Annotated in this window: 55 protein-coding genes (2 of these 55 only partly in view); 28 read left to right on the top strand and 27 right to left on the bottom strand. The window is 56.1% G+C overall.

Annotation, left to right across the window (positions count from 1 at the left end; genetic code table 11):
* The 3 genes from flhA to ACMYSP_RS17685 all read left to right on the top strand — a co-directional run.
* Nucleotides 1-1,883 carry the 3' portion of a formate hydrogenlyase transcriptional activator FlhA gene (gene flhA, locus ACMYSP_RS17695; protein WP_434583337.1) on the top strand. 190 nt of this gene lie to the left of the window's left edge, so 1,883 of the gene's 2,073 nt are visible here — the last part of the coding sequence; the start codon falls outside the window, past its left edge; its stop codon occupies nucleotides 1,881-1,883.
* 39 nt (nucleotides 1,884-1,922) lie between these two features.
* Nucleotides 1,923-2,351: a TOBE domain-containing protein gene (locus ACMYSP_RS17690; protein WP_434583336.1), complete on the top strand. Its 429-nt coding sequence runs from the start codon at nucleotides 1,923-1,925 to the stop codon at nucleotides 2,349-2,351.
* A 115-nt stretch (nucleotides 2,352-2,466) separates the two neighbouring features.
* A complete protein-coding gene (locus ACMYSP_RS17685; RefSeq protein WP_434583335.1) occupies nucleotides 2,467-3,414 on the top strand; it encodes an alpha/beta hydrolase in 948 nt (315 codons plus the stop codon).
* Between the two features lie 277 nt (nucleotides 3,415-3,691).
* On the opposite strand, the gene ACMYSP_RS17680 is transcribed toward ACMYSP_RS17685, so the two are convergent.
* Nucleotides 3,692-5,092, bottom strand: coding sequence for a glycoside hydrolase family 1 protein (locus tag ACMYSP_RS17680; RefSeq protein ID WP_434583334.1), 1,401 nt, complete (start codon nucleotides 5,090-5,092; stop codon nucleotides 3,692-3,694).
* Between the two features lie 288 nt (nucleotides 5,093-5,380).
* Nucleotides 5,381-6,652: a PTS sugar transporter subunit IIC gene (locus ACMYSP_RS17675; protein ID WP_123756762.1), complete on the bottom strand. Its 1,272-nt coding sequence runs from the start codon at nucleotides 6,650-6,652 to the stop codon at nucleotides 5,381-5,383.
* Between the two features lie 174 nt (nucleotides 6,653-6,826).
* Between ACMYSP_RS17675 and ACMYSP_RS17670 the strand changes: the two genes are divergently transcribed.
* The 9 genes from ACMYSP_RS17670 (at nucleotide 6,827) to ACMYSP_RS17630 (ending at nucleotide 14,451) form a co-directional block, all read left to right on the top strand.
* Entirely contained in the window at nucleotides 6,827-7,141 is a 315-nt protein-coding gene (locus ACMYSP_RS17670; RefSeq protein WP_434583333.1) for a PTS sugar transporter subunit IIB, read from the top strand.
* A 9-nt stretch (nucleotides 7,142-7,150) separates the two neighbouring features.
* Nucleotides 7,151-8,473 carry a PTS sugar transporter subunit IIC gene (locus ACMYSP_RS17665; RefSeq protein WP_434583332.1) on the top strand — a complete coding sequence of 441 codons (1,323 nt, stop codon included), beginning with the start codon at nucleotides 7,151-7,153 and terminating at the stop codon, nucleotides 8,471-8,473.
* 23 nt (nucleotides 8,474-8,496) lie between these two features.
* Nucleotides 8,497-8,811 carry a PTS lactose/cellobiose transporter subunit IIA gene (locus ACMYSP_RS17660; RefSeq protein WP_434587155.1) on the top strand — a complete coding sequence of 105 codons (315 nt, stop codon included), beginning with the start codon at nucleotides 8,497-8,499 and terminating at the stop codon, nucleotides 8,809-8,811.
* A gap of 71 nt (nucleotides 8,812-8,882) precedes the next feature.
* Complete coding sequence (locus ACMYSP_RS17655) at nucleotides 8,883-9,797, top strand: ROK family protein (protein WP_434583331.1); 915 nt, start codon at nucleotides 8,883-8,885, stop codon at nucleotides 9,795-9,797.
* A gap of 54 nt (nucleotides 9,798-9,851) precedes the next feature.
* Nucleotides 9,852-10,814, top strand: a complete 963-nt coding sequence (locus tag ACMYSP_RS17650; RefSeq protein ID WP_123756757.1) for a LacI family DNA-binding transcriptional regulator — start codon at nucleotides 9,852-9,854, stop codon at nucleotides 10,812-10,814.
* Nucleotides 10,815-11,031: 217 nt separating this feature from the next.
* On the top strand, nucleotides 11,032-11,949 hold the full coding sequence (locus ACMYSP_RS17645; protein ID WP_434583329.1) for a metal ABC transporter substrate-binding protein: 918 nt from the start codon (nucleotides 11,032-11,034) through the stop codon (nucleotides 11,947-11,949).
* Nucleotides 11,946-12,767 (top strand): manganese/iron ABC transporter ATP-binding protein, encoded by an 822-nt coding sequence (locus ACMYSP_RS17640; protein WP_434583328.1) that lies wholly within the window; start codon nucleotides 11,946-11,948, stop codon nucleotides 12,765-12,767. Before ACMYSP_RS17645 ends, ACMYSP_RS17640 begins: the two co-directional genes overlap by 4 nt.
* Nucleotides 12,764-13,612 carry an iron/manganese ABC transporter permease subunit SitC gene (sitC, locus tag ACMYSP_RS17635; RefSeq protein WP_434583327.1) on the top strand — a complete coding sequence of 283 codons (849 nt, stop codon included), beginning with the start codon at nucleotides 12,764-12,766 and terminating at the stop codon, nucleotides 13,610-13,612. The genes ACMYSP_RS17640 and sitC overlap by 4 nt, the downstream gene beginning before the upstream one ends.
* Complete coding sequence (locus ACMYSP_RS17630; protein ID WP_434583326.1) at nucleotides 13,606-14,451, top strand: metal ABC transporter permease; 846 nt, start codon at nucleotides 13,606-13,608, stop codon at nucleotides 14,449-14,451. Before sitC ends, ACMYSP_RS17630 begins: the two co-directional genes overlap by 7 nt.
* Before the next feature lie 104 nt (nucleotides 14,452-14,555).
* Here ACMYSP_RS17630 and ACMYSP_RS17625 read toward each other — a convergent pair whose 3' ends face one another.
* Entirely contained in the window at nucleotides 14,556-14,906 is a 351-nt protein-coding gene (locus tag ACMYSP_RS17625; RefSeq protein ID WP_434583325.1) for a nitrous oxide-stimulated promoter family protein, read from the bottom strand.
* A gap of 75 nt (nucleotides 14,907-14,981) precedes the next feature.
* Nucleotides 14,982-15,275, bottom strand: coding sequence for a SelT/SelW/SelH family protein (locus ACMYSP_RS17620; protein ID WP_434583324.1), 294 nt, complete (start codon nucleotides 15,273-15,275; stop codon nucleotides 14,982-14,984).
* A gap of 215 nt (nucleotides 15,276-15,490) precedes the next feature.
* Between ACMYSP_RS17620 and ACMYSP_RS17615 the strand changes: the two genes are divergently transcribed.
* The 5 genes from ACMYSP_RS17615 (at nucleotide 15,491) to ACMYSP_RS17595 (ending at nucleotide 21,558) form a co-directional block, all read left to right on the top strand.
* Entirely contained in the window at nucleotides 15,491-17,860 is a 2,370-nt protein-coding gene (locus ACMYSP_RS17615) for a TonB-dependent receptor domain-containing protein (protein WP_434583323.1), read from the top strand.
* 75 nt (nucleotides 17,861-17,935) lie between these two features.
* A complete protein-coding gene (locus ACMYSP_RS17610) occupies nucleotides 17,936-18,967 on the top strand; it encodes a hemin-degrading factor (RefSeq protein ID WP_434583321.1) in 1,032 nt (343 codons plus the stop codon).
* Complete coding sequence (locus tag ACMYSP_RS17605; RefSeq protein WP_434583320.1) at nucleotides 18,964-19,782, top strand: heme/hemin ABC transporter substrate-binding protein; 819 nt, start codon at nucleotides 18,964-18,966, stop codon at nucleotides 19,780-19,782. Before ACMYSP_RS17610 ends, ACMYSP_RS17605 begins: the two co-directional genes overlap by 4 nt.
* Nucleotides 19,782-20,777, top strand: coding sequence for a FecCD family ABC transporter permease (locus tag ACMYSP_RS17600; protein ID WP_434583319.1), 996 nt, complete (start codon nucleotides 19,782-19,784; stop codon nucleotides 20,775-20,777). The genes ACMYSP_RS17605 and ACMYSP_RS17600 overlap by 1 nt, the downstream gene beginning before the upstream one ends.
* A gap of 1 nt (nucleotide 20,778) precedes the next feature.
* Entirely contained in the window at nucleotides 20,779-21,558 is a 780-nt protein-coding gene (locus tag ACMYSP_RS17595; RefSeq protein WP_434587153.1) for a heme ABC transporter ATP-binding protein, read from the top strand.
* A 90-nt stretch (nucleotides 21,559-21,648) separates the two neighbouring features.
* Here ACMYSP_RS17595 and ACMYSP_RS17590 read toward each other — a convergent pair whose 3' ends face one another.
* A complete protein-coding gene (locus tag ACMYSP_RS17590) occupies nucleotides 21,649-22,125 on the bottom strand; it encodes a GNAT family N-acetyltransferase (protein WP_123756746.1) in 477 nt (158 codons plus the stop codon).
* Between the two features lie 92 nt (nucleotides 22,126-22,217).
* On the opposite strand from ACMYSP_RS17590, the gene ACMYSP_RS17585 reads away from it, so the two are divergent.
* The 6 genes from ACMYSP_RS17585 (at nucleotide 22,218) to mutS (ending at nucleotide 28,360) form a co-directional block, all read left to right on the top strand.
* Nucleotides 22,218-23,150, top strand: coding sequence for a LysR family transcriptional regulator (locus ACMYSP_RS17585; protein WP_434583318.1), 933 nt, complete (start codon nucleotides 22,218-22,220; stop codon nucleotides 23,148-23,150).
* A 560-nt stretch (nucleotides 23,151-23,710) separates the two neighbouring features.
* Nucleotides 23,711-24,193, top strand: coding sequence for an Hcp family type VI secretion system effector (locus ACMYSP_RS17580; protein ID WP_000997079.1), 483 nt, complete (start codon nucleotides 23,711-23,713; stop codon nucleotides 24,191-24,193).
* A 9-nt stretch (nucleotides 24,194-24,202) separates the two neighbouring features.
* A complete protein-coding gene (locus ACMYSP_RS17575; RefSeq protein WP_434583317.1) occupies nucleotides 24,203-24,652 on the top strand; it encodes an STM2901 family protein in 450 nt (149 codons plus the stop codon).
* Nucleotides 24,652-24,984, top strand: coding sequence for a DUF1493 family protein (locus ACMYSP_RS17570; protein WP_434583316.1), 333 nt, complete (start codon nucleotides 24,652-24,654; stop codon nucleotides 24,982-24,984). Before ACMYSP_RS17575 ends, ACMYSP_RS17570 begins: the two co-directional genes overlap by 1 nt.
* Before the next feature lie 20 nt (nucleotides 24,985-25,004).
* A complete protein-coding gene (locus tag ACMYSP_RS17565) occupies nucleotides 25,005-25,352 on the top strand; it encodes a DUF1493 family protein (protein WP_434587151.1) in 348 nt (115 codons plus the stop codon).
* 440 nt (nucleotides 25,353-25,792) lie between these two features.
* A complete protein-coding gene (gene mutS, locus ACMYSP_RS17560) occupies nucleotides 25,793-28,360 on the top strand; it encodes a DNA mismatch repair protein MutS (protein ID WP_434583315.1) in 2,568 nt (855 codons plus the stop codon).
* Nucleotides 28,361-28,448: 88 nt separating this feature from the next.
* On the opposite strand, the gene ACMYSP_RS17555 is transcribed toward mutS, so the two are convergent.
* Nucleotides 28,449-29,336 (bottom strand): LysR family transcriptional regulator, encoded by an 888-nt coding sequence (locus tag ACMYSP_RS17555; RefSeq protein ID WP_434583314.1) that lies wholly within the window; start codon nucleotides 29,334-29,336, stop codon nucleotides 28,449-28,451.
* Nucleotides 29,337-29,445: 109 nt separating this feature from the next.
* On the opposite strand from ACMYSP_RS17555, the gene ACMYSP_RS17550 reads away from it, so the two are divergent.
* Together ACMYSP_RS17550 and ACMYSP_RS17545 are read left to right on the top strand one after the other, a co-directional pair.
* Nucleotides 29,446-30,660 (top strand): MFS transporter, encoded by a 1,215-nt coding sequence (locus ACMYSP_RS17550; RefSeq protein ID WP_434583312.1) that lies wholly within the window; start codon nucleotides 29,446-29,448, stop codon nucleotides 30,658-30,660.
* Complete coding sequence (locus ACMYSP_RS17545) at nucleotides 30,657-31,034, top strand: DUF4440 domain-containing protein (RefSeq protein ID WP_434583311.1); 378 nt, start codon at nucleotides 30,657-30,659, stop codon at nucleotides 31,032-31,034. Before ACMYSP_RS17550 ends, ACMYSP_RS17545 begins: the two co-directional genes overlap by 4 nt.
* 65 nt (nucleotides 31,035-31,099) lie before the next feature.
* Here the strand turns inward: ACMYSP_RS17545 and rpoS are convergent, their stop codons facing one another.
* The 13 genes from rpoS to cysG form a co-directional block, all read right to left on the bottom strand.
* Complete coding sequence (rpoS, locus tag ACMYSP_RS17540) at nucleotides 31,100-32,092, bottom strand: RNA polymerase sigma factor RpoS (RefSeq protein ID WP_123756740.1); 993 nt, start codon at nucleotides 32,090-32,092, stop codon at nucleotides 31,100-31,102.
* 217 nt (nucleotides 32,093-32,309) lie between these two features.
* Entirely contained in the window at nucleotides 32,310-33,434 is a 1,125-nt protein-coding gene (nlpD, locus tag ACMYSP_RS17535) for a murein hydrolase activator NlpD (RefSeq protein ID WP_434583310.1), read from the bottom strand.
* A 124-nt stretch (nucleotides 33,435-33,558) separates the two neighbouring features.
* On the bottom strand, nucleotides 33,559-34,185 hold the full coding sequence (locus tag ACMYSP_RS17530) for a protein-L-isoaspartate(D-aspartate) O-methyltransferase (RefSeq protein ID WP_434583309.1): 627 nt from the start codon (nucleotides 34,183-34,185) through the stop codon (nucleotides 33,559-33,561).
* Nucleotides 34,179-34,940 carry a 5'/3'-nucleotidase SurE gene (surE, locus tag ACMYSP_RS17525; protein WP_434583308.1) on the bottom strand — a complete coding sequence of 254 codons (762 nt, stop codon included), beginning with the start codon at nucleotides 34,938-34,940 and terminating at the stop codon, nucleotides 34,179-34,181. Before surE ends, ACMYSP_RS17530 begins: the two co-directional genes overlap by 7 nt.
* A complete protein-coding gene (truD, locus tag ACMYSP_RS17520; protein WP_434583307.1) occupies nucleotides 34,921-35,970 on the bottom strand; it encodes a tRNA pseudouridine(13) synthase TruD in 1,050 nt (349 codons plus the stop codon). The genes surE and truD overlap by 20 nt, the downstream gene beginning before the upstream one ends.
* Entirely contained in the window at nucleotides 35,967-36,446 is a 480-nt protein-coding gene (gene ispF, locus ACMYSP_RS17515) for a 2-C-methyl-D-erythritol 2,4-cyclodiphosphate synthase (RefSeq protein WP_434583306.1), read from the bottom strand. The genes truD and ispF overlap by 4 nt, the downstream gene beginning before the upstream one ends.
* On the bottom strand, nucleotides 36,446-37,156 hold the full coding sequence (gene ispD / locus ACMYSP_RS17510) for a 2-C-methyl-D-erythritol 4-phosphate cytidylyltransferase (RefSeq protein ID WP_123756734.1): 711 nt from the start codon (nucleotides 37,154-37,156) through the stop codon (nucleotides 36,446-36,448). The genes ispF and ispD overlap by 1 nt, the downstream gene beginning before the upstream one ends.
* Nucleotides 37,157-37,175: 19 nt before the next feature.
* Nucleotides 37,176-37,487 (bottom strand): cell division protein FtsB, encoded by a 312-nt coding sequence (ftsB, locus tag ACMYSP_RS17505; RefSeq protein ID WP_123756733.1) that lies wholly within the window; start codon nucleotides 37,485-37,487, stop codon nucleotides 37,176-37,178.
* A 140-nt stretch (nucleotides 37,488-37,627) separates the two neighbouring features.
* Entirely contained in the window at nucleotides 37,628-37,954 is a 327-nt protein-coding gene (locus tag ACMYSP_RS17500; protein ID WP_434583305.1) for a DUF3561 family protein, read from the bottom strand.
* 48 nt (nucleotides 37,955-38,002) lie between these two features.
* Entirely contained in the window at nucleotides 38,003-38,608 is a 606-nt protein-coding gene (cysC, locus tag ACMYSP_RS17495; protein WP_123756731.1) for an adenylyl-sulfate kinase, read from the bottom strand.
* Nucleotides 38,608-40,035, bottom strand: a complete 1,428-nt coding sequence (gene cysN / locus ACMYSP_RS17490; protein ID WP_434583304.1) for a sulfate adenylyltransferase subunit CysN — start codon at nucleotides 40,033-40,035, stop codon at nucleotides 38,608-38,610. The genes cysC and cysN overlap by 1 nt, the downstream gene beginning before the upstream one ends.
* A 9-nt stretch (nucleotides 40,036-40,044) precedes the next feature.
* Nucleotides 40,045-40,953 carry a sulfate adenylyltransferase subunit CysD gene (gene cysD / locus ACMYSP_RS17485; RefSeq protein ID WP_434583303.1) on the bottom strand — a complete coding sequence of 303 codons (909 nt, stop codon included), beginning with the start codon at nucleotides 40,951-40,953 and terminating at the stop codon, nucleotides 40,045-40,047.
* A gap of 31 nt (nucleotides 40,954-40,984) precedes the next feature.
* The gene (cysG, locus tag ACMYSP_RS17480) at nucleotides 40,985-42,391 is read right to left on the bottom strand and encodes a siroheme synthase CysG (RefSeq protein ID WP_434587149.1); all 1,407 of its coding nucleotides are present in this window, start codon (nucleotides 42,389-42,391) and stop codon (nucleotides 40,985-40,987) included.
* Nucleotides 42,392-42,638: 247 nt separating this feature from the next.
* On the opposite strand from cysG, the gene ACMYSP_RS17475 reads away from it, so the two are divergent.
* Nucleotides 42,639-43,682 carry an aminopeptidase gene (locus ACMYSP_RS17475; RefSeq protein ID WP_434583302.1) on the top strand — a complete coding sequence of 348 codons (1,044 nt, stop codon included), beginning with the start codon at nucleotides 42,639-42,641 and terminating at the stop codon, nucleotides 43,680-43,682.
* A gap of 78 nt (nucleotides 43,683-43,760) precedes the next feature.
* Here the strand turns inward: ACMYSP_RS17475 and cysH are convergent, their stop codons facing one another.
* The 3 genes from cysH to cysJ form a co-directional block, all read right to left on the bottom strand.
* The gene (gene cysH / locus ACMYSP_RS17470; RefSeq protein WP_123756725.1) at nucleotides 43,761-44,495 is read right to left on the bottom strand and encodes a phosphoadenosine phosphosulfate reductase; all 735 of its coding nucleotides are present in this window, start codon (nucleotides 44,493-44,495) and stop codon (nucleotides 43,761-43,763) included.
* Between the two features lie 97 nt (nucleotides 44,496-44,592).
* Nucleotides 44,593-46,305 carry an assimilatory sulfite reductase (NADPH) hemoprotein subunit gene (cysI, locus tag ACMYSP_RS17465; RefSeq protein ID WP_434583300.1) on the bottom strand — a complete coding sequence of 571 codons (1,713 nt, stop codon included), beginning with the start codon at nucleotides 46,303-46,305 and terminating at the stop codon, nucleotides 44,593-44,595.
* On the bottom strand, nucleotides 46,305-48,104 hold the full coding sequence (gene cysJ / locus ACMYSP_RS17460; protein WP_123756723.1) for an NADPH-dependent assimilatory sulfite reductase flavoprotein subunit: 1,800 nt from the start codon (nucleotides 48,102-48,104) through the stop codon (nucleotides 46,305-46,307). Before cysJ ends, cysI begins: the two co-directional genes overlap by 1 nt.
* Nucleotides 48,105-48,549: 445 nt before the next feature.
* Here cysJ and queD point away from each other — a divergent pair, with 445 nt between their 5' ends.
* Entirely contained in the window at nucleotides 48,550-48,912 is a 363-nt protein-coding gene (gene queD / locus ACMYSP_RS17455) for a 6-carboxytetrahydropterin synthase QueD (protein ID WP_434583299.1), read from the top strand.
* An 81-nt stretch (nucleotides 48,913-48,993) separates the two neighbouring features.
* On the opposite strand, the gene queE is transcribed toward queD, so the two are convergent.
* Nucleotides 48,994-49,665, bottom strand: a complete 672-nt coding sequence (gene queE / locus ACMYSP_RS17450; protein WP_123756943.1) for a 7-carboxy-7-deazaguanine synthase QueE — start codon at nucleotides 49,663-49,665, stop codon at nucleotides 48,994-48,996.
* Between the two features lie 338 nt (nucleotides 49,666-50,003).
* Between queE and ACMYSP_RS17445 the strand changes: the two genes are divergently transcribed.
* Nucleotides 50,004-51,113 carry an SDR family oxidoreductase gene (locus tag ACMYSP_RS17445; RefSeq protein ID WP_434583298.1) on the top strand — a complete coding sequence of 370 codons (1,110 nt, stop codon included), beginning with the start codon at nucleotides 50,004-50,006 and terminating at the stop codon, nucleotides 51,111-51,113.
* A gap of 62 nt (nucleotides 51,114-51,175) precedes the next feature.
* Here the strand turns inward: ACMYSP_RS17445 and eno are convergent, their stop codons facing one another.
* The 4 genes from eno to relA all read right to left on the bottom strand — a co-directional run.
* Nucleotides 51,176-52,471, bottom strand: coding sequence for a phosphopyruvate hydratase (gene eno / locus ACMYSP_RS17440; RefSeq protein WP_123756720.1), 1,296 nt, complete (start codon nucleotides 52,469-52,471; stop codon nucleotides 51,176-51,178).
* 81 nt (nucleotides 52,472-52,552) lie between these two features.
* The gene (gene pyrG, locus ACMYSP_RS17435; protein WP_123756719.1) at nucleotides 52,553-54,190 is read right to left on the bottom strand and encodes a glutamine hydrolyzing CTP synthase; all 1,638 of its coding nucleotides are present in this window, start codon (nucleotides 54,188-54,190) and stop codon (nucleotides 52,553-52,555) included.
* 223 nt (nucleotides 54,191-54,413) lie between these two features.
* Nucleotides 54,414-55,205 carry a nucleoside triphosphate pyrophosphohydrolase gene (mazG, locus tag ACMYSP_RS17430; protein ID WP_434583297.1) on the bottom strand — a complete coding sequence of 264 codons (792 nt, stop codon included), beginning with the start codon at nucleotides 55,203-55,205 and terminating at the stop codon, nucleotides 54,414-54,416.
* Nucleotides 55,206-55,318: 113 nt separating this feature from the next.
* A protein-coding gene (relA, locus tag ACMYSP_RS17425; RefSeq protein WP_434583296.1) for a GTP diphosphokinase crosses the window boundary here: on the bottom strand, nucleotides 55,319-56,225 show its end. The gene runs 1,331 nt beyond the window's last position; 907 of the gene's 2,238 nt are visible here — the last part of the coding sequence; its start codon lies beyond the right edge, outside the window — the gene reads right to left on this strand; it ends in the stop codon at nucleotides 55,319-55,321.

Raw genomic sequence — 56,225 nt, 5'->3', positions numbered from 1 at the left:
GCGACGACGCGGGCCTGCCGGTCAGCTATGAAGATGAGACTGTGCTGGCCCATGGGCCGGTACGTCGCCTGCTGTCGCGCCCCGATGCGCTGCATTGTGACCACGCCACCTTTGCCGAAGCCTGGCCACAGCTGGCCGGCTGCAGTTTGTATCCGCCATTTGGCTATTACTGCCTGCTGCCGCTGGCGGCAGAAGGCCGCATCTTCGGCGGCTGCGAGTTTATCCGCAACGACGCCCGCCCCTGGACCGAAAAAGAGTACCAGCGGCTGCATACTTTTACCCAGCTGGTTGCCGTGGTGACCGAACAAATCCAGAGCCGGGTCAGCAACAATGTCGATTACGATCTGCTGTGCCACGAGCGCGACAACTTCCGCATTCTGGTCGCCATCACCAACGCCGTGCTCTCCCGGCTGGATATCGATGAACTGGTGAGCGAGGTGGCGAAGGAGATTCACCGCTATTTCCGCATCGACGCCATCAGCGTGGTGCTGCACAGCAGCCGCAAGGGTAAGCTAAATATCTACTCGACCCACTATCTTGACGCCAGCCATCCGGTACACGATCAGAGCGAGGTCAATGAGGCCGGTACCCTGACCGAGCGGGTGTTCAAGAGCAAAGAGATGCTGCTGCTCAACTTGCACGAGCACGACTCGCTGGCGCCGTATGAAAAAATGCTCTTCGAGATGTGGGGCAACCAGATCCAAACCCTGTGCCTGCTGCCGCTGATGTCCGGCAATAACTTGCTGGGGGTGCTGAAGCTGGCGCAGTGCGACGAAAAAGTGTTCACCACCGCCAACCTTAAGCTGTTGCGTCAGATTGCCGAACGGGTGTCGATTGCCGTCGATAACGCCCTCGCCTACCAGGAAATTCAGCGTCTGAAGGAGCGGCTGGTCGACGAAAACCTGGCGCTGACCGAGCAGTTGAATAACGTTGAGAGCGAGTTTGGTGAAATTATCGGCCGCAGCGAAGCCATGCACAGCGTGCTCAAGCAGGTCGAGATGGTGGCGCAGAGCGACAGCACCGTGCTGATCCTCGGTGAAACCGGCACCGGCAAGGAGTTGATTGCCCGGGCGATCCACAATCTCAGCGGGCGCAACGGCCGGCGGATGGTCAAAATGAACTGCGCCGCGATGCCTGCCGGGCTGCTGGAGAGCGATCTCTTCGGCCATGAACGTGGCGCCTTTACCGGGGCCAGCGCGCAGCGCATCGGCCGTTTCGAGCTGGCGGATAAAAGCTCCCTGTTCCTCGACGAAGTGGGCGATATGCCGCTGGAGCTACAGCCGAAGCTGCTGCGAGTCCTGCAGGAGCAGGAGTTTGAACGGCTCGGCAGCAATAAGCTGATCCAGACCGATGTCCGGCTGATCGCCGCGACCAACCGCGATCTTAAACAGATGGTCGCCGATCGCGAATTCCGCAGCGATCTCTATTACCGTCTGAACGTTTTCCCGATCCATCTCCCGCCGCTCCGCGAGCGCCCGGACGATATTCCGCTGCTGGTCAAAGCGTTTACCTTTAAAATCGCCCGCCGCCTCGGGCGCAATATCGACAGTATTCCGGCGGAGACCCTGCGTACCCTCAGCCGGATGGAGTGGCCAGGCAACGTTCGTGAACTGGAGAACGTGATTGAGCGCGCGGTGCTGCTAACCCGCGGCAGCGTGCTCCAGCTGTCGCTACCTGAGCTGAATATCGAGCCGGAGACCCAGCCGGAAACCGTCCTGCCGCAGGAGGGGGAAGACGAATATCAGCTGATTGTTCGGGTGCTGAAAGAGAGTAACGGGGTGGTTGCCGGGCCGAAAGGGGCCGCGCAACGGTTGGGCCTCAAACGCACGACGCTACTTTCCCGCATGAAACGCCTGGGAATTGGCAAAGATGAGTTAGTATAAATTTGTACTTATTTCAATCTGTCACTGGAAGGAGGTTTTATGGCGGTATCAGCACGTAACCAACTGACCGGCACGGTAAGCGCCGTTGCCACCGGCGCGGTCAATGATGAAGTTGAATTGACGCTCACCGGCGGCGCCAGGCTGGTGGCTATTGTTACCCACAGCAGCCAGCAGGCTCTGGGGCTGGTCCCCGGCAAAGAAGCCATTGCATTGATTAAAGCGCCGTGGGTCACCCTGGCAACGGAAGCGTGCGGCCTGAAGTTCTCCGCCCGTAACCAGTTTGCCGGTAGCGTCAGCCGGGTGACCGAAGGTGCGGTGAACGCGACGGTGCATATTAATACCGATGCCGGGTTTGATATCGTGGCGGTCGTGACCAACGAGAGTCAGGAAGAGATGCAGTTGGTGCAGGGCAGCCGCGTGCTGGCGCTGATTAAAGCTTCTGCCATCCTGATTGCCACCCGCGCATAACATCATCCAAAACACTGTTTCATTTTGATAAAAGTGAAACAGTGTTCTGTGAGACACCTCGCGTTACCCGCCGCGAATGAATGATAAATAAGCGTTTTCCATCATGGAGATGCTTATGACGCGTTTACCCCTGGCGGCAGCCATGACTGTGCTTATCTCTTCTCAGGCGGCACTCGCCGCCCTGCCCACGCTCCCGGTCTGGCCCGGCGGCGAGGCGCCCGGTGCGAAAAACAGCCCGGTGGTCCCGTCTCTGGTGGATCGTAGCAAAGATGGCGCCCTGCCCGACCGTGCGGTGACCGGTATCCGCGCGCCGGAAATCACGGTGTATGCTCCCGCCAAACCCAACGGTATTGCGCTACTGGTCACCCCTGGCGGTTCCTATCAGCGGGTGGTGCTGGATAAAGAAGGCAGCGATCTTGCCCCGGTGTTTACGGCACAGGGCTATACCCTGTTCGTCATGACCTACCGTATGCCGGCTGACGGCCACGCGGAAGGCAGCAACGCGCCGTTGGCCGATGCCCAGCGCGCGCTGCGCACCCTGCGGGCCCGAGCCTCGGAGTGGCGTATCGACCCGCATAAAATCGGTATCATGGGCTTTTCTGCCGGCGGTCATGTTGCCGCCAGCCTCGAGACCCGTTATGACGACGCGGTCTATCCGGCAACGGACGCCGTCGACCACCAAAGCGCGCGCCCCGATTTTGTGGTGCTCGGCTATCCGGTGATTTCCATGGATCCCGCCATAGCCCATCCCGGTTCGCGCCACGCGCTGATTGGCGATACGCCAACGGCAGAACAGCAACGTCGCTATTCGCCGGAGCTCAATGTAACCGCCGCGACGCCACCGACGTTCATTATGCATGCGGTGGATGATCCTTCGGTGCCGGTCGATAACGCGCTGGTGATGTTTAACGCGTTGCGTGCCCACAAGGTACCGACCGAGCTGCACCTGTTTGCCGAGGGTAAGCACGGTTTCGGTATTCGTGGGACAACAGGGCTGCCCGCCGCCAGGTGGCCTCAGCTGGCGATGAACTGGATTGCGTCACTGCCGGAGATGAAAAAGTAGCGCCAGAGGCTTCTCCCCGGAGGCGATGCTGCGCATCTGTCCGGGCTACGGGAACGTGCGGTCTGGTTGCCCCGGAGGCGATGCTGCGCATCTGTCCGGGCTATGGGATCGTGAGGTCTGGTTGCCCCGGAGGCGATGCTGCGCATCTGTCCGGGCTACGGGATCGTGAGGTCTGGTTGCCCCGGAGGCGATGCTGCGTATCTGTCCGGGCTACGGGAGCGTGCGGTCTGTAGCCCGGACAGGCGCATCAGCGCCGCCTCCGGGAGATTTTGCGGGGCTATTTTTTGGCACTGAAGCCGTTGCTGGCCGCCAGTTCGGCAAACCACAGCGCGTTGCGTTTTATCTGCCGCTCGCCGGTTTGCAGATCGAGGCGCCAGAAGCCGTAGCGGCGCTTGAATGAGTTAATCCACGACCAGTTATCGATGAAGGTCCACTGGTGCACGCCGAAGCAGTTGGCGCCGTCGGCTATCGCCCGGTGCAGCTGTACCAGATGCTCTTCCATCAGACGAATGCGGAATGAATCATCGATCACCCCGTCTTCACCCGGCTCCCCTTCCGACTCGATGTCCATCGCGATACCAATTTCAGCGAGGAACCACTTAATATTGCCGTAGTTGTCACGCACGTTGGCGGCAATGTCATAGATCGCCTGCGGCAGAATTTCGTTGTTATCGCGATACGGGTTAAACCGCCCTTCAGGATTGACGTAGTTTTCGAAGTAATACTCCGGGGTGAAGTAGTCCAGCGTATAGTCGCTCTCACGCGCCTGTACCCGCCGCGGGACGTAGTAGTTGACGCCGAGAAAATCGACGTGCGAACCGGTAATCATCTCAACGTCGGCTTTCGATACTTCCGGCAAACAATCGTGAGCGGCCAGAATTTCGCACAGCGCTTTCGGGAACTGATGCTTGACCAGCGGATCGAGGAAGCTGCGGTTAAAGAACAGATCCGCATACCATGCCGCCTTTTTGTCCTCCGGACTGTCGTTGCGGGTGTAGGAAGGCGTCAGGTTCAGCACCACCCCAATCTCGCCCGGCAGCGCCAGCTCACGGAACTCACGAATCGCTTTGGCGTGGGCCAGCATAATGTTAAAGGCCACCTGCGCCGCCAGCTTGCCATCCTTTTTGCACGGATAGTGGAAATCGTACAGATAGCCGCCTTCCACCGGCACAATCGGCTCGTTGAAGGTGATCCAGTATTTCACTTTATGGCCAAACAGCTCGAAGGCGGTGCGGGCGAAACGGGCAAAGAGATCCGTCACGTGCGCCGACTCAAATCCGCCGTACTGCTTTTGCAGCGTTTCCGGCATATCGAAGTGATAGAGGTTGATCATCGGCTCGATACCGTTGGCGATCATCTCATCAAGATAGGCATTGTAAAAACGCACCGCGTCCGGATTGGCGACCCCGGTTTCAAAATCATCAATCAAGCGAGACCATTGAATCGAGGTGCGGAAGGAGTTAAAGCCGGTCTGTTTCATCAGCGCCACGTCCTGCGGGTATTGATGATAGGTGTCACAGACGGTCTGCGGTCCAATCTGCTGATAAAAGCGTTCCGGCTGCTCGGCAAACCAGCTGTCCCAAATCGAGCGGTGCGGCTTGTTGCTCACCCCTTCCGTTTGCGGACCTGATGCTGCTGCCCCCCAAAAAAAGCCTTCCGGAAACTGATACCGGGTCATAACGCCTCCTGTCTGTGAAAAAAGGCCGCGCCCAGCGGGCGCAGCCAAAAAAAGTCTACCCTGTCACCCCATTTGTTGAGGTGAAAAATACGGCCCAGTGCACGAAAAGAAATCTACTGACAAAATGCGGAAATGTACATCCACAATTGGAAAACGCTTTCCATTATTGTCGGTCTGGTTCACAGATTTGAGAATGGCTCAGATATAATTGCGACTTACATCACACAATGAAATATTCAAGCGCCCGCATAACGCGGGCGGAATAGCGGCCAGGGGAAAGGCAAAAAACTAGCGTTCGGCGTCGGCAAGCTGGCGTTCGTAGACTTTAAAGAACGGCCGGTACAGCATCCAGGCGTTGAAGATGGCGAACAGCGTCATGCATAGATTTTTCCAGCTCCCGTTCGCAGACCACGCCGCGCCGAGCGGTGACGGCATCGACCACGGCAGCATCGCCACCGCCCGATCCAGAATGCCAATCTGCGTCAAATACCATGCGATACAGGCATTTATCAGCGGGACAAAGATAAATGGCAGCAGGAAAACCGGGTTCATAATGATCGGAAAACCAAACAATATCGGCTCGTTGATATTAAACAACGAGGGAATAAGGCCAATTTTACCGACGCTTTTCAGCTGCCGCGATCGGCTTCGCATCGCCATAAAGACCAGCGGCAGCGTCGAGCCAATGCCGCCAATCAGCAAGTAGAAATCCCAGAATCCCTGCAGATAAATATGCGGTAATGCCGTCGCCCCTTCCGCCAGCGCCTGCTGGTTTTCAAACAGATAGGTCATCCAGAACGGGTTCATTATGCCGGTAATGATCAGCGCGCCATGGATCCCAACAAACCACAGTAAGTTACAGATAAACAAAGAGATAAGCACCGCAGTCAGGGTGTCTGATGCGACCACCAGCGGCCTGACCGCTTCGCTGATCAGCTCTGGTAAAATCCGTCCGGTGGCCTGCTGCATCAGCGCATTGACCACGCTGATGGAAATCATCACAAACAGCAGCGGCACCAGCAACTGGAACCCGTTACGGGTCATCAGCGGCACCTCTTCAGGCAGGCGAATGCACCAGCCTCTCTTATAAAAAAAACGAATTATTTCAATTGAGTATGTACTGGATATCAGCGCGGTAAAAATCCCCATGCCGCCGAGGAAAATATTGGTCACGCCATTATCACGAAAGCCAATAAACAGCAGGAACGACAGGCACCCGGTCAGTCCGCAAAGCCGCTCCGGCAGGCGGTACTGCTTCGCCAGACTGGCACTGGCGCCGAAGGCGACAATCAATGCCACCAGGCCAATGGTTAATTCAAAGGTCGGCAACAGCATCGGACGCAGCCACAGGTAGAACTGCCCAAACGTCGTTGCACCATTAATGGAAACGGGCGGAAACAAAACGGGCACCAGCAAACTCCCCACAATCACGAACGGCATCGCCAGCGCAAAACTATCGCGCATCGCCGTAATGTGATTATTGCGCGTCAGAACGTTCGCCAGTGGCGCCAGACGCTGTTCGATGATGTCCACGGCAACATTCATCAACGGATTGTTCATGGTTCTACCTTATCGAGTGGTTTTGTTGGCTGGATGATCGCGCACTACAACATAAAGTAAAAGCCTGCCTTAGGTGATCATCATCACAATTAATAAATCCATAAACGGAAAGCGCTTTCCGTAATGAGTCCACTGTGACTATAGTCCACACATCCAACTCACCAGGAACGGTTTATGAAAAAGATTATGTTGTGTTGTTCCGCAGGTATGTCCACCAGCCTGCTGATGAAAAAAATGATTGCTGAAGCAGAGCAGCGCGGTCTGCCGGTTGAGATCAATGCCTTTGGCGTTGCCGAGTTTGATCAGCAGGTCGGGAACTATCAGGTCGTACTGCTCGGCCCGCAGGTGAAATACATGCAGAAAGATCTGCAAAAGCAGGCGGACAAATACGGGATCCGCGTGGAGCCCATCAATATGATGGATTACGGCATGCAGAAAGGCGGCGCCGTGCTGGATTTCGCGCTCTCCCTGATTGATAACAAAAACTAAGGAAAGATCATGAGCTCTCTGTACGCTAAATTGATCGCCGTTATTGAACAAAAAATTACCCCGATGGCCGGGGCAATCGGGCAGCAAAAGTATGTCACCTCGATCCGCGATGGTTTCATCACGGCGCTGCCCTTTATGATCGTCGGCTCTTTCCTGCTGGTCTTTATCTTCCCGCCCTTCTCACCGGATACCAGTTGGGGATTTGCCCGGGCGTGGCTGCAGTTCTCCCTCGATCATCGCGATGCCCTGATGCTGCCTTTTAACTTCAGCATGGGGGTGATGACCCTGTTTATCGCGGTCGGCATCGCTGCCAGCCTGGCAAAACACCACAACCTGGATTCACTGACCGCCGGCATGCTGTCGCTGATGTCCTTCCTGCTGGTGGCCGCCCCGCTGAAAGATGGGCAGATCTCCACCGCCTACTTCTCCGGACAGGGGATTTTTACCGCGATTCTGGTGGCGATTTACTCCACCGAACTGTACGCCTTCCTCAAGCGGCACAACATTACCATTCGCCTGCCGCCTGAAGTCCCGGCCGGCGTCGCGCGCTCGTTTGAAATCCTGATCCCAGTGCTGGCTATCGTCCTGACGCTGCATCCGTTGAACCTGTTTATCGAAGCACAGCTGGGGATGATCATTCCGGAAGCGATCATGTCGCTGGTGAAACCGCTGGTCGCCGCCTCCGATACCTTACCCGCCATTCTGCTGTCGGTGCTGGTCTGCCAGGTGCTGTGGTTTGCCGGGATCCACGGGGCGCTAATCGTCACCGGGATCATGAACCCGTTCTGGATGGCGAACCTGTCGATTAACCAGGCTGCGATGGCGGCGGGTACGGCGATCCCACATATCTACGTACAGGGGTTCTGGGATCACTATCTGCTGATTGGCGGCGTCGGCTCTACCCTGCCGTTGGCGCTGATGCTGCTGCGCAGCAAGGCGGTCCACCTGCGTACCATTGGACGCATGGGCGTCGTACCGGGCGTGTTCAACATCAACGAACCGATTCTGTTCGGCGCGCCGATCATTATGAACCCGCTGTTCTTCCTGCCATTCGTACTGGTACCGATGGTGAACGCCACGCTGGCGTACTTTGCGCTGAAGCTGGACCTGGTAAGCCGCGTAGTGTCGATGACGCCGTGGACGACTCCGGCTCCTGTCGGTGCCTCATGGGCGGCAAACTGGAGCTTTAGCCCGGTGATCATGTGCCTGATTTGTATGGCGACGGCGATGGTGATGTATCTACCGTTCCTCAAGGCCTACGAAAAACAGCTGCTGCAGCAGGAACACGACAACGCAGCAACCCAGACTGAAGCCGTGGCTCAGTCCGCTTAATTCATACTATTTTGAGGTTTATGATGGAATTAGAAGAACAAATCATGGGCATTATCATCAATGCCGGCCAGGCGCGTAGCCTCTGTTTTGAGGCACTGAGCTGTGCCAAAGAAGGTGATTTTTCCGCCGCGGACGAAAAGATGAAAGAAGCCGCGCACTATTCCCGCGAAGCGCACCTTGTCCAGACTCAGCTGATTGAAGCCGACGAAGGCGAAGGGAAAACCAAAATGACGCTGGTGATGGTCCATGCTCAGGATCACCTGATGACCTCGATTCTGGCGAAAGAGCTGATCGCCGAACTGATTGCCGTCTACCGTTCACGCCCGCTGCACCAGTAGCCGGACGACCCGGGCGGACGTTGACGCGACCGCCCGGGAGTGCATTCACCCACTCTCCTCTGAGGACAACCATGCTACATCTGGGTTTAGATATCGGCGGTACCAAAATGGAAGCCGTCGTGCTCAACGCCGACGGCGAATGCGTCTATCGCCAACGTCGGCCGACGCACAAAGAGAGCTATGAGGCCTTTATGCTGCAGTTGCTTGGCCTGATCGACAGCGTCCGCCAGTGGAGCGAACAGCCGTTTACGATTGGCATTGGCCTGCCGGGCGCCATCGACCCGCAGAGCGGGCTGATTAAAAACTGCAACTGCCTGGTGCTCAATGGCCACGACCTGCGTCGGGATCTGAAGCAGCAGCTCGGCCAGCCGGTCTGGATAGCCAATGATGCCGACTGCTTCACGCTCTCCGAAGCCGTAGATGGCGCGGGGGCTGGTGCCAGTACGGTATTTGGCGTGATTATTGGCACCGGCTGCGGCGGCGGCATCGCCGTCAACCAACAGTTGCTGAGCGGACCCAACGCCATCGTGGGCGAATGGGGGCACAACACGCTGCCGGGCTATACGCCGGAGCGCGATGGCCCGGATCAGCCCTGCTACTGTGGCAAAGTGAACTGCATCGAAAGCTTTATCTCCGGCACCGGCTTTGCCCGTCGCTTCGGCGAACAGGCGCAGGCGGAAGCCATAATTCAGGCCGCCGGCGAGGGCGACCCGCAGGCCCAGGCCCACTGGCAGCACTTTATTGATGCATTTGCCCGCAGTCTGGCGTCGGTGATCAATATTCTCGATCCCCAGGTCATTGTGCTGGGCGGCGGCTTGTCCAACGTTGAAAAAATCTACGGCGCGTTACCGGCCGCGCTGGTGCCTTATCTGTTTTCCGACAGCTGCAGAACCCAGATTAAACCGGCCCGCTTCGGCGATGCCAGCGGCGTGCGCGGTGCGGCGTGGCTGCCGGTTCTGGCAAATTCCGCGGACCGCTGGCGATGACACTTTTTCAGCAGGTATGTTAAGCTAAGCGAAATAATCAAAGCAGAAAATACCATGCCAACCATTGATGATGTTTCAAGATTAGCGAATGTCTCGAGAGCGACGGTATCTCGTGTGCTGACCGGCACCCGCGGCGTGCGTGATGAAAGCCGGGAAGCCGTCCTGCGGGCAGTGGAAGAGCTGAACTATCGCCCAAGTTTTGCCGCGCAGAACCTCGCCAGTCAAACATCCAATCATGTCGGCCTGGTACTCCCGGTGCGGGATGAAAGCAGCAGCGCACGGCTGCTGCCTCTGCTTTCTGTGGCGCTCAAAAGCCTGAATAAAAACCTGATCGTCCAGTACGTGACGGATGCTGTCGAACAGGCGGCCGTCATCGACGACTTCCAGCGCCAGTGTGTCGCCGTGGTGGTGCTTGGCCCTCTGCCGGCGGATACACCGCGCAACGTGATCTCCTTCGATCGTTTCAGCATCGCCGGGGTCAACAATCAGGGTTACGACTACGCCTTCGCCACCGAAAGCGCCTGTCGCTACGTGATTGGTAAAGGCCATCGCCATATCGCCCTGCTCTCTGACAGCGACAGCGATGACGCCAGCCGCCAGATGCAGGAAGGCTATCGTAACGTCCTGCAAAACTACTCGATTCCTTTCAACCGCCAGCTGGTGCTGACCGCCAACGACGATGTCGAACAGGCGCTGCTTACGCTTATCAATAGCTTCAGCAAATATTCGGTGATTATCGTTAAGCGTGACCGCTACGCGGCGGAAGCCATGCGGCTGCTGCGCGAATTTAATGTTGCCGTGCCGCAGGAAGTCTCGCTGCTGAGCCTCGAAGATTCGCCGCTGGCCTCGCTGCTCTATCCGCCGTTGACCTGTATCTCGTGGCCGCTGGAGCAACTGATGGAAAACTGCCTGCAGCGCATCCGCAACCTGATTGATGAGCGCCCGGCATTTGCCACCGAAGGACGGACTCTCGCTGGCCGCCTGATCCCACGCCAGTCGGTCGCCGACATTTCCTGATAGCTTACCCTGCCCGGACTTTTATCCCCTGCCGGGCAGGCAGATGACCTGTTTTATTCCTGCGATCCCCCGCTTAGCTCCCGCGATACCCTTGCCGTGCTAATCATTACCAGACCATGCAAATAATAATCATTTTCATTTATAAATAGCCTGTGCTATATAACATAGCAATGGCTATAAAAGATGATTAATTAACCACATCGCAATGAGGGATCTTATGCTGCATTTGCCGTCGCTAAAACATCTGCTCTTTACCACGCTGCTGGCCGTCATGACGATCGCCCCGGCTCAGGCGAACGAAAAATTCACCGTGATCACCACCTTTACGGTGATTGCCGATATGGCGCAAAACGTCGCCGGCGATACGGCCCAGGTCAATTCGATAACCAAACCCGGCGCCGAGATCCATGAATATCAACCCACGCCAGGCGACATTAAACGCGCCCAGGGGGCACAGTTGATCCTCACCAATGGTCTGAATCTGGAACTGTGGTTCTCCCGCTTCTATCAGCATCTGAAAGGAGTGCCGGAAGTAGTGGTCAGCAACGGCATTCAACCGATGGGGATCAGCGATGGCCCCTATAACGGCAAACCCAACCCCCATGCGTGGATGTCGATGGATAACGCACTGATCTACGTCGATAACATTCGCGACGCGCTGGTGAAGTACGACCCTGCTCATGCCGATACCTATCGCCAGAACGCCGAGGCCTACAAAGAGAAAATCCGCCAGACCATGGCGCCGCTGAAAGCGGAGCTGGCCCGGCTGCCGGAAGAGAAACGTTGGCTGGTCACCAGCGAAGGTGCCTTCTCCTATCTGGCCCGGGATAACGGCCTGAAGGAGCGCTATCTGTGGCCTATCAACGCTGACCAGCAAGGCACGCCGCAGCAGGTGCGTAAAACCATCGACATCATGAAGAAAGAGCATATCCCGACCATCTTCAGCGAAAGCACCATCTCTGATAAACCCGCGCGTCAGGTAGCGAGAGAAGCCGGCGCCCACTACGGCGGCGTGCTCTATGTGGACTCATTGAGCGCCGCCGACGGCCCGGTTCCGACCTATCTGGACCTGTTGCGCGTCACCACGCAAACCATCGTCCAGGGCATCAACGACGGCCTGAGGAAACAGCAATGAGTACAGACATCGCGGGCCTTGCGGTCAACCAGGTCAGCGTCACCTATCGCAATGGTCACACGGCGCTGCGCGATGCGACGTTCAACGTCCCGCGCGGTTCGATTGCCGCGCTGGTTGGAGTGAATGGCTCAGGGAAATCGACGCTGTTTAAAGCGCTGATGGGGTTTGTTCGCCTGTCCCACGGCGACATTGCGATTCTTGGTCAGCCGGTAAATCGCGCCCTGCGCCAGAACCTGGTGGCCTATGTACCGCAGTCTGAGGATGTGGACTGGTCCTTCCCGGTGCTGGTGGAGGATGTGGTGATGATGGGCCGCTATGGGCATATGGGCTGGCTGCGGCGAGCTAAAGCCGAGGATCACCAACGCGTCGATGCGGCGCTGGCCCGGGTCGGCATGAGCGAGTACCGCCATCGGCAAATCGGCGAGCTTTCCGGCGGGCAGAAAAAGCGGGTGTTTCTTGCCCGCGCTATTGCTCAACAAGGCCAGGTGATTCTGCTCGACGAACCGTTCACCGGCGTTGATGTTCAGACCGAAGCGCGGATCATCGCCCTGCTGCGCGAACTGCGCGATGAAGGCTGCACCATGCTGGTCTCCACCCATAATCTCGGGTCGGTCAGCGAGTTTTGCGATTATACAGTGATGGTCAAAGGTACCGTGCTGGCCAGTGGGCCGACGGAAACCACCTTTACTGCCGGAAACCTCGAGCGCGCGTTCAGCGGCGTCCTGCGCCACGTGGTGCTCAGCGGCGGTGAAACCCAGGTCATTACCGACGATGAACGTCCGTTTATCAGCCGCCGGGCGACGGGCGGTGAAGAGTGAACTGGCTGCTTGAGCCGTTTGGCTATCAATACATGCTGAATGCGATGTGGGTGTCGGCGCTGGTGGGCGGCGTATGCGCTTTTCTTTCCTGCTACCTGATGCTGAAAGGCTGGTCATTGATTGGCGATGCCCTCTCCCACTCCATCGTACCCGGCGTTGCCGGGGCCTATATGCTGGGTCTGCCCTTTGCCGTCGGCGCGTTTCTCTCCGGCGGACTGGCTGCAGGCAGCATGCTGTTTCTCAACCAACGTTCGAAGCTCAAAGAAGACGCTATTATTGGCCTGATATTCTCCTCGTTCTTCGGCATCGGGCTGTTTATGGTCTCCCTCAACCCCACTTCGGTGAATATCCAGACCATTATTCTCGGGAATATTCTGGCAATTGCGCCGGAGGATATTATCCAGCTGGCGGCCATCGGATCGCTTTCCATGGTGATTCTGCTGCTGAAATGGAAAGACCTGATGGTGACCTTTTTCGATGAGAGTCATGCCCGCTCCATTGGCCTCAACACCACCGGGCTGAAGCTGCTGTTCTTTACCCTCCTGGCAGCCTGTACCGTGGCGGCCTTGCAAACCGTGGGCGCCTTCCTGGTGATTTGCCTGGTGGTTACCCCCGGCGCCACCGCCTGGCTGCTGACCGATCGCTTTCCGCGCCTGCTGGCGATTGCCGTCGCCATTGGCAGCCTGACCAGCTTTTTCGGCGCCTGGCTAAGCTACTATCTGGACGGCGCCACCGGCGGCATTATCGTGGTGGCCCAGACGCTGATCTTTTTAATCACCTTTGTGATGGCGCCCAAACACGGTCTGCTGGCTAACCGTCGCCGCGCCCGGAGGTCTTCATGCTGATAGCAACCCTTCTCGAGCCCTTCCAGTTTTCGTTTATGGTTAACGCCATCCTGGTGGCGACGATTGTCGCCGTCCCGTGTGCGCTGCTGTCGGTATTTCTGGTGTTGAAGGGCTGGGCATTAATGGGAGATGCCATGAGCCACGCGGTCTTCCCCGGCGTCGTGGTGGCCTACATTATCGGCATTCCGTTCGCTATCGGCGCCTTTGTCGCTGGCCTGTTCTGCGCCGTGGCCACCGGCTATCTCGACGATAACAGCCGCATCAAGCGCGATACCATTATGGGTATTGTCTTTTCCGGGATGTTTGGCGCCGGGCTGGTGCTGTACGTCTCGATCCAGTCTGAGGTCCATCTCGACCACATTCTGTTTGGCGATATGCTGGGGATTTCGGCGAGTGATATTGGGCAAACGTCGGCGATTGCCTTAATTATCACGCTGATCGTCGGGTTAAAGTGGCGTGATTTTGTGCTGCATGCCTTCGACCCACATCAGGCCAAAGCCAGCGGCTTGCGTTGCGGATTGCTGCACTACGGGCTGCTGTGCATGATTGCGCTGACCATCGTGGCAACGCTGAAGGCGGTAGGAATTATTCTGTCGATCTCGCTGCTGATTGCCCCTGGCGCCATTGCGCTGCTGCTGACCCGACGATTTGTCAGCGCGCTGCTGCTGGCGGTAGGCATCGCCGTTAGCTGTAGCTTCGCTGGCGTCTGGCTGTCGTTTTATCTGGATAGCGCACCGGCGCCGACGATCGTCGTGCTGTTCAGCGCGCTGTTTGTGATTACCTTTGTCGGTACGTCGGTTCGCGATAGTCGAACCCAGGCGACCGTAAGTAGTGGTTAGTCGCCAGAGTACGCTTCCCGGAGGCGGCACGTTGCGCCTGTCCGGGCTACCCCATCGCACCTGCCAGTAGCCCGGACAGATGCGCAGCATCGCCTCCGGGGAAATCACCGCGACTTTTTCGGGCGGTATTTCTCCGGTAGCTCCGGCACCGGGCGTTTATCATCAATCAGATGGCGAAGGGTCAGCATCGGGTGCCGCCAGAGCATGCGCGGCCCTGCCCAACGCATGATCTGCTTCATCTCTTCGCGTTTTTGCGGCTGGTAGCAGTGGACCGGGCACTGCTTACAGGCCGGTTTTTCCTCACCAAACACGCACTTATCCAGCCGCTTATCAGCATAGGCGTTCAGCACCTGATAGTGCTCCGCATCGCCCTGCGCATCCGGGCAGCGGCGCTGGTAGAGCGCAATCATGCAACGGATGGTCTGTTTCTCACGGTCGATGCGTTTTCCTGCCATGGCCTTTCCCCTCAATAAAGATGCAAAAATAATACACCTTTAACGTACCGGGCGCAGCCGTTTTTCCCCTGCCGCTTACGCCGGATCCGTCGGTTTATCCACGTGCCCCAGCGCTTTTTCCGGGAAGCAGACATCGCGAACCCGGCGCTTCAGTTCGGCGGCATCCGGGAAGCCCTGATCCTGCTTGCGCTCCCAGATTTGTACCTCGTCCACGTGGATCGTGAAGATCCCTCCGGTGCCAGGAACCAGCTTCACCGAGGCGATATCGGTGCTGAAAGTATGCAGCAGCTCCTGCGCCATCCAGCTGGCGCGCAGCATCCAGTTACATTGCGAGCAGTAGTTAATAGTGATGTTGGCTTTATGGCTCATGGTGATCTCACGGTGTCTGAAAGGGTAAATTGTAAACAGGTTGCAGAATAAATGAGGAATAATTGAAGATCTTGTTGCAAATGATAATGCCTATTATTACCATTCGTAATCAATAAGCATGGAGAATACGGTCCGCCAGGGAAACAACGGGACTAACCTGCAAATCTGGAAGTAACGCGTGAGCCGATACTAATAATTATCAAGGCGTGGCTACTATGTATAAATCCACTCAATCACCTGTCTGGTTTAAAAAAAGCCTGCTGGTGACTTCTTTGCTCGCAGCAATGTATCAGACCACCGCCGGGGCGGCTGATACTACAACTCAAACCACGATCAACGATGCTTCGTCCGATACGACGGAGCAGATGACGGTCACGGCACCTGCGCCAGTGCTCAAACCGGGCAGCGAACATTCGGTTAGCGCCCAGGAACTGCAGGACAAAGGAGCCAAAGACTTTGGCTCCATCATGCGTTACGAACCTTTGATTAGCGCAACTGGCGCCAGCGGTGGCTCGGGCAACGGCAAGAGCGGCTTCGACCGCGGCGGCTATACCGGGTATAACATTCGCGGCCTGGAAAGCAACCGCGTCGGCATTGACGTCGACGGCATTGCCCAGCCGGACGCCACCGGGCGCAGCTACGTTAGCCGCGCAGGCCTGAATACCTTCGGTATCGGCCGTGATTATATCGACCCGTACATGTACGGCAGCATCGATATTCAGTCCGGTGCGACCTCGACTGAAACCGTTAATACCTCTATCGGCGGGAATGTCTCCTTCCAGCCAAAATCGGCGGATGACTATCTGCATCCGGGAAAAACCAGCGCGTTTGGTTACCGCAGCGGCTATGACTCAGCGGACCGGAGCTGGCATAACGGCGTGACGGTGGCGGGCGGTGATGAAACCCTGCGCGGCATTTTCGTTTACAGTCGCCGCGATGGCCAGGAGACGGAAAATAACAGCGGTACGGTAGATGCGTACCCGGCAAACTGGCACTCCGACGCGTTTATGGCTTCCGGGATCTGGCAGCCGAACGACGAACACAAGCTGACCAGCACCTTCGATTACTACCACAAAACCAACCATACCCATTACGATGCGTGGGATTCCAGCGGTAACAGCGTTATCGGCACGTCTAACCAGACCAGCCAGACTCGTCGCTGGGGCATCAGCCTGAAAGACGACTGGACGCCGATGAATGACTACATCGACAGCATGTCGACCAAAGTTTATTACCAGCACACCGAAGCCCACGACTGGACCTACATGCCGGACAGCACCTCCCTGGCAATGGAAACGGTCAACTCCAACTACGATACCGACACCTGGGGCTTCCAGACCGCGCTGGCGAAGTCGATCGGCCGTCATGACCTGAGCGCCGGCCTGAACGCCAGCACCACCAAAACTCAGCGTCCGTTTAGCCAGTCGCCGGTACCAAGCGTCTATACTGCGATCATGCAGCCGGAAGCGGACAGCCGTGGCTACACGCTGGGCGGCTTCGTGCAGGATAAGATCAACTTCGATCTGGATAGCCACAATTTTGCGGTGATCCCGGGCGTACGCGTGGTGCATCAATCCACCAAGCCTGAGAACCTCAGCTCGCTGACTACTAACAGCAGCGTGCTGACCGAAGACTCGGTTGCCACCCTGTACGGCAAAAACTCCGACACCCAGGTCTTGCCGTCCTTAACCTTCCAGTACGACATTACGCCGCGCACCATGACCTATCTGCAGTATAAGCGTGGCGCTGAATTCCCGAATGCCAGCCAGCTGTACGGCTCGTGGAACCTAGGATCCAGCTACGCCGGCCGGGCGCAATACGCGTTGATTGGTAACACCGATCTGAAAACCGAAACCAGCGATAACTTCGAATGGGGCTTAAAAGGTGAAGTGGTGGAAGGGATCACCATGCGCACCGCGCTGTTCTACAACAGCTATAAAAACTTCATCGCCTATAGCCGCTATACGCGCTCTGGTAATCCGGATAAGTTCAGCAATGTTCCGTCGAATATCTACACCATTTATCAGGCGGAAAACCGTGATAAAGCCTATATCTACGGCGGTGAAATCAGCGCGAAGTTTAATTTCGGCACCTGGTTTGAAGAGGTCAACGGCCTGAGCGCGACCCTCGCCTACGGTTACAACGAAGGCAAGTCGAAATCCAGCTACAGCGGCGACAAATATGTCGACATCGATAGCGTTGCGCCAATGAAAGCGATTGTCGGCGTAGCATGGGATGACCCGGCAAAACGCTACGGTACCGCGCTGACCGCGACCTTTGTCAAAGGCAAGCAGGCCACAGCGACCAACCGCGAAAGCTACTCCAACAGCGGCACCGCAATCACCGACTCCACCAGCGAATACATGCGCGTACCGGGCTACGGCATGCTGGACTGGACCGCTTACTGGCAGGTGGCGAAGAACGTGCGCCTGAACGGCGGCGTGTACAACATTACCGATCGTAAATACTGGGATTACCTGAGCAGCCGCAATATTGAGACATCCACAAACCAGGATGCCAACGATAAAGCGCTGGCGGTCATGCCGGGCCGTACCTGGCAGTTGGGCGTCAACGTCGACTTCTGATCGCCGCAATAATAATAAACCTGCTCCCCGGCCTGACGAGGCCGGGGATATTCATCGTAGAGAAGGATGTGAATTATGCAAAACGCGCAAAACGACCTGTGGCAACGTTATCAGACCGCCAAAGCCAACTCATCCGCCAAATATGCGCGCGATATCGCCGCCGAAATGGCGATCAGTGAAGCCGAACTGACTGCCGCGCGCCTCGGGTACGACGCCACGCGCCTGCAGGACGACGTACGGGTGCTGATTGCCGGGCTGGAAAGCGTCGGCGAGACCAAATGCATCTGCCGTAACGAATATGCGGTCCATGAGCAGGTTGGCCAGTTTACCCACCAGCATCTGAGCGGCCACGCAGGGCTGGTTCTCAACCCGCGCGCGCTCGATCTGCGCCTGTTCCTCAGCCAGTGGGCCAGCGCCTTCCACCTGAATGACAACGGTCGTCAGAGCATCCAGTTCTTCGACCATCACGGCGACGCGCTGCTGAAGGTTTACACCACCGATCAGACCGATATGGAGGCGTGGGATGCCCTGGTTGCCGGGCAGACCCAGGCCGATCCGCAGGCGCTGGCGCTGCGCCCGGTCGATGCCCCCCGCTACGCGGATTCCGCCGACGCCGCCGCGCTGGAAAACGAATGGCGCGCCATGACCGACGTGCATCAGTTCTTCGGACTGCTGCGCAAATACAACCTCTCGCGCCAGCAGGCGTTCCGCCTGGTCAATGACGACCTGGCCTGCCGCGTTGACAACGATGCCCTGCCGCGTCTGCTGGAAACCATCCGCGAAGAAGGGAACGAGATCATGATCTTCGTTGGTAACCGCGGCTGCGTGCAGATCTTTACCGGCGCGCTGGAAAAACTCACGCCAATGCGCGGCTGGCTGAACATCTTCAACACCACCTTTACCTTGCACCTGCGTGAAGACAGCATCGATGAAGTGTGGGTAACCCGCAAGCCCACTTCAGATGGCCACGTCACCAGCGTGGAGCTGTTTGCCCAGGACGGAACCCAGATTGCTCAGCTGTACGGGCAACGCAGCGAAGGCCACCCGGAGCAAGCAACGTGGCGGAGCCAGGTTGACAGCCTGACGACGCAGGGACAAACCGCATGAAATACTGGCTGATGTTATGTGCCGCATTTCCGCTGTGGGCCCATGCGGCGACCGAGCGCATCGTGTCGCTCGGCGGTGACGTGACGGAAATCGTGTATGCCCTGCAGGCGCAACAGCAGCTGGTCGCCAGGGACAGCACCAGCACCTGGCCTCCCGCCGCGCATACGCTCCCGGATGTTGGCTATATCCGCCAGCTGAATGCCGAAGGGATCCTCTCTTTGCGCCCGACGTTGGTGCTGGCGAGCGCGCAGGCCCAGCCTTCGCTGGTGCTGAAAAAGGTGCAGGAGAGCCAGGTAAAAGTGGTCAATATTCCGGGTGGAAACGACCTCGCGGCAATTGATACTAAAATTGCGGCCGTGGCCGAGGCGCTGGGCAAAGAGGCGCAAGGCAATACGCTACGCCAGACGGTCGCCGCTCAAATCGCCCGGATACCGACACAGCCCATCAACAAGCAGGTGCTGTTTATTCTCAGCCATGGCGGCATGAACACCATGGTTGCCGGGAAACAGACCGCGGCGGACGGCGCTATTCGGGCAGCCGGGCTGCAAAACGCAATGCAGGGTTTTGACCATTATCGCAGTATGTCCCAGGAAGGGGTGGTCGCGAGTCTGCCGGATCTAGTGGTGATCTCCGCCGATGGTCTCAAAGGCATGGGCGGCGAAGCCGGACTGTGGAAACTGCCCGGCCTCGCGCAAACCCCGGCCGGTCGCAACAAGCAGGTACTGGTGATTGATGATATGGCCCTGCTCGGTTTTGGCCCGCGTACGCCTGAAGCCGTCAGCCAGCTGCGCCAAAAAGCGGAGCAGCTCCCCTGATGCGCCCCACCACCTCCCGCTATTTGTGGTTAATGGTACTGCTGCTGATCGGCCTGACGTTGTTCGCCACGACCCTCGGGGCGATGCATTTGCCGATTGCCAACCTGTGGCCACCCGGTGATGAGATGCTCCGCCATATCTGGCTGACCATTCGTCTGCCGCGGGTGCTGCTGGCGTTGCTGGTCGGCGCCGCGCTGGCGCTCTCTGGCTGTGTCATGCAGGGGCTGTTTCGTAACCCGCTGGCGGACCCTGGCCTGTTGGGGATCAGCAGCGGCGCGGCGCTGGCGGTCGCCTGCTGGCTGGTGCTGCCGCTGTCGGTTCCGGTCCTGGTGGCACTGTATGCTCCGATGCTGGCAGCATTTATCGGCAGCATGGCGGTGATGGTGGTGATTTTTATCCTCAGCAAAGCCGGGGATGGTTCGCTCTCGCGTCTGCTGCTGGTCGGCATCGCCATTAACGCGCTGTGCGGCGCGCTGGTTGGCGTGCTGGCGTGGATCAGCAACGATACCCAGCTGCGTCAGCTTTCGCTATGGGGTATGGGCAGCCTCGGCCAGGCCGAATGGTCGACGCTGCTGGTAGCGGCCACCTTAATGATCCCCGCCTCGGCGATCGTCTGGCTGATGGCATCGCGCCTTAATCTGCTCCAGCTTGGCGATGAAGAAGCGCATTACCTTGGCATCAACGTCCGGGCGTTGCAGCGGCTATTGCTGCTGTGCAGCGCGCTGCTGGTGGCCTCGTCGGTGGCGATCAGCGGGGTGATTGGTTTTATCGGCCTGGTGGTTCCGCACCTGATGCGCATGTGGCTGGGACCAGACCATCGCGGGCTGGTGCCGGGTTCGCTGCTGGCCGGGGCGATTTTACTGCTGCTGGCCGATACCCTTGCCCGCACCGTCGCGGCACCGGCTGAAATGCCGGTCGGCCTGCTGACCAGCATGCTCGGTGCGCCGTGGTTTTTGTGGCTTATTTTTCGCCAGCAGAGGGCAACCTATGGATAACCTGAATCACGCTTACAGCGCCACCTCGCTCTCTCTGCAACTGGGTCAACGCCGGGTGATTGATGATGTTTCGGTGCAGCTGCACACGGGAGAAGTGACGGCGCTGATTGGCCCGAACGGCGCCGGAAAATCGACGCTGCTTCGGCTGCTGACCGGTTTCCTGGTCCCGGATGACGGCGAACGTCAGGTGGAAGGCCGTCCGCTGGAAAGCTGGTCCCCCGATGCGCTTTCCCGTCGCCGGGCGGTGATGCTGCAGCGCACGCAGCTGCAGGCCGACTGGCCCGTTGAAACGGTGATCGCCATGGGCCGCTCGCCGTGGGGTAAAAAACCGGACCCGCAGATGATTGAGCAGGTGATGGTGGAAACCGGCTGCGATCATCTGGCGGGCAGACGCTACCCGTCGCTTTCCGGCGGCGAACAGCAGCGGGTGCAGCTGGCCCGCAGCCTCGCCCAGCTGTGGCATGAAAATGCCCCCCAGGGCTGGCTGTTTCTTGATGAGCCGACTTCGGCGCTGGATCTGTACTATCAGCAGCATCTGCTGCGCTTGCTTAAACGGCTGACCCGCAGCGGCCTGCTGCACGTCTGTGTGGTGCTGCACGATCTCAATCTCGCCGCACTTTGGGCAGACCGAATTCTGCTGCTCCATCAGGGCAAGCTGGTGGCTCAGGGAACGCCGCATGAGGTTATCCGCCAGTCGGTGATCGGCCGCTGGTACGGCGCCGAGGTGCGCCTGGGCGAACACCCGGATATCGCCATCCCGCAGGTCTATCTGGCGCCGTAATCGTCAAACGCCATCACCTTGCTTACAAAGGTAAAACCGGGCCATCCCCAAACTCCGCTGCGGCGGAGTTTTCTTACATTAAGCAGAGTGTCATTCAGCAAATTTCAGCAGCGCCTCACCATCAAGGCGATAGCGTACCCACTCAGACTGCGGCAACGCGCCGATGCTCAGGTAAAAATCGATGGCGGGCTGGTTCCAGTCGAGCACGCTCCATTCAAGGCGGCCGCACTGCCGTTGCACCGCGCATTGCGCGATATGTTTCAGCATCGCCCTTCCCGCCCCTTTGCCGCGATATTCAGGGGAAATATACAAATCTTCCATATAGATACCGTTACGCCCAAGCCAGGTGGAGTAGCTGGTAAAGAAGACAGCATAGCCTACCGATGTGCCATCAATTTCGCAGATGAGCGCTTCGGTCTTGCTGTCTGCGCCAAACAGCGTTTCGCGGATCTCATCTGGGGTGGTAACGACCTGCTCCGGGGCTTTTTCATACACCGCCAGTTCATAGATCATATCGTAAATAGTGGTGACATCTTCCGGGCGGGCCTGGCGAATCCTGATGCTCATAAGTTTTCCTGTTATGACGGTCTGGCGTGAACATTGATGGCGCTAAGCATAAGGGTTATTGTCAGGAGAATTAAGTGCAATGAAATCACGTAATGATGAATATTATGCATCCGGCGCTACGGCGTATTGATTTAAATCTCCTGCCTGTTTTCGATGCGATCTATCGTCATCGCTCAGTTCGCCTGGCGGCGGATGAGCTGGCGATGAGCACCTCGGCGTTGAGCCACGCGCTATCGCGGCTACGGCTCTCCCTCAACGACCCGTTGTTTTATCGTGAAGGCCACCGGATGTGCCCCAGCGTGTATGCCATTCAGCTCGCGCCGACCCTGGCAGCGGCGCTGAAACTACTAAACCAGGAGCTGACGCCGCAGCCGAAATTTGAAGCCGCCAGCAGTACCGAGTGTTTACACATTGCTATTACTGACTTTACCGCGTTCTGCATTTTCCCGGCCCTGATGCACAAGCTGCAGCATGCCGCGCCGGGCCTGCGCTTTGAGCTACGCTATCTGCCACACAGCCCGGCGTTAACCGAATTGCTGGCTGGCGAAGTGGATTTGGCGCTTGGGTTCAGCACGGCGGAAGATATCCGGCATCCGGAACTGGATGAGCTCAGCTGGTTCGAAGATGAGTATGTTGTCATCAGCAATACCCGCCGGACAGCGCTGACGCTGGAGGATTATCTCGCTGCCCGGCATCTGGTGGTAACGCCCTGGAATGAGAAACTGGGGGTGCTGGATTTACAGCTGGAACAGATGGGATATACCCGCCAGACCACCATTAAAACACCGTCGATGCTCAGTGCACCGTTTATTGTGGCGGAAAGCGACCTGCTGATGGCTATTCCCCGTTTTGCCGCTAAGAAACTGCTGCCGGCAGCGGATATCAAGATGTTCGCGCTCCCCTTCAAAATCCCGCCGTTTGAAGTGAAAATTTACTCTCATAAGCGCAGCGGTAAGCGGGATGTAACCCACTGGCTTAAGGAAGTCCTGCAGGCGCTGGCACACGAGGTCAGGTCGCAAACATAAAGGCGGGCCGGCCCCATTCGCTGATAACCATAGCCAGCTGTTATACATGACCATTACCCTCTGACGAGAATACTCTTCGCTGGATTCGATTCGCGTTTTTCGTCAAACTGACAGCATGCCAGTACCGCCTGGCGCATCGCAGCGAACGTCAGATATGACAGCAAGAATATCGTTGCGGGCCAGGCGAGAAAATTTGCGGGTTTATGTGGATTTACAGGGATTGAGCATGGGCCACATAAGCACTAGAAAGACTAAAAAAAGAGTAATACCACTATGACTGAAGCCACAGACAAGGACTTCTCCAACCACACCCCCATGATGCAGTAAGACTCTTTTTCAATGGTTAATTTGTCAAATTGAAGAACAAGAGGAATAAAGTGATTCCGATATAGGTTCAAGTTTACCGATGAGATACATTTGGGGGAATTATGGATGTATTTGATAGAAGCAGATAACTCACTCTCTAAGGAACAAAAAAGCCACACATTGGTTATTTACTCACCTGCGTTCAATAGATACACTATTTACAGGGATTTACAACGACATAAGGAAAAAAGAACATGGCTATTCCGGGTAATATGTGGCTCTATGACGATGGTGGAGCACTAATTAAAGGCGGTTGTGATGTTGCAGACAGAGAATTCAGTATAGAGTTTAAAGGGTTTCACCATAATCTCTCCATTCCTACTGATAATGCCACTGGCAAGCCTACCGGCACTCGGCAGCACTCACCAATGATCATCGTTAAAGAATTCGACTATTCCAGCCCATACCTCTACAAAGCAGTTGCTACTGGTCAGAACCTGAAATCTGCTGAAATCAAATGGTATAAAATCAGCGATGCTGGTCAGGAAGTGGAATACTTCAATATGCTACTCGAAGGCGTTCGAATCGTATCAATATCTCCTACAATGGCTTCCCCAGAAGACAAGAACAACAATCACCTTGAATCTGTTGAGCTAAGGTATGAGAAGATCACCTGGAAACATTGTGACGGAAATATAATTTTCACTGATGCCTGGAATGAACGACAAACAGCATAAGGCGATCGAATGGATACGACAGAAGAACTAAACGGAACCTACTTCTATCACGGCCACAGTAATCTTAGTGCTGGTGAATTGTTCGATCTTATTTTTTTAGAACAATTCTGCGACGAATTAGGGATAGGTGTTGAGTCTGGTGCTGCGGTTCTTGCTGGTCAACCCTGGTTGAAAACTCGCCAAAAACCAAGAGATGCCCAAGTCGGAACAAGCATTGCCTCAAAATATGCAAGAATAATTCTACGAGATGCCCGTTTGCCCTTTGGTCTCCGGGTTAAAACACCTGTTGGTTTTACAATGAAAAAAACTAACAAACTTGCAGCAGTCATTGGACGATATATCCCGTGGTTAGGTTGGGTTGGTCTCGTAAACTCTATCTATCAGGTATCGAGGAAAACTCAAAATAAATATAATCTTATAGCTCGTCCGAAAGATCGTATACAGTGGACTTCCTTCTAATGAATACTATTCAAGATAATGTATTGGCATTATTTCGGAAAGAGATCCCTGGTTATGAAGACAAAAATCAGAATGAAATTCCTTTAGAATTTCATTCTGATTTGTTCAATGAGCCACGAGATGATCTTTCTGATGCTATTGAGGAATATCAAAAAGAGTTTGGTATTGATTTGTCAAATGTCGATTGGTCTTGTTACTTTCCGTGGGAAAATACTCCATTACTAACAAGATGGTTCAAAGTAAAGCGAGAAGATGTAGAAAAAAACCGAAAAATTTTAACCGTAAAAATGTTTGCAGAATCAGCGGAAGCTGGGAAATGGCTTTACGATTGAGATCGAAAAGACCGTATACAATGGACATCCTTCTAATGAATAATATTCAAGATCAAGTTTTAGATTTGTTTAAGGAGGAGATTTCAACCTGCTTAGATAAAAATTGGAAAGAAATCCCATTGGAGCTTGATTATGACTTATTTGATGCTCCTGGTGACGATCTACATGAAGCCTTGGATAAATTTGAAAAAAAATTTAATGTTGATCTTTCCAATGTTAAATGGTCATGTTATTTCCCTTGGGAGAATACTCCGTTGCTAACACGATGGTTTAAAGTAAAACGGGAGGATGTAGAACGAACCCGTAAACCTTTAACCGTTAAAATGTTTGCAGAATCAGCGGAAGCCGGAAAATGGCTTTATGATTGAATCTAAATCATAGTGAGCTAATAAATCGTAGCGACTTGACGCAGCAGATTGCGTAGCCCAGGCATCAATGTCAAACACGTTCCAGAAGGCAACATTCAGTCAACTGAATGTTTGTTTCCCGGCAGGTCTTTCTCTTCTCGCAATCTGATCAAACTGATGAAGGTTGCTCTTCTCCGTAAGAGCTGAAGCTGGAGGCTTTCCCTGTCCTTTAAGCGATTTTCCACTTTGTGCAAATCATGATCTTCACTGGATTCGATTCGTGTTTTTCGTCAAACTGACGGCATGCCAGTACTGCCTGACGCATCGCAGCGAACGTCAGAAATGACAGCAAGAATATCGTTGCAGGCCAGGCGAGAAAATTAGCGGGTTTATGTGGATTTACAGGGATTGAGCATGGGCCACATAAGCACTAGAAAGACTAAAAAAAGAGTAATACCACTATGACTGAAGCCACAGACAAGGACTTCTCCAACCACACCCCCATGATGCAGCAGTATCTGAAGCTGAAAGCTCAGCACCCGGAGATCCTGCTATTCTACCGGATGGGTGATTTCTACGAACTGTTTTATGACGACGCTAAACGCGCTTCACAGCTGCTTGATATCTCGCTGACCAAACGCGGCGCCTCGGCGGGCGAACCGATCCCCATGGCCGGGATCCCCCACCATGCCGTGGAAAACTATCTCGCAAAGCTGGTGAATCAGGGCGAGTCGGTGGCGATTTGCGAACAGATTGGCGATCCGGCCACCACCAAGGGGCCGGTCGAGCGCAAAGTGGTACGCATCGTCACCCCCGGCACCATCAGCGATGAAGCGCTGCTGCAGGAGCGCCAGGATAACCTGCTGGCCGCCATCTGGCAGGACAGCAAAGGCTTTGGCTATGCCACCCTGGATATCAGCTCCGGTCGTTTTCGCCTCAGCGAACCGGCGGACCGTGAAACCATGGCTGCTGAACTGCAGCGTACCAACCCGGCTGAGCTGCTGTACGCTGAAGATTTCGCCGAGTCCGCGCTGATCGAAGGCCGTCGCGGCCTGCGCCGCCGTCCGCTGTGGGAATTTGAAATCGATACCGCCCGTCAGCAGCTGAATTTACAGTTTGGTACCCGCGATCTGGTCGGTTTCGGTGTCGAAAACGCGCCTCGCGGCCTGTGTGCTGCCGGCTGTCTGCTGCAGTACGTCAAAGATACGCAGCGCACTTCCCTGCCGCATATACGTTCCATCACCATGGAGCGCCAGCAGGACAGCATTATCATGGATGCGGCGACCCGCCGTAACCTCGAGATAACCCAGAACCTGGCCGGCGGTTTCGACAATACCCTGGCATCGGTGCTCGACTGCACCGTGACGCCAATGGGCAGCCGCATGCTGAAACGCTGGCTACATATGCCGGTACGCGACACCACCGTGCTCGTTGAGCGTCAACAGACCATCGGCGCATTGCAGGAGTACTACAGCGACCTGCAGCCGGTTCTGCGCCAGGTCGGCGATCTGGAACGTATCCTGGCACGACTGGCGCTGCGTACCGCACGCCCTCGCGATCTTGCCCGCATGCGTTACGCATTCCAGCAGCTGCCGGCCCTACGTGAAATGCTGGCTGACGTCAGCTGCGCGCCGGTTCAGCAACTGCGCGATAAAATGGGCGAGTTCAGCGAACTGCGCGAGCTGCTGGAGCAGGCGATTATCGAGTCGCCGCCGGTGCTGGTGCGTGACGGCGGGGTCATCGCCCCGGGCTACAATGAGGAGCTAGACGAATGGCGCGCCCTGGCAGATGGTGCCACCGACTATCTCGATAAGCTGGAAATTCGCGAACGTGAACGTCTGGGTCTGGACACCCTGAAGGTCGGCTACAATGCCGTTCATGGTTACTACATCCAGATCAGCCGCGGCCAGAGCCAGCATGCGCCAATCCACTACGTCCGCCGCCAGACGCTGAAAAATGCCGAGCGCTACATTATTCCGGAACTGAAGGAGTATGAAGACAAGGTTCTGACCTCGAAAGGCAAAGCCCTGGCGCTGGAAAAACAGCTCTACGAGCAGCTGTTCGACATGCTGCTGCCGCACCTGGCCGACCTCCAGCAGAGCGCCAGCGCGCTGGCTGAGCTCGATGTGCTGATCAATCTCGCCGAGCGCGCTGAAACGCTGAACTACTGCTGCCCGACCTTTAGCGACAAGCCGGGCATTCGCATCACTGAAGGCCGTCACCCGGTCGTCGAGCAGGTGCTGAAAGAGCCGTTCATCGCCAACCCGCTGAACCTGGCGCCGCAGCGGCGGATGTTGATTATTACCGGGCCGAATATGGGCGGTAAAAGTACCTATATGCGTCAGACTGCGCTTATCGCGCTGCTGGCCTATATCGGCAGCTACGTACCGGCAGAGAAAGTCGAGATCGGTCCCATCGATCGTATCTTTACCCGCGTCGGGGCAGCAGATGACCTGGCAAGCGGTCGCTCAACCTTCATGGTCGAAATGACCGAAACCGCTAATATTCTGCATAATGCCACCGAACACAGCCTGGTGCTGATGGACGAAATCGGCCGCGGTACCTCCACCTACGACGGCCTGTCGCTGGCGTGGGCCTGTGCAGAAAGCCTCGCCAATAAGATTAAGGCGCTGACGCTGTTTGCCACCCACTATTTCGAGCTGACACAGCTGCCGGAGAAAATGGAAGGGGTCGCCAACGTCCATCTGGACGCGCTGGAGCACGGCGACACCATCGCCTTCATGCACAGCGTACAGGATGGCGCGGCCAGTAAGAGCTACGGTCTGGCAGTTGCCGCGCTGGCCGGCGTGCCGAAAGAGGTGATCAAGCGTGCGCGCCAGAAGCTGCGCGAGCTGGAGAGCATTGCCCCCAACGCGGCTGCCACTCAGGTGGACGGAACCCAGATGTCGCTGCTGTCGGCTCCGGAAGAGACCTCCCCGGCTCTCGACGCGCTGGAACATCTTGACCCGGATTCACTCACCCCGCGTCAGGCGCTGGAGTGGATTTATCGGCTGAAAAGTCTGGCGTAATTGCCTCCTGCTCTGAACGTCACTCCCGGGCAAGCGGCAACCCTTTGCCCGGGTCTGAACCGCAGGAGTAACCGAAAACCCCGGCAGCTTACCCCACCCGCTGGCGTAAAAAATCGATAAACGCCCGGACCTTAGTCGGCACGTGCCGCGCGTCCGGGTAAACCGCATAGACCCCCTGCGGCGGAAAGCTCAGCTCCGGTAGCAAATGGATCAAACGCTCCTGCGCCAGCGATGAGGCCACCAGCCACTCCGGTAGCAGCGCCACGCCGCTGCCGGCCAGGGCGAAGGCCATTAGCGCATTGGCGCTGTCCGCCGACAGACGCGGGGTCTTTTTAATCTCAAAGCCAATAGCCTTCTCCCCTAATCCGCTCAGCTGCCAGCGCAGCGGGGTTTGCAGGCGCTCGTGAATAATCCACTCGGCCTGGGCCAGGTCTTCGAGGGTTGCCAGCGGATGCTGCGCCAGCCACGCGGGAGCGGCAACGGGCAGGATCGCAAAGCGCGAGATCAGCGCCGCGCGGTAGCGCGAGTCCGCCAGCGTCCCGAGGCGAATAGCGACATCAAACCGTTCAGAGATTAAATCGGCATGATGCGAGGAGGAAACGTGGCGCACGCGCAGCGCCGGGTGCAGCTGGCTAAACTCGGCCAGCGCGGGAACAACCACCTGTGCCCCATACTCCGGGGTGGTAGTAATACGCAGCTCGCCGCTCAAGCCAGCGTGGCTGGCCCGCACCTCATCCTGAAGATTTTCCGCCGCCTTCAGCAACCCGACGCCGCGCTGATAGAATACCGTTCCCGCGTCCGTCAGGGTCAGACGCCGCGTAGAACGTAAAAGCAGCGTGACGCCAAGCTCGCTCTCCAGTTGCCGCACGTTAAAGCTCACCACCGCCTTGGTCTGGGCCAGAGCGACCGCCGCTGCGGTAAAACTTCCACAGTCCACTACCGCCACAAACATGGCCATACGTTGCAGATTCAGCATGCTAATTCGGCTTATTGTCAAAAATTTTAAGACAGTATATCCCGCTTCGCCGCGTTTATCCGCCCGACGCCGGCGGGTAGAGTAGCGACCTTCTTTACCGGAGATCGCCATGACCCATCGCAACAAGGTTGCCACCGTTTTTCTGCTCGGTTTTTTTCTCGACTTAATCAATATGTTTATCGCCAGCATTGCCTTTCCCGACATGAGCCGGGCGCTTAACGCCTCCGTGGGGGAACTCACCTGGGTCAGCAACGGCTATATTGTCGGGCTCACGCTGGTGATCCCCTTTAGCGCCTGGCTTGCGCAGAGATTTGGCGCCCGCCACGTTTTTCTGCTGTCACTGCTGCTGTTCAGCGCGGCAGCGCTGGGAGCCGGAATGGCAGATTCGCTGAGCGTGCTGGTTTTCTGGCGCACGCTGCAGGGGATCGGCGGCGGGCTATTAATTCCCGTTGGCCAGGCAATGACCTGGCAGTACTTTCAGAGCCACGAGCGGGCAAAGCTCTCTGCCGCAGTGATGCTGGTCGGGCTGCTGGCTCCCGCCTGCTCTCCGGCGCTTGGCGGGCTACTGGTGCAGACGTTCAGCTGGCGCTGGGTCTTCTTTGCCAGCCTGCCCGTCGCTGCTCTGACGCTTATCCTGGCTACCTGCTGGCTTGAAAAAGAGGCGAAAACGACGCGTCCGAGCCGCTTTTTACACCTGCCGCTGCTGGCCGACCCGCTGCTGCGCTTCGCGATGCTGGTTTACCTCTGCGTCCCCGGCACGTTTATTGGCATCAACGTGGTCGGCCTGTTTTATCTGCAAACCCTCACCGGCATGTCACCTTCCGCCGTCGGTTCACTCATGTTGCCGTGGTCGCTGGCATCGTTTGTGGCGATTACGCTGACCGGCAGATACTACAATCGATTCGGCCCCCGACCGTTTATTATCAGCGGATGCCTGCTCCAGGCGGCGGGGATCTCACTGCTGATCGGCGTCGGCCCGCAGACTTCCGCGAGCACGCTGATAAGCGCCTTCACGTTGATGGGAGCGGGCGGCAGCCTGTGCAGCAGCACGGCGCAAAGCAGCGCCTTTTTGAATATCGCCAACCACCACCTGCCGGACGCCAGCGCACTGTGGAATATCAACCGTCAGCTCAGTTTTTTAGCCGGCGCGGCGCTGCTGGCGTCGCTGCTCAGCGTCCTGCTCCACCATTATTCCACCCCGCTGGCGTGGCGCGGGGTGTTTATGGCCGCAGCCGGGATCACCCTCATCCCCTTGCTGAGCTGCCTGCGATTCGACAATCGGGCGCTGATCCGGCGCCTGCATAGCAAAATGGAGAAGAAATGAACGCATATTTTGAGGAAGTTGTTGATGCCCACGTCGTTATTGAAAACTGGTTAGGCCGCAAGGAAGGAAGCGCTACGGCGTTAATGGCGCGCTTTACCCACGATTTTACCCTGCTCACCACCGGCGGCGCTCGTTTGGACCATCTAAAGGTCAGCGACTTTTTCCAACAGGCCGGTGGCAGCCGCGCGGGCCTGAAGATCGCCATTGATAGCCTTACGGAGCTTGCCCGCTGGCACGATGGCGCGGCGGTTCTCTATCGGGAAACGCAGACCCTACCCGGACAGGCACCGACGGTACGCTGGTCAACGGTAGTGTTCAGGCAGGAGGATGAGCAGATTTTGTGGCGCCATCTGCAGGAGACCTGGCAGGGGTAAAATCAGGCTGACTACAAAAGGAAAAGGCCCAATCTTTCGATCGGGCCTTTTTGAGAGAAAATGTCTTATTCGCGGAATAGCGCTTCGATGTTCAGCCCCTGGCCTTGCAGGATCTCCCGCAGGCGGCGCAGGCCTTCAACCTGAATCTGACGAACGCGTTCGCGGGTCAGACCGATTTCACGGCCAACATCTTCAAGCGTAGCGGCTTCATAACCCAGCAAACCGAAACGACGGGCCAGCACTTCACGCTGCTTGGCGTTCAGTTCGAACAGCCATTTAACGATGCTTTGTTTCATATCATCGTCTTGCGTGGTGTCTTCCGGACCGTTGTCTTTCTCATCGGCCAGAATATCCAGCAGCGCTTTTTCCGAGTCACCACCCAGCGGTGTATCCACCGAGGTAATGCGCTCGTTCAGACGCAGCATACGGCTCACGTCATCAACCGGCTTATCCAGCTGTTCGGCAATCTCTTCCGCACTCGGCTCGTGGTCCAGTTTATGGGACAACTCACGGGCGGTACGCAGATAGACGTTCAGCTCTTTAACGATATGGATAGGCAAACGGATGGTACGGGTTTGGTTCATGATCGCCCGTTCAATCGTTTGACGGATCCACCAGGTTGCGTAAGTTGAGAAACGGAACCCACGTTCCGGGTCAAACTTCTCAACCGCACGGATCAGCCCCAGATTGCCCTCTTCAATCAGATCCAGCAGCGCCAGACCACGATTGCTGTACCGACGAGCAATCTTCACCACCAACCGCAGGTTACTTTCGATCATCCTGCGGCGTGATGCGACATCACCACGCAACGCGCGACGAGCGAAATAAACTTCTTCTTCCGCTGTCAGCAGTGGGGAATAACCAATCTCACCAAGATAGAGCTGTGTCGCATCAAGCACGCGTTGTGTTGCGCCTTGCGACAGGAGATCTTCCTCAGCCAGATCGCTATCACTGGGTTCCTCTTCTACTAAGGCTTTCTCATCGAAGGCCTCGACTCCGTTCTCATCAAATTCCGCGTCTTCATTTAAATCATGAACTTTCAGCGTATTCTGACTCATAAAGATGGCTCCTACCCGTGATCCCTGAGCAAAGCACCTTCGCGATGACCCGTCATAGTTCAAGTTGCATGAGCGTTGGCTTTCCTGCAACTCGAATTATTTAGGGTGTATATCAATCAAATAACGCCAGGACGGAAACTTTTGCCCCACTGAAGGGGCGATGACAACCGGCCTGGCGCCAGTAAACTGATATGACGCTTATCCGTACTCTGCCAAATTATCGCTGCGGTAAATATTGCAGCGGGTTGACGGATTTCCCCTTGTAACGAATTTCAAAGTGTAATCTTGTAGAGCTGGTGCCGGTGCTACCCATGGTAGCGATTTTCTGCCCCGCTTTAACTTCCTGTTGCTCCCGGACCAGCATTGTATCGTTATGAGCGTAGGCACTCAGGTAATCATCGTTGTGTTTTATGATAATAAGATTACCGTAACCGCGCAGCGCATTACCGGCATAGACGACGCGACCATCAGCGGTCGCGACAATAGCCTGTCCCTTACTGCCTGCAATATCAATCCCTTTATTGCCGCCTTCGGCACCACTAAAGTTTTCGATAACTTTGCCGTCAGTCGGCCAGCGCCATGCGGAGATCGGCGAACTGGTTGACGTACTGCTTGCAGTCGGTTGGGTAGTGCTGACAGCTGGAGCCGTAACCGGCGCGACGGTGGTCGTCGCAGGTTTATTGTTCGGCAACATCTTATTAGCATTCTGTTCACCTGAAGATTCAGAATACGTAATAGTTGGTTGCGACGCAACCACTGCGGTGGATTTTTGTGCAGAAGTTGCGGCCGCCGTCATACCGCCGCTGGACTGTGCGCTGGCCTGGGCAACCGCGTTATCGCCGGTAATCGGCTGGCCGGCAGAGTTGCCAACCTGCAGCGTCTGACCGACGTTCAGGCCATACGGTGCGGGGATATTATTACGCTGGGCAAGGTCACGGAAATCGTTGCCGGTAACCCATGCAATATAGAACAGCGTGTCGCCGCGTTTCACGGTGTAAGTGCTGCCACCAGTGTAGCTGCCTTTCGGAATATCGCCATATTTACGGTTATAGACAATCTTGCCATCGACGGTCTGCACCGGCTGTTGTGCCACTGGCTGAACCTGAGTCTTCTGCGTCTGAACCGGCTGAATCTGCGGTGCGGTTTGTACCGCTGTGGAGGATCCTGTTGGCGACGGCGGGGTAATCAGCATCCCGGAATTGGTTCCGGAAGAAGAGGCTCCACCCGCTGAACTAACCGGTGCAGGCGGGTTATTGTTATTTGAACAACCTGCCAGCCAGAGTGAAACCAGTGATAACGCCGCAATGCGACTTAAGGTAAATTTTGGGCTTCCCGCGCTCATTTATCCCCCAGGAATATGTTAACTGCCAATATCTTGCTTACCGGGCAACACCCGGCCAGGACACTGAAAATGTGTCCACCCTACGCCTAAAGTCAGGCAAAAAAAACATGGATTAATCCGGGTCTCACGCCAGCTCCCCCTGAACCAGGGGAACAAAGCGTACGGCTTCGACGGTATCAATCACAAACTCATTACCGCGACGACGGAGCCGCTTCAGATACTGATGCTCCTCGCCGACCGGTAAAACCAGCACGCCACCTTCATCCAACTGCGCCAGCAGCGCTGGCGGTATTTCCGGGGGCGCGGCAGTGACGATTATCGCATCAAAAGGTGCGCGTGCGGTCCAACCCTGCCATCCATCACCGTGGCGGGTTGAAACATTATGTAAATCAAGTTGCTTCAGGCGACGGCGCGCCTGCCACTGCAAACTCTTAATACGTTCGACCGAACAGACGTGATGCACCAGGTGCGCCAGGATCGCCGTCTGGTAGCCGGAACCGGTACCTATTTCCAGCACCCGCGACTCCGGCGCCAGGGTCAGAAGCTCCGTCATTCGCGCCACCATGTAGGGTTGCGAGATGGTTTGCCCCTGGCCGATAGGCAACGCTGTGTTTTCCCACGCCTTATGTTCGAAGGCTTCATCAACGAATTTTTCACGGGGCACCTGGGCAATCGCCTCCAGCACCCGCTCGTCGACAATGCCCTGCGTGCGCAGTTGATTCAGCAGACTTTCAACACGTTTGCTTACCATTGTGTATCCACCCCAACGCGATCCAGCCAGTCACTCACCACGCTGTGGGCCTGATGGGCGGTTAAATCAACGTGCAGCGGAGTCACTGAGACATAGCCTTCATCTATTGCGGCAAAATCAGTATCCGGCCCGGCATCGTGTTTCTCCCCCGGCGGACCAATCCAGTAAAGCGTATTGCCGCGCGGATCTTTTTGTGGGATCACCTGATCGGCAGGACGACGACTGCCGCAGCGGGTGACCCGAATGCCTTTAATCTGCTCCAGCGGCAGATCCGGGACATTGATATTGAGGATACGGCCGGTACGCAGCGGTTCGCGGTTTAAGGCGCGCAGAATGGAACAGGTGATGGCCGCCGCGGTATCGTAGTGTTTGTGGCCGTTCAGAGAGACGGCCAGTGCCGGATAGCCAAGGTGACGGCCTTCCATCGCTGCCGCGACGGTGCCGGAGTAGATGACGTCATCGCCGAGATTTGGCCCGGCGTTGATCCCAGAGACCACAATGTCCGGGCGAGGACGCATCAGGGCGTTAACGCCGAGATAGACACAATCCGTTGGCGTGCCCATCTGGACGGCGATATCGCCGTTATCGAAGGTGAAAGTACGAAGCGAAGATTCCAGGGTCAGGGAATTCGATGCGCCACTGCGGTTACGATCGGGTGCAACTACCTGGACCTCAGCAAACTCGCGCAAGGCCTTCGCCAGGGTCTGAATGCCCGGCGCATGAATCCCGTCATCGTTACTCAGCAATATTCGCATAGTCACCCGTTGTATTGATAAGTTCCCTTACCACGCTGGTGGCGAAGCTGCCCGCTGGCAGCCAGAAACGCAGTTCAACGGTTGCGTCATCCCACCAGTTCCAGCTCATCTGCTGCGGGTAGAGCAGCATCGCCCGGCGTGCCGCTTCCACTTTTTCACGCACCAGCAGAGCCTGAAGCTGCGTCTCTTCAGCAATGGCCGCCTGCTCGGCGACCAGCGCATCGCGTTGGCTACCCCAGTCACCGCTCCCCGGTAAGGCAGCAGTAATCATCAGTTCACGGCTATCAACCCGTGCCTGCAGCAGCTCGCGTTCTTCAGAGGTGGCGACAAACCAGCTCCCGCGCCCCGCTAATTGTAGCGCATCGCCATCAACAACCTGATTAAATTCCGGTTTTTTTAATCTAATACTGACCTGTTGATTAAACAAGCTGCTACGTGCCGCCGACAGCCAAAAACTGCGTTTATTGCGATCGCGAACCGGTGCGCCGCTCTCCGCCCAGCGCAATGCGCCCTGCAGGTTGCTGCCGCCGATCCCAAAACGCTGGGCACCGAAATAGTTCGGCACGCCCTGCGCGGCGATGGCCTGAAGGCGCCGTTCAACATCATCACGGTCACTGATTTCCCGCAGGATCAGGGTAAACTGGTTGCCCTTCAGGGCGCCGAGACGCAGCTTGCGTTTATGGCGCGCGTATTCCAGTACCTGGCATCCTTCCAGTTGAAACTTGCTCAGGTCGGGCATTTCTTTACCCGGAAGCCGGGCGCACAGCCACTGTTCGGCGACGGCGTGCTTGTCTTTTTGCCCGGCAAAACTCACTTCGCGGGCGTGGATTTTAAGAAATTTCGCCAGCGCATCGGCGACAAACCGCGTATTGCAGTCTTTCTTGAGGATCTGCACCAGCAGATGCTCGCCTTCGCCATCCGGCCCAAAGCCCAGATCCTCGACCACCACGAAATCTTCCGGATTGGCTTTCAGAAGCCCCTGCCCCTGCGGTTGCCCGTGCAGCCAGGTGAGGTCATTGAAAGCAATCATTGCGCAACCTTATGCAGTAGCGCCACCGCTTCGCAGGCGATACCTTCGCCGCGGCCGGTGAACCCCAGCTTTTCGGTGGTGGTGGCTTTTACGTTAACGTCATCCATGTGGCATCCGAGGTCTTCGGCAATAAAGACACGCATTTGAGGAATATGCGGCAACATTTTCGGCGCCTGGGCAATAATCGTGACATCGACGTTGCCAAGGGTATAGCCTTTGGCCTGAATCCGCCGCCAGGCTTCACGCAGCAGCTCGCGGCTGTCGGCGCCTTTGAAGGCCGGGTCGGTATCCGGGAACAGTTTGCCGATATCCCCGAGCGCCGCCGCCCCCAGCAGGGCATCAGTCAACGCGTGCAGCGCCACGTCACCATCAGAGTGGGCCAGCAGCCCTTTCTCATAAGGCACTCGCACCCCACCAATAATGATTGGGCCTTCACCGCCAAAAGCGTGTACGTCAAAACCGTGTCCAATTCGCATTATGCTTTCTCCTGGTGTGGGGAACGGGTAAGGTAAAATTCTGCCAGCGCCAGGTCTTCCGGGCGCGTCACTTTAATATTATCAGCTCGTCCGGCGACCAGTTCAGGATGGAAGCCACAGTACTCCAGCGCCGACGCTTCATCGGTGATGGTTGCCCGTTCATTGAGCGCACGCGTCAGGCATTCAAGGAGTAATTCACGAGGGAAAAATTGCGGTGTTAAGGCGTGCCATAAGTCATTGCGATCGACAGTATGGGCAATGGCGGTCTTGCCGGGCTCAGCGCGTTTCATGGTGTCGCGCACCGGAGCGGCAAGAATACCGCCCACGCGGCTGGTTTCACGCAGCGCCAGCAGACGGTTGAGATCGTCCTGATGCAGGCACGGACGGGCCGCATCATGCACCAGCACCCACTCGGCGTCTGGCAGCGCCTGCAGGCCGGCCAGTACGGAGTCAGCGCGTTCTGCGCCACCGTCGACGACGGTAATTTGTGGGTGGCTGGCTAACGGCAACTGGCTGAAGCGAACATCGCCAGGGCTGACGGCAATCACCACGCGCTGAACGCAGGCATTTGCCAGCAGCGCGGCAACCGTGTGTTCGAGAATCGTTTTGTTACCGATTAAGAGATATTGTTTCGGGCATTCCGTTTGCATACGGCGGCCAAAGCCGGCGGCCGGCACCACGGCGCAAACACCCGGAAAAGTGGCTGCCATGTCTTAATCCTGGGCTGGTTTATCGAGAGTTCTGCGCCGACCCCTGGTTGCGTTTAGACGCATCCGGGACCAGACGATAAAAGGTTTCGCCCGGGCGGGTCATGCTTAATTCATTGCGTGCGCGTTCTTCGATCGCTTCCTGACCACCGTTGAGGTCGTCGATTTCTGCGAAGAGCTGATCGTTGCGCGCTTTTAATTTGCTGTTAGTGGTTTGCTGCGCGGTGACGTCGTCGTTCACCCGGCTATAGTCATGCAGACCATTTTTACCGAACCACAGTGAGTACTGCAGCCAGACCAGCAAAGCCAATAGCAGCAGCGTTAATTTACCCATTCTGCCCCCTGAAAAACGGCATCATCATCCCATAACTTGTCTGAGTTTGTTACTCCGACGCGCGGACGATGCCGCGTAACGCGGGGACTGTAACACATTTCTGTCGCCGATACCCAGGCTTGATTCTCACACAAAAAGAACTATCCCAGTAACCAGAGGAACAGCAGACCAAACATCAGTCCTACCGTCAAAATCGTCGCGCAGGCGCTGTACAGGAGTTTGCCGTTCAACAAAGAATGCAGCGCAATACCGACCACCACGGCGACCGGCATCAGTGCAAGGAAAAACGGCCAGGTGTAGAGCAGGAAAAACAGCGTGTTGCTGCCATACATAAGGAAGGGAATACCCAGCGCCAGCAGCCATGATATAAAGCCCACGGCCGCCCCTGACAGAGACCAGGTGGTCTCGTCATTGGCCACCGCGGGTGGTTCTGAACGAATAAGACTGAGGTTCTGGGTGTTACGCATATCGAATCCTGTTGACCGGGCGACCGGCATCTTAGTTCCGTCGCCGTTTCAGGATCTGATAATATCGCTCTGTCTGAGGAGGTCTAATAGTTGGTGCACCAAATTTGTTACCAATTGTTCCCCATCCAGATGAATTTCCGCCTGTTCCGGTGATTCATACACTGAATCAATCCCGGTAAAGTTACGCAACTCACCCGCACGCGCCTTTTTGTACAGCCCTTTCGGATCCCGCGCTTCACAGATAGCCAGCGGGGTGTCGACGAACACTTCGATAAAGCGCCCTTCACCCAGTCGTTCACGTACCATCTGTCGCTCAGCACGATGGGGAGATATAAATGCGGTCAATACAACCAGCCCCGCATCAACCATCAGCCTGGCGACTTCGCCGACGCGGCGAATGTTCTCTTTGCGATCGTCATCACTGAATCCCAGGTCACTGCACAGGCCATGACGCACATTATCGCCATCCAGCAGATAGGTGCTGACGCCAGCCTGATGCAGCGCCTCTTCCAGCGCCCCGGCGACGGTGGATTTACCGGAGCCGGACAGCCCGGTAAACCACAGCACCACGCCGCGATGGCCGTGGTGTTGTTCACGCTGCTGCTGAGTGACAGGATGGGCGTGCCAGACGACATTTTCGTCATGCTGGGCCATTATTTGCCTCCCAGCAGATCGCGGGCGTCCCAATGTGGGAAATGCTTGCGAATCAGCTGATTCAGCTCCAGTTCAAACGCGCTGAAGGACGATGCCGATGCCTGGGATTGCTCCTGCGGCTCACGCACCATGCCAGCACCGACCGTGACGTTGGTCAGACGGTCGATAAAGATCAGTCCCCCGGTCACCGGGTTATGCTGGTATTTATCCAGCACCAGCGGTTCGTCAAAGGTCAGATCCACCAGGCCAATGCCGTTCAGCGGCAGAGCTTCGACTTCGCGCTGGGTCAGGTTATTGATGTCCACCTGATAGCGAATACCGTCGACTCGCGCACGGGTTTTCTTACCGGCAATTTTGATGTCATAGCTCTGGCCCGGCGCTAACGCCTGCTCCGCCATCCACACCACATCCACGCTGGCGCTCTGAACCGCTGGCAGCGAAACCTGGGCATCTACCAGCAAATCGCCACGGCTGATATCAATTTCATCTTTCAGCACGATGGTGATGGCTTCACCAGCGCCGGCTTCCTGCAGGTCGCCGTCAAAGGTCACGATACGGGCAACGCTGGATTCTACGCCAGATGGCAGCACCTTTAGACGCTGTCCGACCGTCACGTTGCCTGAGGCTACCGTGCCGGAAAAACCACGGAAGTCGAGGTTCGGGCGGTTGACGAACTGGACCGGGAAACGCAGCGGCTGGTTTTCTACCGCCCGACGAATTTCAACGGTTTCCAGAACTTCCAGCAGCGTCGGGCCGCTGTACCACGGCATGCTTGCGCTCTGGGTAGCGACGTTATCCCCTTCCAGGGCAGACAACGGCACAAAGCGGATGTCGATATCGCCCGGAAGCTGTCCAGCAAAGGTCAGATACTCTTCGCGAATGCGGTTGAAGGTCTCCTCACTGAAGTCCACCAGGTCCATTTTATTCACCGCTACCACCAGATTTTTAATTCCCAGCAGGGTAGAAATAAAGCTATGACGGCGGGTCTGATCGAGAACCCCTTTACGTGCGTCCATCAGCAGAATCGCCAGGTCGCAGGTGGAGGCGCCGGTCGCCATATTACGGGTGTACTGCTCGTGCCCCGGAGTATCGGCGATGATAAATTTGCGCTTCTCGGTGGAGAAATAACGATACGCCACGTCGATGGTAATGCCCTGCTCGCGCTCGGCCTGCAGGCCATCCACCAGCAGCGCCAGGTCCAGTTTCTCGCCCTGGGTGCCGTGACGTTTGCTGTCATTATGCAGCGATGAGAGCTGATCTTCGTAAATCTGACGAGTATCGTGCAGCAGACGGCCAATCAGTGTGCTTTTACCGTCATCGACGCTGCCGCAGGTCAGGAAACGCAGCAGGCTTTTGTGCTGTTGCGCGTGCAGGTATGCTTCTACGCCGCCTTCATTAGCAATTTGTTGTGCAATTGTCGTGTTCATGGCGGCTCCTTAGAAATACCCCTGACGTTTCTTCAGCTCCATGGAGCCGGCCTGGTCGCGGTCTATCATTCGACCCTGACGCTCGCTGGTTGTGGAGACCAGCATCTCTTCAATAATTTCCGGCAGCGTTTGCGCATTGGATTCTACCGCGCCGGTCAACGGCCAGCAGCCAAGTGTACGGAAACGCACCATCTGTTTTTTGATCATCTCACCCGGTTGCAAATCAATACGATCGTCATCGATCATCATCAGCATCCCGTCACGCTCCAGCACCGGGCGCTCGGCCGCCAGATACAGCGGAACGATTTCGATATTTTCCAGGTAGATGTACTGCCAGATATCCAGCTCGGTCCAGTTGGAGAGCGGGAAGACGCGGATGCTTTCGCCTTTGTTAATCTGACCGTTGTAGTTGTGCCACAGCTCCGGGCGCTGGTTTTTCGGATCCCAGCGGTGGAAGCGATCGCGGAACGAATAGATACGCTCTTTGGCGCGCGACTTCTCTTCATCACGACGGGCCCCGCCAAACGCGGCGTCAAAGCCGTATTTGTTCAGCGCCTGCTTCAGGCCTTCGGTCTTCATGATATCGGTATGCTTAGCGCTACCGTGAACGAACGGGTTAATCCCCATCGCCACCCCTTCCGGGTTTTTATGCACCAGCAGCTCGCAGCCGTAGGCTTTCGCGGTACGGTCACGGAACTCGTACATCTCGCGGAATTTCCAGCCGGTATCCACGTGTAACAGCGGAAAAGGCAAGGTTCCCGGATAAAACGCTTTACGCGCCAGATGCAGCATCACGCTGGAATCTTTACCGATGGAGTACATCATCACCGGGTTAGAGAATTCGGCGGCCACCTCACGAATAATATGGATGCTTTCTGCTTCCAGTTGCCGCAGGTGAGTGAGTCGTTTTTGGTCCATAACCGTTCCTTATAAGGCTGTCGCGCCGGGACTAAGCCAGATTTACCACAGAGGCATTAAATGCCTCTGCTTGAGTTGAATGTTGAAACCAGGCGAGTTGTTGATGTAATTGCACCACTTCGCCCACGACCAGCAGAGCTGGCATCGGAGCCTCTTTCGCCAGCTGTTCCAGCTGTTGTAATGTGCCCGTCGTCGTTTGCTGATCGGCACGGGTACCACGAGAAATCACCGCCACAGGCGTGTTGCTATCCCGTCCATGGGCTATCAGCTGCGCGCTGATCTCCGCCGCTTTCAGGGTGCCCATGTAGATAGCCAGGGTTTGCCGGCTTTGCGCCAGCTGCGTCCAGTCGAGCGACGCGCTGTCCGCCTTGAAATGGCCGGTCACAAAGGTCACGCTCTGGGCGTAATCGCGATGGGTAAGCGGAATGCCGGCGTAGGCTGTCGCCCCCGCCGCAGCCGTGACGCCCGGAACCACCTGAAACGGGATCCCCGCTGCCGCTGCCGCCTGTAGCTCTTCGCCACCGCGACCAAAAATAAACGGATCGCCGCCTTTCAGGCGCACCACCGTTTTGCCTTCTCGCGCTGCATCCACCAGCATCTGGTTGGTTTCATGCTGCGGCACGGAGTGTTCGCCCGCCCGTTTGCCGACGCAGATCATGTCGGCATCACGACGCACCAGCTCGCGGATTTCCGGCGTCACCAGAGAGTCATAAAACACCACGTCGGCCTGCTGAACCGCCTGAAGGCCTCGCAGCGTCAACAGTCCGGCATCTCCCGGTCCTGCCCCGACAAGAATAATTTCGCCCAGCCGTTTTTCCGGCTGATGCAGTTCATCTTCCAGCGCCTTATCGGCGGCGGCTTTGTTGCCGGCGATCATCAGGCTGGCAAAGCGGCCGTTAAAGACCCGCTCCCAGAAGCGACGCCGCGCTGCGGTGGTGGTCAGATGGGTTTTAATATGATGCCGCCAGTAGCTTGCTGCTTCAGCAACGCGTCCGAGATTGGTCGGCAGCAACGCTTCAATTTTTTCGCGAATCAGCCGGGACAGTACCGGCGCCGAACCGCCAGAGAAGATGGCGATCAGCAGCGGGGAGCGGTCCACGATAGAGGGAAACACCGCCGAGCAAAGCGGCTGGTTATCGACAACGTTAACCAGGCGGTAACGGGCGTTTGCCGCCGCCGAGATCCGCTGATTAAGCGCATCATCGTCAGTGGCGGCAATCACCAAAAAAACATCGTCAAGTTGTTGCTCTTCAAACGCCTGGGCGCGCCACGTAATTTCCTGGCGTTCAACCTGCCCGGCGATGGCTTCAGATAACTCAGCGGCCACTACCTGAACCTTTGCACCGGCCCGACGCAGAAACAGAATTTTGCGCGCAGCAATCTCCCCACCGCCAACTACCAGCACAGGTCTTTCTTTCACTTCGGCAAATAAGGGCAAATAGTCCACGGTGCAACAACTCGCTTACATTCAGTCATAGAGCGACTATAGGGTGCTGCTTTGAGCAAATGAAATTACTAAATGGAATGAGTTGTTACCCAAAAGAATAACGAGCTGGAAATACAAATATCAAAAAGTGCTTAACACGCGATTTTTCCGCCATTTAAGAGCAAATGAAATTGTTTAACCCCGGTCACAGTTTCATACTACGTGGGTTAAAATATTACCGCCGAGAAAGGACCTTTCTATGTATTCCGCGTTGTGCCGCCGCCTCCTTCCCCTGGCGCTTGGCGCAGGTTTTGTCTTCTCCGCCCCGGCGTTCAGCGCCATGGGTGATACCGCAAATACCCAGGCTCGTCATATCGCGACAGTTTTCCCCGGCAGAATGACCGGAACGCCCGCAGAAATGCTGTCGGCGGATTACGTTCGTCAGCAGTTTGCCCAGATGGGCTACCAGAGCGACATTCGCAGCTTCCATGCGCGCTATATCTACAGTAATAAAGATGCGCGGAAAAACTGGCAAAACGTCACCGGCAGCACCGTCATCGCGGCACATGAGGGGTCGGTTCGCCAACAGATCATCGTGATGGCACACCTCGATACCTACGCGCCAAGGAGCGATACCGATGTTGAGAACAATCTCGGCGGCTTAACCCTGCAGGGTATTGACGATAACGCCGTCGGGGTTGGCGTATTGCTGGAGCTGGCGGAACACCTGAAGAACGTCCCGACCCGTTACGGCATTCGTTTTATCGCCTCCAGCGGCGAAGAAGAAGGCAACCTCGGCGCGCAGAATGTCCTCAAACGCATGAGCGATGCAGAGAAGAAAAATACGCTGCTGGTGATTAATCTCGACAATCTGGTGGTCGGCGATAAGCTCTATTTTAATAGCGGCCGCAGCACTCCCGCCGCGATTCGCAAACTCACCCGGGACCGCGCCCTGGCCATTGCCCGCAGCAAAGGCATTGCCGCCTACAGCAACCCTGGGCTCAATCCGGATTACCCCAAGGGCACCGGGTGCTGTAATGACGCGAGTGTTTTTGATAGCGCCGGGATCCCGGTGTTATCCGTAGAGGCCACCAACTGGGCGCTGGGCAAGAAAGATGGCTATCAGCAACGCAACAAATCGGCCTCCTTCCCGCAGGGCATCAGCTGGCATGACGTACAGCTGGATAACCAGCAGCATATCGATAAAGCCCTGCCGGGCCGTATCGAGCACCGCAGCCGCGATGTCGTCAAAGTGATGCTGCCGCTGCTCAAAGAGCTGGCAAAGACCGAAAAACAGCGCTGATCGGGCTGGCTGGTCACAAAAATGCCCTCGTCGTTCAGACAGAGGGCATTACTGACATAGGGCTACATGGCCGGTTAATTACCCTTCGTGCAGTCCGCACTCGCGCTTCAGGCCAAAAAAGCGCGTCTCTTCTTCCGCCATGCCCGGTTCCCACTTGCGGGTCGTATGGGTATCGCCCACCGACAAATAGCCCTGATCCCACAGCGGGTGGTACTTCAGGCCGTGCTTTTGCAGATACTGATAAACGGTACGATTATCCCAGTCGATGATCGGCAGCACCTTAAAAACGCCCCGCTGGATAGCCAGCACCGGTAACGTAGCGCGACTCCCGGACTGTTCCCGGCGCAGGCCTGCAAACCAGGTTTGGGTATTCAGCGATTTCAGCGCCCGGTTCATCGGTTCGACTTTGTTGATTTCATTGTATTTCTCAATGCCTTCAACGCCCTGCTCCCACAACTTGCCGTAGCGCGCTTCCTGCCAGGCCGGGCTGGTCTCTGCGCGATACACCTTCAGATTGAGCTGCAGCTTGTCGGTAAGCTCATCGATAAACTGATAGGTTTCCGGGAACAGGTAGCCGGTATCGGTGAGGATCACCGGGATATCCGGGCGGATCTGATTCACCAGATGCAAACTGACCGCCGCCTGAATCCCGAAACTGGAAGAGAGCGCATAATCGCCCGGCAGGTTTTCCAGCGCCCACGCAACACGTTCCTCGGCGCTGAGCTTCTCCAGCTGAGCGTTGGTTTCCGCCAGTTGCAAAACGCGATCGACCTTCGGTAATTCGTTAAGCACGTTTAGATCGAGTACGGACATAAGGACCTCATTTGCCTGTTTCGTCGGGCGGTACTGCCTGTGCCCGGCCTACAAAACCAGTACGCCCGATAAGCATAACTTAGCGGGCGATGCTGCGTTATTCCCAGAAATCACGGGCTGGGTCGAGCACCGGGCGAACGATGCCCGCACGCACCGTAAAGTCGCCGAAGCCTTCACCCGCTTCGCGCTCCTTCGCCCAGCGCCCTACCAGCTGGTCAATCGAGTCGAGAATTTCCGACTCGGTAATGTTCTCGCGATACATGCGTGGAATACGCGTTCCGCTGCGGTTACCCCCCAGGTGCAGGTTGTAACGCCCCGGCGCTTTACCCACCAGCCCGACTTCCGCCAGCAGCGCACGGCCACAGCCGTTAGGGCAACCGGTCACACGCGTCACGATATGCTCATCGCTCACGCCATGCTTGCTCATCACCCCGTCCACTTTGTCGATAAACGACGGTAAGAAGCGCTCGGCTTCTGCCATCGCCAGCGGGCAGGTCGGGAAGGAGACGCAGGCCATCGAGTTTTCACGCTGCGGGGTGACGGCATTCATCAACCCGTGGTCGCGCGCCAGCTTTTCAATCCGCGCTTTTTCCGCTTCCGGCACGCTGGCGATAATCAGGTTCTGGTTCGCCGTAATACGGAATTCGCCCTGGTGGATCTTCGAGATCTCCAGCAGGCCAGTTTTCAGCGGACGGCCCGGATAATCAAGAATACGACCGTTTTCAATAAACAGCGTCAGATACCATTTATCATCGATCCCTTTGACCCAGCCAATGCGATCGCCGCGACCGGTGAACTCATACGCCCGGATCGGCTCGAATTTGATGCCTGCCCGGCGCTCAACTTCGGCCTTGAAGGTCTCAACGCCAACGCGCTCAAGGGTATATTTCGTTTTCGCATTTTTACGGTCGGTACGGTTACCCCAGTCGCGCTGAGTCGTCACCACCGCTTCCGCCACCGCTAGCGTATGTTCGAGCGGCAGATAGCCGAACTCGCTCGCCGTGCGGGCATAGGTTTTTTTGTTGCCGTGATCGATAGACAGACCGCCGCCCACCAGCAGGTTAAAACCAACCAACTTGCCGTTTTCAGCAATCGCCACGAAGTTCATATCGTTGGCGTGCAGGTCGATATCGTTCTGCGGCGGGATCACCACCGTCGTTTTGAACTTACGCGGCAGGTAGGTTGGACCGAGGATCGGTTCTTCGTCAGTGGTGGCGACTTTTTTCTGATCGAGCCAGATCTCCGCATAGGCGCGGGTCCGCGGCAGCAGATGCTCAGAGATCTTTTTCGCCCACTCGTAGGCTTCAGCATGCAGCTGAGACTCGTTCGGGTTCGAGGTGCACAGGACGTTACGGTTCACGTCGTTGGCGGTTGCCAGCGCATCCAGGCCAACCGAGTGCAGCATCTGATGTACCGGCTTCACATGCTTCTTCAGAATGCCGTGAAACTGAAAGGTCTGGCGGTTGGTCAGACGAATGCTGCCATAAATCGTGTTATCGGCGGCGAATTTATCAATCGCCTGCCACTGTTTGGTGGTGATCACGCCACCCGGCAGACGGCAGCGCAGCAGCATCGCGTGGCGCGGCTCGAGCTTCTGAGCCGCACGCTCGGCGCGAATGTCGCGGTCATCTTGCTGATACATGCCGTGAAAGCGAATCAGCAGGAAGTTGTCGCCATTAAAGCCACCGGTAAGGGAGTCATTTAAGTCTTCTGCAATCGTGCCGCGCAGGTAGTTGCTCTCTACCTTCAGACGCTCGGCGTCGGCCAGTTTACCTTCAACCACCAGGGGTCCAGGATGTTTTTCGCTCATTAGTAGACATCTCGCTGATAACGGCGCTCAACGCGCAGCTCACTTAAAAATTCGTCCGCCGCTTCGGCGTCCATCGCGCCGAATTCGGCAATCACTTCCAGCAACGTCTGCTCAACGTCTTTTGCCATACGATTGGCATCGCCGCAGACATAAATATGGGCACCGTCATTAATCCAGCGCCACAGTTCGGCCCCCTGCTCGCGTAACTTGTCCTGAACATAGACTTTTTGTTGTTGATCGCGGGACCATGCGAGGTCGATACGACTCAGTACGCCCTCTTTGACGTAGCTTTGCCACTCGACCTGGTACAGAAAATCTTCCGTAAAGTGCGGGTTGCCGAAGAACAGCCAGTTCTTGCCGTCAGCCCCTTCCGCTGCACGCTGCTGCATGAAGGCACGGAACGGCGCAATACCGGTACCTGGACCAATCATGATAACCGGCGTTTGCGGGTTAGCCGGCAGACGGAAGTTGTCGTTGTGTTCGATAAAGACGCGAACTTCACCGTCTTCTTCCAGACGGTCGGCGAGGAAGCTGGAGGCGCCTCCTGCGCGAGCGCGGCCTTCGATATCAAAGCGCACGACGCCCACGGTCACGTGGACTTCAGTTTCCACTTCCGCCTGCGACGAGGCGATAGAGTACAGACGCGGCGTTAACGGACGCAGCAGCGCAATCAGCGCCTCGGCATCAAGCTGTGCCGGGGAGAAGCGCACCATATCGACGATCGGCGTGGTCGCCGCATAATGCTGCAGCTGTGCCTTATCGCCCACCAGCGGCAACAGTGATTCGCTGCGGGTCAGGGTGGCATAGTTCTCAACGATATTGCCGGTATTCACCGTCAGTTCAAAATGCCACTCCAGCGCTTCGGCCAGCGGCAGCGTTTTACCGTCAACGGTAACAGGCTCATCACCCTTCAGCCACAGCAGTTCAACCAGCTCTTTTACCAGCGCCGGGTCATTCTGATACCACACGCCAAGCGCATCGCCCGGCTGGTAGCGCAGGCCGGAATCCGCAAGGTCAATTTCAATGTGGCGCACGTCTTTTTCGGAGTCACGGCCGGTGATTTTCTGGTTTACCGCCAGCGTCGCCGTCAGCGGCGCTTCTTTGGTATAGGGGCTCGAGTGAATGTCGTTGACCGCACCGGACGCGACAGCCTGAACCGGCGCCGCGACAGGCGCCCGTGCTTTCAGCACCTCGACCACCCGCGCACGCCATTCTGCCGCCGCCGGTTGATATTCAACGTCGGCATCCACGCGATCCAGCAGGCGTTCACCACCCAGCTCCGCCAGGCGGCTATCGAAGTCTTTCCCGGACTGGCAGAAGAATTCATAAGAGGTATCGCCCAGGCCAAAGACCGCAAAAGCCGTCCCGGTCAGCGCTGGCGCTTTTTTCGAGAACAGGAACTTATGCAGCGCGACAGCTTCTTCCGGCGACTCGCCTTCACCCTGAGTAGAGGTCACGATCACCAGCAGTTTTTCGGAGGCAATTTGTTTGAATTTATAGTCGCCTGCGTTAACCAGCTTGACGTTCAGCTGTGCTGCCTGGAGATCGTCCCGCAGCGCTTCCGCCACCCGACGGGCGTTGCCGGTTTGCGATGCGGAGATAAGCGTAATGCTCGGGGCTTCCGCCGCCTGGGCAGGTACCGCAACCGCGGCACCGGACTGCTGATTCAGCACGCCCCAAAAATAGCCAGAAACCCAGGCAAGCTGAGTTGGGGTGAAATCTGTCGTGGCCGCCTGAAGGCGCGCCATTTGCTCCGGGTTAAGCGGCAGCAAATTGGAAGATGGGGCCTGTGTCGTCATGCGTCGTTATGTTCCAGTAAGCTAAGCTGTTCATCGCACCCTGTCAGCGCGCCAAAACAGAAATAAATGTATTTACTCTAAATAATTCGAGTTGCAGGAAGACGGTTATGCAGCAAATCCCCGGGTGCTTACATCAGTAAGTGACTGGAGTGAGCGAGCAAAACCGACGCACATGCAGCTCGAAGTATGACGAGTTATAAGGTTAACGGCGCAGATAATAACAATTAAAGAAGGGATGGAAATAACAAATAACCAAATGGACTAACCTGTTTTAGTTATAGTTATTAACAACAAAAGCGATTAGCTAACTACATAAAATATAAAGATATCTTTCCTGACAACATAGTCAATGATGCTGTTTTCCCCCAGGATCGGTTTTAGTTAATGATAAAAAATAGACTTTCCGGTACCCTACGGCGGTTTTTTTGTCTTATGAGAATGAAAGATGTCCACCACCCTGTTTAAAGATTTCACCTTCGAAGCCGCCCATCACCTGCCTCACGTACCGGAAGGTCATAAGTGCGGTCGCCTGCACGGTCACTCTTTTATGGTGCGTCTGGAGATTACCGGTGAAGTCGATCCCCACACGGGCTGGATCATGGATTTTGCCGAGCTCAAGGCCGCCTTTAAGCCGATCTACGATCGTCTGGATCATTACTATCTGAACGATATTCCTGGCCTGGAAAACCCCACCAGCGAAGTACTGGCCCGTTGGGTCTGGGAACAGATGAAACCCGTCGTTCCACTGCTGAGCGCCGTGATGATTAAAGAGACCTGTACCGCAGGATGCGTCTATCGCGGCGAGTAATATCCGGTCGGGAGGCGTGTCGTCTGCCCGATCTGTCGATCAAAAAGGCCCGGTCCACAATCTGTGAACCGGGCCTTTTTATCAGGCGATATTCAAATACTTATGCGTTTGCATAGAGAGCCGCCAGTTTCGCGCAATGCAGGTTTCGATACACAGGCGCGTCGCGTCTTCTTTTTGGCTGATCGGTTGCAGAGCAATAATCCGCGGCTTGTCATCCGTCAGGGTTTCCAGCAGTTCGTCGAGGGCTTCGATATCGCGCACGCGTCCCACCGGGTGTTTAATTTCGTCGGCCCGCTGCAATGCCTGGGACAGCACATCATAGCCGCCGCGCATATTCACCTTCGGGGATACCGTCACCCAGGTGTGAGGGCTACAGCGCACCTCATGGGTACCGCTGGTTTCAATCTGGCAGCTAAAGCCGTTTTGCTCCAGCAGCACGGTCAGCGGCGTTAAATCGTGAATACAGGGTTCTCCGCCGGTGATCACCACATGGCGGGCCGTCCAGCCCTGGCGTCCAATAATAGCCAGCAGATCTTCGCCGCTCGCCGGACCCCATTTATCGCTCTCTTTGGTTTTCGCCAGAATACTGAACAGCGACACTTCCCGATCGGCAAGCTTATCCCAGGTATGTTTGGTATCGCACCAGGCACAACCGACCGGGCATCCCTGCAGACGAATAAAAATGGCGGGCACGCCGGTAAAGTAACCCTCGCCTTGCAAGGTCTGGAACATCTCGTTAATCGGGTACTGCATAATCATCTCGGTGTGGGGTTATGAGTGCACATTATCGCAGATTTATAGGCTCAGGTCTTGTCCGCAGCTGCACGGTCAATTTGATGTAACAGAATATGTTTAAAAACCGTCAAATAAAAACCAAGCACAAAGAATAAAATAGATAAATTTCAAAGATGTACAAACAGATACATATTATTGTGAATCTATTATCAGCAGCCATAGTCCAACCTTATCCGCTACGCTTCATTTACTTAAAATAGTCTTAAGACAGCGCACAAATAGCCCTTTTTTTATTTACCCGCCGTTTAATTACCCGCTCCTAAAATCCGCAAACCAACCATGATGAGACTGTATTCATGAACACATTATTAATTACAGGCGTGACCGGATTTCTGGGCGGAGCGGTTTTAGAAAACATTCTTAATCAGACAAATGAGGTGAACCTGCTGCTGTTAGTCCGTGCCGACACGGATATTGCCGCGCTGGAGCGGGTCAAAGAAAACCTGCGTAAATTCAACATCGCCGAAGAAAACCTGGCGGCGCTGACCCCGCGCAACATGCTGCTGGGGGATTTGGCCAATCCCGACAGCTTTCTCAGCGACCCGCGACTGCAGCAGGTGACACACGTGATTAACTGTGCCGCCGTCGCCTCCTTTGGCAACAATCCACTGATCTGGAAAGTGAATGTCGAAGGCACGTTGAAGTTTGCCCAGACCATGGCGCAGGTTGGTACGTTGCAACGTTTTCTGCATGTTGGTACCGCGATGTCCTGCTCGCCAGAACCCGATTCACTGGTGGCGGAAAGCGCGATATTCCGTGAACGTGCAGAACATCTGGTCGAGTACACCCATTCCAAGTCGACCATCGAACGCCTGATGCAGCAGGAATGCCCGACGCTACCGCTGGTCATCGCTCGCCCCTCGATTGTGGTAGGCCACACTCACCACGGCTGCCAGCCTTCCAGCAGTATCTTCTGGGTGTTCAGCATGGGGCTGATGCTGCAAAAATTTATGTGTTCGATGGAAGACCGTATCGATGTGATCCCCGTCGATTACTGTGCCGATGCATTACTAATGCTGCTCAGCAGCCCGCTGGCCCGTGGCGAGGTAGTCCATATTTCTGCCGGGGAAGAGAATAGCGTGAAGTTTGCCGAGATTGATAACGCCATGGCCTCTGCGCTGGAGAAGGTTCCCGTTGGCGATAAGTACGCGCAGGTGAGCTATGAGACACTGGTGAAGATGCGCCGTGAGCTGAAGGATATCTTTGGGCCCTGCAATGAACGCCTGATGCTCAAAGCAATGCGCCTGTATGGGGCTTTTGCTACGCTTAACGTGCGGTTCAGCAACGATAAGCTGCTCAGCATGGGAATGCCGAAGCCGCCGCGCTTTACCGATTATATCGACCGCTGCGTGCAGACCACGCGCGGGCTGACCATTCCGCAGCAGATGGCCGTTGATTTTAAATAGCCGGACCGCAGACATAAAAAAACCCGCCGAGGCGGGTTTTTTGTTAAGAGAGAAAGTCAGACTTACTGACCTTTGATCTCTTTACGACCGTTGTACGGTGCTTTTTCACCCAGTGCTTCTTCGATACGAATCAGCTGGTTGTATTTAGCAACGCGGTCAGAACGGCTCATAGAACCAGTTTTGATCTGGCCTGCAGCAGTACCAACAGCCAGGTCAGCGATGGTAGCGTCTTCAGTTTCGCCTGAACGGTGAGAGATAACGGCAGTGTAGCCAGCGTCTTTCGCCATTTTGATCGCAGCCAGAGTTTCGGTCAGAGAACCGATCTGGTTGAATTTGATCAGGATGGAGTTAACGATGCCTTTTTCGATGCCTTCTTTCAGGATCTTGGTGTTGGTTACGAACAGATCGTCACCAACCAGCTGGATTTTGTCGCCCAGGACTTTAGTCTGGTATGCGAAACCATCCCAGTCAGATTCGTCCAGACCGTCTTCGATAGAGACGATCGGGTACTGTTTGGTCAGGTCTTCCAGGAAGTGAGTGAACTCTTCAGAGGTGAACGCTTTGTTGCCTTCGCCAGCCAGAACGTATTTACCGTCTTTGTAGAATTCAGAAGCTGCACAGTCCATCGCCAGAGTGATGTCGGTACCCAGCTCGTAGCCAGCAGCTTTAACCGCTTCTGCGATTACAGCCAGTGCTTCAGCGTTGGAACCCAGGTTCGGCGCGTAGCCACCTTCGTCACCAACTGCAGTGTTCATACCTTTAGCTTTCAGAACTTTAGCCAGGTTGTGGAACACTTCAGAACCCATACGTACGGCTTCTTTCAGGGATTTAGCGCCAACCGGCTGAATCATAAATTCCTGGATGTCGACGTTGTTGTCAGCGTGCTCACCACCGTTGATGATGTTCATCATCGGAACCGGCATGGAGTATTTGCCCGGAGTACCGTTCAGCTCAGCGATGTGCTCGAACAGCGGCTGGCCTTTAGAGGCAGCAGCTGCTTTGGCGTTAGCCAGAGACACAGCCAGGATGGCGTTTGCACCGAAGTTAGATTTGTTTTCAGTACCGTCCAGGTCGATCATGATTTTATCGATGCCAGCCTGATCTTTGGCGTCTTTGCCAAGGATTGCCTGAGCGATCGGGCCGTTGACAGCGCCAACAGCTTTCAGTACGCCTTTACCCATGAAACGGGATTTGTCGCCATCGCGCAGTTCCAGCGCTTCGCGGGAACCAGTAGAAGCACCTGACGGAGCTGCTGCCATACCAACGAAACCACCTTCCAGGTGTACTTCGGCTTCAACAGTCGGGTTACCACGGGAGTCGATGATTTCACGACCGATGACTTTAACGATTTTGGACATTAGGTTTTCCTCAGTACAAGTTAAACTAAAACTCCAGACAAACAATGCACCCAGATGGGTGCATTGCCGTTCTAACTCATTTTACTTCGCCTGACGCTTTTGATACTCGCCTGCTGCTTTCACAAAACCTGCAAACAGCGGGTGGCCATCACGTGGCGTTGAAGTAAACTCCGGATGGAACTGACAAGCGACAAACCACGGGTGATTCGGCACTTCGATGATCTCGACCAACTGATCATCCCCGGAACGGCCCGCAACACGCAGGCCCGCATTTTCAATCTGTTTCAACAACATGTTGTTGACTTCGTAGCGGTGACGATGACGCTCAGTAATGGTTGATTCGCCGTACAGCTGGCGAACCAGGCTTTCGTCTTCCAGCTGGCACTGCTGTGCGCCAAGGCGCATGGTGCCGCCGAGGTCGCTCTTTTCAGAACGGACTTCAACGTTGCCTTCTTCATCACGCCATTCGGTAATCAGGGCCACAACCGGGTACTTACAGTCTGGCACAAATTCCGTCGAGTTGGCGTTCTCCATTCCCGCGACGTTACGCGCAAACTCAATCAGCGCAACCTGCATACCCAGGCAAATACCCAGATATGGAATTTTGTTTTCACGCGCATAGCGTGCAGTGGCGATTTTACCTTCAACACCGCGATAGCCGAAGCCACCCGGGATCAGGATAGCGTCCAAATCTTTCAGAATTTCGACGCCGCGCGTTTCCACATCCTGCGAATCAATCAGCTTGATGTTGACGGTAACGCGGTTCTTCAGACCACCGTGTTTCAGCGCTTCGATCACCGATTTGTAGGCGTCCGGCAGTTCAATGTACTTACCGACCATACCAATGGTGACTTCGCCAGCCGGATTGGCTTCTTCGTAAATAACCTGTTCCCATTCGGCCAGGTTTGCTTCCGGGCAACTTAAGCTGAATCGTTTACAAATATAATCGTCCAGCCCCTGTGATTTCAACAGGCCCGGAATTTTATAAATGGAATCGACGTCTTTCAGAGAAATAACAGCCTTTTCCGGAACGTTACAGAACAATGCAATTTTAGCACGTTCGTTGGCCGGTACCGCCCGATCGGAGCGGCAGATCAGAATATCTGGCTGAATACCGATGGAAAGCAGCTCTTTCACGGAGTGCTGAGTCGGTTTGGTTTTGACTTCGCCGGCGGCTGCCATGTACGGCACCAGGGTCAAATGCATAAACAGAGTATGCTCACGACCAATCTCTACAGCCATCTGACGGATAGCTTCGAGGAACGGCAGGGATTCGATATCACCGACGGTACCGCCGATTTCAACCAGCACCACGTCGTGACCTTCACCACCGGCAAGGACGCGCTCTTTGATCGCGTTGGTGATGTGTGGGATGACCTGTACGGTCGCGCCCAGGTAATCACCGCGGCGCTCTTTACGCAGAACGTCGGAGTAGATACGGCCCGTAGTGAAGTTGTTGCGGCGGCTCATTTTGGTGCGGATGAAGCGCTCGTAGTGACCCAGGTCCAGATCGGTTTCAGCGCCGTCTTCAGTAACGAACACTTCCCCGTGTTGGATTGGGCTCATGGTGCCCGGATCGACGTTGATATACGGATCCAGTTTCATCATGGTTACGTTAAGCCCACGGGCTTCGAGAATAGCGGCCAGGGAGGCTGCGGCAATGCCTTTACCCAGAGAGGATACGACCCCGCCGGTCACAAAAATATAGTTCGTTGTCATGCTGAACCTGAGAAGTTAGGGTGAAACGATGGAATAACCAGGACGGGAAAGTAGTATACCCGAACACGACGAGCGCCACAAACTTTCATTCTCCGTCTCCTTTCCAGGCCATGACAAACATAAGGAGTGAGAAAATAGCCCCTTTTGGGTAAATGTTTTTGACGCAAATCAAGCGCTTGTCATTTAAAAAATCACACAAATAGCGCTTGATCGCAAAATTCCGTTAGAGATCAGTTTCCTGCCGTTTTACCTCTTGCCACACTTCCTCCATGATATTGAGGTCTACGCCCGTCATTTCTAACCCGCGAGCGGCCACAATTCGTTCAACCTCACGGAAACGGCGTTCAAATTTAAGGTTCGCTTTTTGCAGTGCGACTTCGGCTTTTACCCCTAAATGGCGGGATAAATTGACGGTCGCGAACAGCAGATCGCCCATTTCCTCCTCCAGTTTAGCCTCATCCACGACGGCCTGCTGCGCTTCATGCATGACCTCATCGATCTCTTCATGCACTTTGTCCAGCACCGGGCCCAGCGAGGTCCAGTCAAACCCCACGGCAGAACAGCGACGCTGAATTTTATGCGCGCGCATCAACGCCGGCAGGCTGTGCGGAATATCATCCAGTGCGGAATGCTGAGCTTTCTCGGCCCGCTCGGCGCTTTTTATTTGCTCCCAGCGCGCCAGCACTTCGGCGCTATCGCCGGCGGTCGCATCTCCGAAGATATGCGGGTGACGGCGCTCAAGCTTATCGCTGATAGCCGCGCAGATATCGTCAAAATTAAAGCGCCCTTCTTCCTGCGCCATCTGCGCGTAGAACACCACCTGGAACAGCAGATCGCCCAGCTCGCCACGCAGATCGTCAAAATCTTCGCGGGCGATGGCATCCAGCACTTCGTAAGTTTCTTCGAGGGTATAGGGGGCGATGGTGGCGAAGGTCTGCTCTTTGTCCCATGGACAGCCGTTTTCCGGGTCGCGCAGGCGCTGCATAATGCCGAGCAGCCGGTCGATTTGGTTCATGTCTTTTCCTGTTGCAAACGATACTGCCGGGTATGGATTTCGCCTTACCCGGCTAACGTGAAAGCGTATCCCCGGCCCGCCATGCGCCGCCGGGGAAAGCAAAATACGATCGATTAGCCACCGTGCAGACGGCGGGCATCAATCACATCCGGTACCTGGTTCAGTTTTCCGAGCACGCGGCCCAGCACCTGCAGGTTGTAGATTTCAATGTTCATGTCGATCGTGGCCAGCTGCTGTTTGGTGTCGCTACGGCTGGCAACGCCGAGCACGTTCACTTTTTCATTGGCGAGGATCGTGGTGATATCCCGCAGCAGGCCGCTGCGATCGTTGGCGACAACGCGCACCACCAGCGAATATCCCGCGGAGTAGCTTTCTCCCCATACCGCGTCAACGATACGCTCAGGCGCATGCGATTGCAGTTCCGCCAGCTGATCGCAGTCCGCCCGGTGTACGGAAATCCCGCGCCCCTGGGTGATAAAACCGACAATCTCATCGCCCGGGATGGGCTGGCAACAGCGCGCAATGTGATGCATCAGGTTACCGACGCCTTCCACCACCACCCGACCATTGTCTTTGCTGCGGCTCTGCGGCGCCCAGCTTTTCTGCTGCAGCTGTTTGAGCGCTGCCGCATCCTGCTCTTCGGCGCTCGGTTTATTGAACTGTGCCTGCAGGAAGTTGACCATCTGGTTAAGGCGAATATCGCCGCCGCCAATGGCCGCCAGCAGTTCGTCCAGCTCGTTGAAGTTGTAGCGCGGCAGCAGGTGTTTCTCTGCTTCCTTAAGGCTGATTCCCAGGTGCTCAAGCTCATCGTCAAGAATCTGCCGCCCGGCGAGAATGTTCTTGTCGCGATCCTGCTTGCGGAACCAGGCGTGAATTTTGGAGCGCCCGCGGCTGGTCGTCACATAACCCAGGTTCGGGTTCAGCCAGTCGCGGCTGGGGTTCGGCTGCTTCTGGGTGATGATTTCAATCTGATCGCCCATCTGCAACTGGTAGGTAAACGGCACGATACGCCCGCTGATT

This window comes from Klebsiella sp. R390, assembly GCF_051131745.1.
GTDB lineage: Bacteria > Pseudomonadota > Gammaproteobacteria > Enterobacterales > Enterobacteriaceae > Klebsiella.
The sequence above is the reverse complement of the archived record's forward strand: the minus strand, read 5'-3'. Positions and strand labels throughout refer to the sequence as shown.

Excerpts from the sequence above, each read along its gene's own strand:
- ACMYSP_RS17625 (WP_434583325.1), bottom strand. The coding sequence starts at position 14,906 with ATGGCAGGAAAACGCATCGACCGTGAGAAACAGACCATCCGTTGCATG.
- cysJ (WP_123756723.1), bottom strand. The coding sequence starts at position 48,104 with ATGACGACACAGGCCCCATCTTCCAATTTGCTGCCGCTTAACCCGGAG.
- ACMYSP_RS17590 (WP_123756746.1), bottom strand. The coding sequence starts at position 22,125 with ATGAGCATCAGGATTCGCCAGGCCCGCCCGGAAGATGTCACCACTATT.
- ACMYSP_RS17655 (WP_434583331.1), top strand. The coding sequence starts at position 8,883 with ATGCTACATCTGGGTTTAGATATCGGCGGTACCAAAATGGAAGCCGTC.
- queD (WP_434583299.1), top strand. The coding sequence starts at position 48,550 with ATGTCCACCACCCTGTTTAAAGATTTCACCTTCGAAGCCGCCCATCAC.
- rpoS (WP_123756740.1), bottom strand. The coding sequence starts at position 32,092 with ATGAGTCAGAATACGCTGAAAGTTCATGATTTAAATGAAGACGCGGAA.
- ACMYSP_RS17645 (WP_434583329.1), top strand. The coding sequence starts at position 11,032 with ATGCTGCATTTGCCGTCGCTAAAACATCTGCTCTTTACCACGCTGCTG.
- pyrG (WP_123756719.1), bottom strand. The coding sequence starts at position 54,190 with ATGACAACGAACTATATTTTTGTGACCGGCGGGGTCGTATCCTCTCTG.
- ACMYSP_RS17530 (WP_434583309.1), bottom strand. The coding sequence starts at position 34,185 with ATGGTAAGCAAACGTGTTGAAAGTCTGCTGAATCAACTGCGCACGCAG.
- mazG (WP_434583297.1), bottom strand. The coding sequence starts at position 55,205 with ATGAACCAAATCGACCGGCTGCTCGGCATTATGCAGCGCCTGCGCGAC.
- ACMYSP_RS17650 (WP_123756757.1), top strand. The coding sequence starts at position 9,852 with ATGCCAACCATTGATGATGTTTCAAGATTAGCGAATGTCTCGAGAGCG.
- ftsB (WP_123756733.1), bottom strand. The coding sequence starts at position 37,487 with ATGGGTAAATTAACGCTGCTGCTATTGGCTTTGCTGGTCTGGCTGCAG.
- cysH (WP_123756725.1), bottom strand. The coding sequence starts at position 44,495 with ATGTCCGTACTCGATCTAAACGTGCTTAACGAATTACCGAAGGTCGAT.
- ACMYSP_RS17615 (WP_434583323.1), top strand. The coding sequence starts at position 15,491 with ATGTATAAATCCACTCAATCACCTGTCTGGTTTAAAAAAAGCCTGCTG.
- ispF (WP_434583306.1), bottom strand. The coding sequence starts at position 36,446 with ATGCGAATTGGACACGGTTTTGACGTACACGCTTTTGGCGGTGAAGGC.
- cysI (WP_434583300.1), bottom strand. The coding sequence starts at position 46,305 with ATGAGCGAAAAACATCCTGGACCCCTGGTGGTTGAAGGTAAACTGGCC.
- ACMYSP_RS17575 (WP_434583317.1), top strand. The coding sequence starts at position 24,203 with ATGGATACGACAGAAGAACTAAACGGAACCTACTTCTATCACGGCCAC.
- truD (WP_434583307.1), bottom strand. The coding sequence starts at position 35,970 with ATGATTGCTTTCAATGACCTCACCTGGCTGCACGGGCAACCGCAGGGG.
- ACMYSP_RS17580 (WP_000997079.1), top strand. The coding sequence starts at position 23,711 with ATGGCTATTCCGGGTAATATGTGGCTCTATGACGATGGTGGAGCACTA.
- ACMYSP_RS17475 (WP_434583302.1), top strand. The coding sequence starts at position 42,639 with ATGTATTCCGCGTTGTGCCGCCGCCTCCTTCCCCTGGCGCTTGGCGCA.
- ACMYSP_RS17550 (WP_434583312.1), top strand. The coding sequence starts at position 29,446 with ATGACCCATCGCAACAAGGTTGCCACCGTTTTTCTGCTCGGTTTTTTT.
- ACMYSP_RS17620 (WP_434583324.1), bottom strand. The coding sequence starts at position 15,275 with ATGAGCCATAAAGCCAACATCACTATTAACTACTGCTCGCAATGTAAC.
- surE (WP_434583308.1), bottom strand. The coding sequence starts at position 34,940 with ATGCGAATATTGCTGAGTAACGATGACGGGATTCATGCGCCGGGCATT.
- mutS (WP_434583315.1), top strand. The coding sequence starts at position 25,793 with ATGACTGAAGCCACAGACAAGGACTTCTCCAACCACACCCCCATGATG.
- ACMYSP_RS17665 (WP_434583332.1), top strand. The coding sequence starts at position 7,151 with ATGAGCTCTCTGTACGCTAAATTGATCGCCGTTATTGAACAAAAAATT.
- ispD (WP_123756734.1), bottom strand. The coding sequence starts at position 37,156 with ATGGCAGCCACTTTTCCGGGTGTTTGCGCCGTGGTGCCGGCCGCCGGC.
- ACMYSP_RS17585 (WP_434583318.1), top strand. The coding sequence starts at position 22,218 with ATGATGAATATTATGCATCCGGCGCTACGGCGTATTGATTTAAATCTC.
- queE (WP_123756943.1), bottom strand. The coding sequence starts at position 49,665 with ATGCAGTACCCGATTAACGAGATGTTCCAGACCTTGCAAGGCGAGGGT.
- nlpD (WP_434583310.1), bottom strand. The coding sequence starts at position 33,434 with ATGAGCGCGGGAAGCCCAAAATTTACCTTAAGTCGCATTGCGGCGTTA.
- cysD (WP_434583303.1), bottom strand. The coding sequence starts at position 40,953 with ATGGACCAAAAACGACTCACTCACCTGCGGCAACTGGAAGCAGAAAGC.
- ACMYSP_RS17605 (WP_434583320.1), top strand. The coding sequence starts at position 18,964 with ATGAAATACTGGCTGATGTTATGTGCCGCATTTCCGCTGTGGGCCCAT.
- ACMYSP_RS17445 (WP_434583298.1), top strand. The coding sequence starts at position 50,004 with ATGAACACATTATTAATTACAGGCGTGACCGGATTTCTGGGCGGAGCG.
- ACMYSP_RS17600 (WP_434583319.1), top strand. The coding sequence starts at position 19,782 with ATGCGCCCCACCACCTCCCGCTATTTGTGGTTAATGGTACTGCTGCTG.
- ACMYSP_RS17610 (WP_434583321.1), top strand. The coding sequence starts at position 17,936 with ATGCAAAACGCGCAAAACGACCTGTGGCAACGTTATCAGACCGCCAAA.
- ACMYSP_RS17570 (WP_434583316.1), top strand. The coding sequence starts at position 24,652 with ATGAATACTATTCAAGATAATGTATTGGCATTATTTCGGAAAGAGATC.
- ACMYSP_RS17690 (WP_434583336.1), top strand. The coding sequence starts at position 1,923 with ATGGCGGTATCAGCACGTAACCAACTGACCGGCACGGTAAGCGCCGTT.
- ACMYSP_RS17675 (WP_123756762.1), bottom strand. The coding sequence starts at position 6,652 with ATGAACAATCCGTTGATGAATGTTGCCGTGGACATCATCGAACAGCGT.
- eno (WP_123756720.1), bottom strand. The coding sequence starts at position 52,471 with ATGTCCAAAATCGTTAAAGTCATCGGTCGTGAAATCATCGACTCCCGT.
- ACMYSP_RS17565 (WP_434587151.1), top strand. The coding sequence starts at position 25,005 with ATGGACATCCTTCTAATGAATAATATTCAAGATCAAGTTTTAGATTTG.
- ACMYSP_RS17680 (WP_434583334.1), bottom strand. The coding sequence starts at position 5,092 with ATGACCCGGTATCAGTTTCCGGAAGGCTTTTTTTGGGGGGCAGCAGCA.
- ACMYSP_RS17630 (WP_434583326.1), top strand. The coding sequence starts at position 13,606 with ATGCTGATAGCAACCCTTCTCGAGCCCTTCCAGTTTTCGTTTATGGTT.
- ACMYSP_RS17685 (WP_434583335.1), top strand. The coding sequence starts at position 2,467 with ATGACGCGTTTACCCCTGGCGGCAGCCATGACTGTGCTTATCTCTTCT.
- ACMYSP_RS17640 (WP_434583328.1), top strand. The coding sequence starts at position 11,946 with ATGAGTACAGACATCGCGGGCCTTGCGGTCAACCAGGTCAGCGTCACC.
- ACMYSP_RS17670 (WP_434583333.1), top strand. The coding sequence starts at position 6,827 with ATGAAAAAGATTATGTTGTGTTGTTCCGCAGGTATGTCCACCAGCCTG.
- ACMYSP_RS17500 (WP_434583305.1), bottom strand. The coding sequence starts at position 37,954 with ATGCGTAACACCCAGAACCTCAGTCTTATTCGTTCAGAACCACCCGCG.
- cysC (WP_123756731.1), bottom strand. The coding sequence starts at position 38,608 with ATGGCCCAGCATGACGAAAATGTCGTCTGGCACGCCCATCCTGTCACT.
- ACMYSP_RS17660 (WP_434587155.1), top strand. The coding sequence starts at position 8,497 with ATGGAATTAGAAGAACAAATCATGGGCATTATCATCAATGCCGGCCAG.
- ACMYSP_RS17555 (WP_434583314.1), bottom strand. The coding sequence starts at position 29,336 with ATGCTGAATCTGCAACGTATGGCCATGTTTGTGGCGGTAGTGGACTGT.
- ACMYSP_RS17545 (WP_434583311.1), top strand. The coding sequence starts at position 30,657 with ATGAACGCATATTTTGAGGAAGTTGTTGATGCCCACGTCGTTATTGAA.
- cysN (WP_434583304.1), bottom strand. The coding sequence starts at position 40,035 with ATGAACACGACAATTGCACAACAAATTGCTAATGAAGGCGGCGTAGAA.